Source organism: Leptospiraceae bacterium (assembly GCA_024233835.1).
GTDB lineage: Bacteria > Spirochaetota > Leptospiria > Leptospirales > Leptospiraceae > JACKPC01.
This window is the reverse complement of record JACKPC010000001.1, coordinates 576,715-634,385: the sequence shown is the minus strand read 5'-3', so window position 1 is coordinate 634,385 and position 57,671 is coordinate 576,715. Positions and strand designations below refer to the sequence as shown.

49 protein-coding genes (2 of these 49 only partly in view) are annotated in these 57,671 nt (G+C 36.2%); 19 read left to right on the top strand and 30 right to left on the bottom strand.

The genetic code is table 11. From position 1 onward, the window contains the following. Together H7A25_02990 and H7A25_02985 are read right to left on the bottom strand one after the other, a co-directional pair. Window positions 1-594, bottom strand: the 5' portion of a protein-coding gene (locus tag H7A25_02990) for an N-6 DNA methylase (GenBank protein ID MCP5498845.1). Its footprint begins 1,380 nt before the window's first position; the window shows 594 of its 1,974 coding nt (coding positions 1-594); its start codon is at window positions 592-594; its stop codon lies off the left edge, out of view. 194 nt (window positions 595-788) lie between these two features. Further along, window positions 789-1,928 (bottom strand): SPFH domain-containing protein, encoded by a 1,140-nt coding sequence (locus tag H7A25_02985; protein ID MCP5498844.1) that lies wholly within the window; start codon window positions 1,926-1,928, stop codon window positions 789-791. A gap of 177 nt (window positions 1,929-2,105) precedes the next feature. Between H7A25_02985 and H7A25_02980 the strand changes: the two genes are divergently transcribed. Then, a complete protein-coding gene (locus H7A25_02980) occupies window positions 2,106-3,431 on the top strand; it encodes a cyclic nucleotide-binding domain-containing protein (GenBank protein MCP5498843.1) in 1,326 nt (441 codons plus the stop codon). A 100-nt stretch (window positions 3,432-3,531) separates the two neighbouring features. On the opposite strand, the gene H7A25_02975 is transcribed toward H7A25_02980, so the two are convergent. The 4 genes from H7A25_02975 to H7A25_02960 all read right to left on the bottom strand — a co-directional run bounded on the left by H7A25_02975 (window position 3,532) and on the right by H7A25_02960 (window position 7,549). Further along, entirely contained in the window at window positions 3,532-5,268 is a 1,737-nt protein-coding gene (locus tag H7A25_02975; protein ID MCP5498842.1) for an AAA family ATPase, read from the bottom strand. Window positions 5,269-5,539: 271 nt separating this feature from the next. Further along, window positions 5,540-5,701, bottom strand: coding sequence for a hypothetical protein (locus H7A25_02970; protein ID MCP5498841.1), 162 nt, complete (start codon window positions 5,699-5,701; stop codon window positions 5,540-5,542). Beyond that, window positions 5,698-6,159, bottom strand: coding sequence for a hypothetical protein (locus H7A25_02965; protein ID MCP5498840.1), 462 nt, complete (start codon window positions 6,157-6,159; stop codon window positions 5,698-5,700). Before H7A25_02965 ends, H7A25_02970 begins: the two co-directional genes overlap by 4 nt. Window position 6,160: 1 nt before the next feature. Next, window positions 6,161-7,549, bottom strand: a complete 1,389-nt coding sequence (locus H7A25_02960) for a glycine--tRNA ligase (GenBank protein ID MCP5498839.1) — start codon at window positions 7,547-7,549, stop codon at window positions 6,161-6,163. Window positions 7,550-7,643: 94 nt separating this feature from the next. Here H7A25_02960 and H7A25_02955 point away from each other — a divergent pair, with 94 nt between their 5' ends. Both H7A25_02955 and H7A25_02950 read left to right on the top strand, forming a co-directional pair. Further along, a complete protein-coding gene (locus H7A25_02955; protein MCP5498838.1) occupies window positions 7,644-9,530 on the top strand; it encodes an energy transducer TonB in 1,887 nt (628 codons plus the stop codon). Next, window positions 9,531-10,271: a PrsW family intramembrane metalloprotease gene (locus H7A25_02950; protein MCP5498837.1), complete on the top strand. Its 741-nt coding sequence runs from the start codon at window positions 9,531-9,533 to the stop codon at window positions 10,269-10,271. Window positions 10,272-10,323: 52 nt separating this feature from the next. Here H7A25_02950 and H7A25_02945 read toward each other — a convergent pair whose 3' ends face one another. The 7 genes from H7A25_02945 to H7A25_02915 all read right to left on the bottom strand — a co-directional run bounded on the left by H7A25_02945 (window position 10,324) and on the right by H7A25_02915 (window position 17,883). Next, window positions 10,324-11,508, bottom strand: coding sequence for an acetyl-CoA C-acetyltransferase (locus H7A25_02945; protein ID MCP5498836.1), 1,185 nt, complete (start codon window positions 11,506-11,508; stop codon window positions 10,324-10,326). An 87-nt stretch (window positions 11,509-11,595) separates the two neighbouring features. Next, a complete protein-coding gene (gene psd / locus H7A25_02940) occupies window positions 11,596-13,815 on the bottom strand; it encodes a phosphatidylserine decarboxylase (GenBank protein MCP5498835.1) in 2,220 nt (739 codons plus the stop codon). A 75-nt stretch (window positions 13,816-13,890) separates the two neighbouring features. After that, on the bottom strand, window positions 13,891-14,841 hold the full coding sequence (locus H7A25_02935; protein MCP5498834.1) for a hypothetical protein: 951 nt from the start codon (window positions 14,839-14,841) through the stop codon (window positions 13,891-13,893). Continuing rightward, entirely contained in the window at window positions 14,838-15,545 is a 708-nt protein-coding gene (locus H7A25_02930; GenBank protein ID MCP5498833.1) for a hypothetical protein, read from the bottom strand. The genes H7A25_02935 and H7A25_02930 overlap by 4 nt, the downstream gene beginning before the upstream one ends. Next, on the bottom strand, window positions 15,542-16,621 hold the full coding sequence (locus H7A25_02925; GenBank protein MCP5498832.1) for a hypothetical protein: 1,080 nt from the start codon (window positions 16,619-16,621) through the stop codon (window positions 15,542-15,544). The genes H7A25_02930 and H7A25_02925 overlap by 4 nt, the downstream gene beginning before the upstream one ends. Further along, window positions 16,621-17,331, bottom strand: coding sequence for a twin-arginine translocase subunit TatC (gene tatC, locus H7A25_02920; protein MCP5498831.1), 711 nt, complete (start codon window positions 17,329-17,331; stop codon window positions 16,621-16,623). Before tatC ends, H7A25_02925 begins: the two co-directional genes overlap by 1 nt. A 303-nt stretch (window positions 17,332-17,634) precedes the next feature. Continuing rightward, entirely contained in the window at window positions 17,635-17,883 is a 249-nt protein-coding gene (locus H7A25_02915) for a twin-arginine translocase TatA/TatE family subunit (protein ID MCP5498830.1), read from the bottom strand. A gap of 188 nt (window positions 17,884-18,071) precedes the next feature. Between H7A25_02915 and H7A25_02910 the strand changes: the two genes are divergently transcribed. Beyond that, window positions 18,072-18,236, top strand: coding sequence for a hypothetical protein (locus H7A25_02910; protein MCP5498829.1), 165 nt, complete (start codon window positions 18,072-18,074; stop codon window positions 18,234-18,236). A 3-nt stretch (window positions 18,237-18,239) separates the two neighbouring features. Next, entirely contained in the window at window positions 18,240-20,156 is a 1,917-nt protein-coding gene (locus H7A25_02905) for an ABC-F family ATP-binding cassette domain-containing protein (GenBank protein ID MCP5498828.1), read from the top strand. Window positions 20,157-20,339: 183 nt separating this feature from the next. Here H7A25_02905 and H7A25_02900 read toward each other — a convergent pair whose 3' ends face one another. Continuing rightward, window positions 20,340-20,780 (bottom strand): hypothetical protein, encoded by a 441-nt coding sequence (locus H7A25_02900; GenBank protein ID MCP5498827.1) that lies wholly within the window; start codon window positions 20,778-20,780, stop codon window positions 20,340-20,342. 524 nt (window positions 20,781-21,304) lie between these two features. On the opposite strand from H7A25_02900, the gene H7A25_02895 reads away from it, so the two are divergent. Next, entirely contained in the window at window positions 21,305-22,270 is a 966-nt protein-coding gene (locus tag H7A25_02895; GenBank protein ID MCP5498826.1) for a PD-(D/E)XK nuclease family transposase, read from the top strand. A 237-nt stretch (window positions 22,271-22,507) separates the two neighbouring features. Here the strand turns inward: H7A25_02895 and H7A25_02890 are convergent, their stop codons facing one another. Together H7A25_02890 and H7A25_02885 are read right to left on the bottom strand one after the other, a co-directional pair. Next, entirely contained in the window at window positions 22,508-22,837 is a 330-nt protein-coding gene (locus H7A25_02890; GenBank protein ID MCP5498825.1) for a type II toxin-antitoxin system RelE/ParE family toxin, read from the bottom strand. A 74-nt stretch (window positions 22,838-22,911) separates the two neighbouring features. Further along, a complete protein-coding gene (locus H7A25_02885; protein MCP5498824.1) occupies window positions 22,912-23,145 on the bottom strand; it encodes a hypothetical protein in 234 nt (77 codons plus the stop codon). A gap of 243 nt (window positions 23,146-23,388) precedes the next feature. On the opposite strand from H7A25_02885, the gene H7A25_02880 reads away from it, so the two are divergent. The 8 genes from H7A25_02880 (at window position 23,389) to H7A25_02845 (ending at window position 33,115) form a co-directional block, all read left to right on the top strand. Beyond that, on the top strand, window positions 23,389-23,718 hold the full coding sequence (locus H7A25_02880) for a helix-turn-helix domain-containing protein (protein MCP5498823.1): 330 nt from the start codon (window positions 23,389-23,391) through the stop codon (window positions 23,716-23,718). Between the two features lie 103 nt (window positions 23,719-23,821). Then, window positions 23,822-27,187 (top strand): N-6 DNA methylase, encoded by a 3,366-nt coding sequence (locus H7A25_02875; protein MCP5498822.1) that lies wholly within the window; start codon window positions 23,822-23,824, stop codon window positions 27,185-27,187. A gap of 59 nt (window positions 27,188-27,246) precedes the next feature. Continuing rightward, window positions 27,247-27,585, top strand: coding sequence for a hypothetical protein (locus H7A25_02870; GenBank protein ID MCP5498821.1), 339 nt, complete (start codon window positions 27,247-27,249; stop codon window positions 27,583-27,585). Then, entirely contained in the window at window positions 27,582-27,914 is a 333-nt protein-coding gene (locus H7A25_02865; GenBank protein ID MCP5498820.1) for a type II toxin-antitoxin system RelE/ParE family toxin, read from the top strand. The genes H7A25_02870 and H7A25_02865 overlap by 4 nt, the downstream gene beginning before the upstream one ends. Before the next feature lie 241 nt (window positions 27,915-28,155). After that, on the top strand, window positions 28,156-28,356 hold the full coding sequence (locus tag H7A25_02860) for a hypothetical protein (protein ID MCP5498819.1): 201 nt from the start codon (window positions 28,156-28,158) through the stop codon (window positions 28,354-28,356). Window positions 28,357-28,606: 250 nt separating this feature from the next. Further along, window positions 28,607-29,905 carry an FAD-binding oxidoreductase gene (locus H7A25_02855; protein ID MCP5498818.1) on the top strand — a complete coding sequence of 433 codons (1,299 nt, stop codon included), beginning with the start codon at window positions 28,607-28,609 and terminating at the stop codon, window positions 29,903-29,905. A 1,578-nt stretch (window positions 29,906-31,483) separates the two neighbouring features. Then, the gene (locus H7A25_02850; GenBank protein MCP5498817.1) at window positions 31,484-32,629 is read left to right on the top strand and encodes an adenylate/guanylate cyclase domain-containing protein; all 1,146 of its coding nucleotides are present in this window, start codon (window positions 31,484-31,486) and stop codon (window positions 32,627-32,629) included. 51 nt (window positions 32,630-32,680) lie between these two features. Continuing rightward, window positions 32,681-33,115, top strand: a complete 435-nt coding sequence (locus tag H7A25_02845) for a DUF1499 domain-containing protein (GenBank protein ID MCP5498816.1) — start codon at window positions 32,681-32,683, stop codon at window positions 33,113-33,115. Between the two features lie 37 nt (window positions 33,116-33,152). Here the strand turns inward: H7A25_02845 and H7A25_02840 are convergent, their stop codons facing one another. Continuing rightward, the gene (locus H7A25_02840) at window positions 33,153-33,914 is read right to left on the bottom strand and encodes an SDR family oxidoreductase (protein ID MCP5498815.1); all 762 of its coding nucleotides are present in this window, start codon (window positions 33,912-33,914) and stop codon (window positions 33,153-33,155) included. Between the two features lie 269 nt (window positions 33,915-34,183). Between H7A25_02840 and H7A25_02835 the strand changes: the two genes are divergently transcribed. From H7A25_02835 to H7A25_02825, 3 genes are read left to right on the top strand one after another with little or no spacing between them, the layout of a single operon-like run. Next, on the top strand, window positions 34,184-36,244 hold the full coding sequence (locus H7A25_02835; GenBank protein MCP5498814.1) for a SpoIIE family protein phosphatase: 2,061 nt from the start codon (window positions 34,184-34,186) through the stop codon (window positions 36,242-36,244). 21 nt (window positions 36,245-36,265) lie between these two features. Beyond that, the gene (locus H7A25_02830; protein ID MCP5498813.1) at window positions 36,266-37,252 is read left to right on the top strand and encodes an NAD-binding protein; all 987 of its coding nucleotides are present in this window, start codon (window positions 36,266-36,268) and stop codon (window positions 37,250-37,252) included. Next, complete coding sequence (locus tag H7A25_02825) at window positions 37,236-38,696, top strand: hypothetical protein (protein MCP5498812.1); 1,461 nt, start codon at window positions 37,236-37,238, stop codon at window positions 38,694-38,696. The genes H7A25_02830 and H7A25_02825 overlap by 17 nt, the downstream gene beginning before the upstream one ends. A 34-nt stretch (window positions 38,697-38,730) precedes the next feature. Here H7A25_02825 and H7A25_02820 read toward each other — a convergent pair whose 3' ends face one another. Continuing rightward, window positions 38,731-39,300 (bottom strand): hypothetical protein, encoded by a 570-nt coding sequence (locus H7A25_02820; GenBank protein MCP5498811.1) that lies wholly within the window; start codon window positions 39,298-39,300, stop codon window positions 38,731-38,733. Window positions 39,301-39,416: 116 nt separating this feature from the next. Here H7A25_02820 and H7A25_02815 point away from each other — a divergent pair, with 116 nt between their 5' ends. Both H7A25_02815 and H7A25_02810 read left to right on the top strand, forming a co-directional pair. Continuing rightward, the gene (locus H7A25_02815) at window positions 39,417-40,181 is read left to right on the top strand and encodes a hypothetical protein (GenBank protein MCP5498810.1); all 765 of its coding nucleotides are present in this window, start codon (window positions 39,417-39,419) and stop codon (window positions 40,179-40,181) included. Window positions 40,182-40,251: 70 nt separating this feature from the next. Continuing rightward, a complete protein-coding gene (locus tag H7A25_02810) occupies window positions 40,252-41,988 on the top strand; it encodes a response regulator (GenBank protein MCP5498809.1) in 1,737 nt (578 codons plus the stop codon). Here H7A25_02810 and H7A25_02805 read toward each other — a convergent pair. The 12 genes from H7A25_02805 to H7A25_02750 all read right to left on the bottom strand — a co-directional run. Continuing rightward, complete coding sequence (locus tag H7A25_02805; protein MCP5498808.1) at window positions 41,981-43,276, bottom strand: AMP-binding protein; 1,296 nt, start codon at window positions 43,274-43,276, stop codon at window positions 41,981-41,983. The genes H7A25_02810 and H7A25_02805 overlap by 8 nt on opposite strands. A 7-nt stretch (window positions 43,277-43,283) precedes the next feature. Beyond that, a complete protein-coding gene (locus tag H7A25_02800) occupies window positions 43,284-43,646 on the bottom strand; it encodes a Spx/MgsR family RNA polymerase-binding regulatory protein (protein MCP5498807.1) in 363 nt (120 codons plus the stop codon). Window positions 43,647-43,671: 25 nt separating this feature from the next. After that, on the bottom strand, window positions 43,672-44,754 hold the full coding sequence (locus H7A25_02795) for a hybrid sensor histidine kinase/response regulator (GenBank protein ID MCP5498806.1): 1,083 nt from the start codon (window positions 44,752-44,754) through the stop codon (window positions 43,672-43,674). Beyond that, a complete protein-coding gene (locus tag H7A25_02790) occupies window positions 44,754-48,233 on the bottom strand; it encodes a PAS domain S-box protein (GenBank protein ID MCP5498805.1) in 3,480 nt (1,159 codons plus the stop codon). Before H7A25_02790 ends, H7A25_02795 begins: the two co-directional genes overlap by 1 nt. A 25-nt stretch (window positions 48,234-48,258) precedes the next feature. Next, window positions 48,259-49,026, bottom strand: coding sequence for a hypothetical protein (locus H7A25_02785; GenBank protein ID MCP5498804.1), 768 nt, complete (start codon window positions 49,024-49,026; stop codon window positions 48,259-48,261). 9 nt (window positions 49,027-49,035) lie between these two features. After that, entirely contained in the window at window positions 49,036-50,553 is a 1,518-nt protein-coding gene (rodA, locus tag H7A25_02780; protein MCP5498803.1) for a rod shape-determining protein RodA, read from the bottom strand. Further along, window positions 50,550-52,487 carry a penicillin-binding protein 2 gene (gene mrdA / locus H7A25_02775; GenBank protein ID MCP5498802.1) on the bottom strand — a complete coding sequence of 646 codons (1,938 nt, stop codon included), beginning with the start codon at window positions 52,485-52,487 and terminating at the stop codon, window positions 50,550-50,552. The genes rodA and mrdA overlap by 4 nt, the downstream gene beginning before the upstream one ends. After that, the gene (mreD, locus tag H7A25_02770) at window positions 52,480-53,010 is read right to left on the bottom strand and encodes a rod shape-determining protein MreD (protein MCP5498801.1); all 531 of its coding nucleotides are present in this window, start codon (window positions 53,008-53,010) and stop codon (window positions 52,480-52,482) included. Before mreD ends, mrdA begins: the two co-directional genes overlap by 8 nt. Beyond that, complete coding sequence (gene mreC, locus H7A25_02765; protein ID MCP5498800.1) at window positions 53,007-54,146, bottom strand: rod shape-determining protein MreC; 1,140 nt, start codon at window positions 54,144-54,146, stop codon at window positions 53,007-53,009. The genes mreD and mreC overlap by 4 nt, the downstream gene beginning before the upstream one ends. Window positions 54,147-54,155: 9 nt before the next feature. Next, on the bottom strand, window positions 54,156-55,178 hold the full coding sequence (locus tag H7A25_02760; GenBank protein ID MCP5498799.1) for a rod shape-determining protein: 1,023 nt from the start codon (window positions 55,176-55,178) through the stop codon (window positions 54,156-54,158). A 426-nt stretch (window positions 55,179-55,604) separates the two neighbouring features. After that, on the bottom strand, window positions 55,605-56,204 hold the full coding sequence (locus H7A25_02755) for a GNAT family N-acetyltransferase (protein MCP5498798.1): 600 nt from the start codon (window positions 56,202-56,204) through the stop codon (window positions 55,605-55,607). Continuing rightward, window positions 56,204-57,671 carry the 3' end of a hypothetical protein gene (locus H7A25_02750; GenBank protein ID MCP5498797.1) on the bottom strand. Its footprint extends 2,579 nt past the window's final position, so the window shows 1,468 of its 4,047 coding nt (coding positions 2,580-4,047); its start codon lies beyond the right edge, outside the window; the stop codon is at window positions 56,204-56,206. The genes H7A25_02755 and H7A25_02750 overlap by 1 nt, the downstream gene beginning before the upstream one ends.

Below are 57,671 nucleotides of genomic sequence, written 5' to 3'. Positions count from 1 at the left end.
AGATTCATCTGCCTGGTTTCTTCCTTTTCGTCGAAAGGGTAGATTACCAATAATTAAATCGGGTTGTTTGTTAAAGCGATATTGAAATTGAGAAGAAAACGTATCAGCTCCAGCATTCTCTTCGATAAAATCATAGGAAAAATCTAAACTGCTTTTTTCTAATAGCAAACATAAAGAAGCAATTCTTAAAGCGAAAGGATCGATTTCATTTCCGAGTATCTGTATTTTTCCGGTTCCGGGGAATCGTTTTAAGACTTTTAAGATAGAGAGTAAAAAAATTCCACAACCGCAGGTCGGATCGAAAACCACAGGTTCTTCAGAAGAGATTTCCTCTAAAGGAATTCTTTCCAGAAGGGTTTCCGCAACCGAATCCGGTGTATAATAAATACCTCCTTCCTTTCTTTTTTGTAAATTTATTAGGGAATTTTCATAGAGAAAAGAAAAGGCCTGTGTAGAAAACACAGAAAAATCTTCTTCCTGCTGCAAACAGCTTTGAAAAAAAGATTCAAGGTATTCATAAGAAACATCCGGTATTGCAAATTTTCCGGGTAATAAAATATTAGCTTCTTTTAATAAAGATAAGTGTGAAGACAAAGACCATTTTTTTTTAATTTATCTCTAAGAATTCTCGCCGTTAGGAGAATGAATAAACTTTCCAGCTCTCTTCTGTCCGGATAGTAATTACAGGTAAAAAATTGAGATATACTCTGTTCTAAGAGATTTCTGTTTGGGGCCGACATACAATTTTTTTAGCGAGTGCAAAAAAACACCCGCTAAAAAATTTCTAATTAACCTGCCGGAGGGGGTGGTGGAGGCGGTGGAGGTGTTTGTGCAAAAAGTGCACTCACTTCTGCTACTTCACCGGCGGCCTGCCAGTTTGCCATGCCCTGCTTCCAGATATAGGTTTGCTTGGTTAGCTGACCATTAGCTGCCATATTTTTTAGCTGATCCATAGGGAAAGGACCCTGCTGCTGTCCGTTAACAGAAATATAATATTGAGAAGCTCCCGGAGGTGGAGGAGGAGCCTGACCCGGTGCCTGTTGCTGCTGTCCGCCACCAAAGGCCTGTCCCATCATATTGCCCATTTGCATTCCGGCACCCATGCCCATTCCGGCGCCCATCATACCACCGGCTCCTCCTTCATTGAGAGAAGCATTTATCATAGCATCGGCTGCGGCTTTTTGCATGTAGTTTACGCCCAGGGCTCCCATAGCTCCTCTTTGATCGATAGCAGCTTCTACTTCCGGCGGAAGAGAAATGTTTTCAATCAGGAAGCGTTTTACTTCGAGGCCGAGATCAGCAAAGCCTTTATTCAGAAAACCCTCAATGGTTCCACCCAGCTCTTTGTACTGAGAAGCAAGGTCTAAAACCGGAATTTTCATTTCACCGAGAGCATCGGTAAACTCGTTAACCACGAGACTTCTTAAATCATCTTTCAAGTTATCCAGATCAAAAGAAGAGCTACCACCGGATAGATTGGTAATAAAACCTTCCGGGTTGGAAATGCGAATTGAATAGGTTCCAAAAGCTCTTACCCGAACGATTCCAAAATCGGCATCCCTCATGGTAATCGGATTTTTTGTTCCCCACTTTTGACCGGTTAAGAGCCTTGAATTAACAAAATAAACTTCTGCTTTGAAAGGAGAGTTAAAACCGTGCTTCCAGGCCTGTAACTTGGAAAGAATCGGAAGGTTTTGTGTTGTAAGTTCGTATCTTCCCTGCTCAAATTTATCTCCAAGCTGAGCAGAAGAACCACCTTCTCCATAGTTCACAAAAATCGCGGTTTGACCCGGTCTTACAATTAACTGGGCTCCATTCTTAATTTCATTACCCTGTCTATCAAACTTATAAACAAGAACATCCTGCGAATTATCTTCATATTCGACGACATCAATAAACTCGCCCTTAATTACATCCCATAAACCCATAAACTACCTCATTGAATTAATCTTTTGCCTTTCCGGCAAATCATCCGGTATCACATAAACCCGAAATTATCACTTTTTGTGACTTCCCTTTATAGACTATAACGGAATGTAAAATGGGATCAAGAAATTTTTTAAAACTATTTGCATCCTGAATCAAGAATACAAACATGAACCTGTATGCTCGGATTTATCAATAAACATAAAGGTCCCTGGGGAAGCATAATGCTTCTTCTGGCTACTTATACCGCTATCCAGGTTCCCATGTGGTTGGTTCTTAACTTTCACATCGGGCCGGTTCTTGCTGTAATAAACATTTTCGTTAGTTTTTTCTTTTTTCTGGATATGCTCGTAAATATTTATGAGCACAGGGAAAGAGCTAAGAATAGCAAGGATAACCGTGGTTTAAAAAAATACTTCAAATCCCAATTCATTACAGATTTTCTTTCCGTTATTCCATTTGACTTATTAGTCATTTACACCAGTCTACCCAGGGAGCTCGACTTTTTGGCTTTTGTCAGGGTTCTGCGGATTACACAACTTTCTACCCTGAAAGGATTTGCGAGACGCTGGGGAGGCGGAGAATTCTCTAACCCTTCTGTAGTTCGGATCTTCTACTTCTTATACTGGATCTTTCTAATAATGCACTGGTTTGCCTGCGGTTGGATAAAAATTCACGGAAGAGATGTAGTGGATGAAGCGGCAAAACTTTTCACGGATAATCCTACAACTTATATCAAGGCCCTTTACTGGTCTGTAACCACTTTGACAACTATAGGTTATGGAGACATTACTCCCAAAACGAATAATGAGATTATTTATGTAATCGGTGTAGAACTATTCGGTGCGGCTATGTATGGTTATATCATCGGTAACATTGCGAACCTTATCTCGAATGTAGACTTGGCCAAAGCTCAGTTCATCGAGAAAATGGATAAGATTAATACATTTATGAAATATCGTCAGTTACCGGAAGACTTACAGAGTAAGGTAAATTTGTATTATTCTTATCTCTGGGAAAGTAAAAAAGGATACGATGAATCTTCGGTTTTATCCGACCTTCCTTCTTCGTTAAAGATGAAAGTAGCTCTTTATATTAATAAAGAGATGCTCGAAAAGATTCCTCTTTTTAAAAATGCCAGCGAAGAATTTTTGCAGGATCTGGTAATGCACCTGCGACCCGTTGTATATACACCGGAGGATTTTATATTTCGAAAAGGTGAAATAGGAAAAAGTCTCTACTTCATTATCCAGGGTTCTGTGCAGGTTCTGGATGAGAAAACAAATACGGTATTTGCCACATTGACACAAGGAAACTTTTTCGGGGAAATTGCTCTTCTTACCAGTGCACCGAGAACTGCAACGGTTAAAGCAGTAGACTATTGCGATCTGTATGCCCTGGATAAAGATACTTTTGAAGCGGTCTTACAACGTTATCCTGACTTCTCTGAAGAAATCCACAGAATGGCCGATGAAAGATTAGGAAAACGTAATGCTGACAAATAAAATTAAGAGATAACAAGCGGTTGCATCTGAGCGTGCTTCGATACGAGCTATCGCTCTACTCGGCAACCGGTTGCTATCTGACCATGCTTCAAAGTTAAATTCAAAACCCGGCAACTTCCACAAGTTCTACCTGTTTGTCGTGGGTCACGATGAGAGCCATAGAATGGAGTTCTCGGCCAAATTGCTTGAAGTCACGCTTGTAGGTCTCGTAGTATTCTTTTGCCTGGGAAATAGCCGCTTCCCGCTTTGCTCTGGCTACCGAAGGAGAATCTTTCTTGTAGATATATTTGAATTCCATGATAAAGTTATGCATTACGTAATGGTAATAGGCCGGGTGAGCTTCGAAGAGAAGGTCGATGCGTTTGCCGCCGGGTAGTTCTCTTTCGGAGATAATGTTGTAGAGCTTACTCAAAGTAAAGTAGGAGATAAACATAAACTTGATATGCTTCTCTGTCATGGCAGAAAAATCGAAGTTTGAGAGTTTATTCTGAAAGAAATCAACAGCTAAATTTTTCAAGCCCTCTACTTTCCCGGACTCGGACATTTCGGCAATGCAGTTGTGCAGAGCACTTACATCGAAGTCCACCCCGTTTTCTTCTAAGAAGTTCTGGAAATACTCCCAGTGTAAAGTTCGTATTACCTGGTTCGGCACAACAAAACGGTTGGGAATATTTGTCATGGTTAAGAGGCCGAAGAAAAAGAGTAAGGATTTCAATTCGTAGTCTTTCAAGCGGTTTTCAAAGGTAAAGCGCTGTACTAATTGAAAGGTTAAATACTCCTGAGTATTAATTTCCTCTAAGATTCGTTTCAGGTTTTCCTTACCGCTGCTACCCACGATCAAGCCTTTCAACTTGCTATAATCTGTCTTTACATTGAGATCGAGAATTTCTTCCGGATAGGTTTTATGCCGGGAGAAATATTGTAAGAAATAGAGCAGCATATCCGAATTAAAAAGGGTATTTTTGGCCATTTTAGAAAAGCGATAACCATTATAATACTCTATAAGATCAAAAAAGACTTCCTCTTTACATTTTTTCTGATAATACTCATCGGATAATAAATCTAATAGATTGCGAACTTCTTCTGCTGTAAAACCCAGCATCTCATTAAACTCCGGATCTGTAGTCATATTGCTCATGATATTAAAACCACTGGCCAGTTCATCGAGCATGATAGGAGAAACACCGGTGATAAAAAACCTTTCAAAGACGCCTTCTCCACTGGCTATTTTCATTTGCTCATAGAAGTTGCGGACATAGCCGGTCTCAGAGATAATGTCACGAACAAATGCTTCTTTTCCTTCCGAAGCGAGCTTATTGGCAAAATGATCATACTCGTCGATAAAAGTATAGACCTTAAGGTTTTGTTTACCGGCCTCGATCCTGATTAAAGAAATCGATTCTTCGGCGGTTTTTTGTTTTAAGTCCTGAAAGAAATGTGCCTCCTGTGTGGAGGGAAAGAGGAAGCGATATTCATAAAAGAACCGTTCTAACTCAGAACTCACCCGGTTATGAAAACTCTTCATTAAATTTTTCTCGGAAGAAGTGTCCAGCCCGGAAAAGTCAAACTTGAGAACGAGGTAGGAATTTTTCAGTTCTGTAGGTTGTTTATGGATGTAGAGTTCATGGAAAAGCTCATCGAACTTCTCCTGCTTCTTCAGGTCGTAATAGGATTGCAGGACGCTAATCCAGAGGCTTTTTCCGAAACGCCTTGGCCGAATAAAGAAAAACTTCTTAACTCCCTCTAAGTAAGGAATAAAAGCGGTTTTGTCTATAAAAAGTTCTCCTGCTTGCCTGAGGTTCTCGAAATTGGCCTCTCCATACGCGATTGTTAGCATAAGAGCAGTTTATCCGGTAAAGATTTCCCTGTAAATCGGAAAAAAGAGAGGGGCTTTACGTTTATCTTGATAATACTCATCGAATAATGAATCTACTAGATTGCGAACTTCATCTACAGTGAAACCGAGCATTTTATTGACAGCATATTGGCAAAATAGTCGTATTCGTCGATAAAGGTATAAACCTTGAGGTTCTATTTACCGGCTTCGATCCTGATTAAAGAAATCGATTCATCGGAGGCAGTGGGGAAATGAAATTATACAAACTCTCTTAGCTCAAGCTAACAGAATTCCCTTCCTGAACATTATCAAGTGAATTAGAAAAATAGAGGAGATTTCTAAAGTCTTCAAGGAACTCCAGAATTTCTTCCGGCTTCATTTTACTGCAATACTCCAGATATTCCTCGGTAAGATATTGCATTCCTTTTTTCATAATAACTCCTTGAGATGCTCTATGTCTTCTAAATCCTGAGGGCGAGCGCTTTTTTGTTTCATGGCAATCAAACTCTCCAGATCCAGAATTTTTATCTCTCTATCATACGCATGTACAGACTTGACTTTCATGTCAATCAAATTATGGGATAGAATGATGTCCACAACTTCTGTTAGACGAGAAGGATTGTAAAAATTCCAGGCGATCAGGTTTTTTTCCAGCATATATCTTTCCCGATTTTCGAGAAGATCTTTGACTTCAAGGGGAATCCTTGAAGTCAGGCCCATTTCTCTTAAGACAGATTCACAGTTCAGAAAATTTTCCTCACTTATGAGAAGAACCAGGTCTATATCTATCGTTCCGCGAACTACCCCATGAAGAGCAACTGCATATCCACCGGCAATAGCATACTGTATCCCGGCTTTATCCAGGTTTTCACACAAGCGAAGGATAAACATTTCAGAGCTTTTCTATTAAATAGCTTTTTAATTTACTGATTTCGATTCTTTCCTGTGCCATACTATCCCGTTCTCGGATAGTTACAGTATTATCCTTGAGGCTATCGTAATCTACAGTAATACAAAAGGGCGTTCCCAGTTCATCCTGTCTTCTATAGCGCTTTCCGATATTTCCGCTATCATCGTATTCAACATACCAGTGTCCCCGTAAGGAATTGAAAATTTCCTCGGCTTTTTCAGCGAGTCCATCCTTTTTCATGAGAGGGAAAACTGCGACTTTTACGGGAGCTGTTTTGGTAGAAAGACGAAGAACCGTTCTAATTTCTCCATTTTCCAGCTTTTCTTCTTCATAGGCATCGTTAATGACAGCCAAAAAAAGTCGATTCAAGCCCAGTGCAGGCTCCACAACATAAGGAACATATTTTTTCCTGCTCACCTGGTCGTTATATTTCAGGTCTTCACCCGAAAATCTTTCGTGCTGTCCGAGATCATAGTCTGTTCGCGAAGCAATACCCCAGAGTTCTCCCCAGCCAAATGCGTATTTATATTCAATATCGGTTGTGCCTTCGCTGTAAAAAGATAATTCTTCTTTGCTATGTTCTCTCAAATGCAGGTTTTCTTTCTTTAGGCCCACAACATCGGTCAGCCAGTTTTGACAGTAGTCTACCCAGTGTTGAAACCATTCTTTCTGGGTTCCCGGCTCACAAAAATATTCCATTTCCATTTGCTCAAATTCTCGGGTACGGAATACAAACTGTCTGGCCATAATTTCGTTACGGAAAGACTTTCCTATCTGGGCAATACCAAAAGGAATTTTTACACGGCAGGTATTTATAATATTTTTAAAATTTACAAAGATTCCCTGGGCTGTTTCCGGGCGAAGGTATATATCCATCGCATCCCCTTCTGAAGCACCGTGGGACGTTTTAAACATCAGGTTAAAATTTCTGGCTTCGGTGAAGGTCCCACTTTTTCCGCAGGAGGGACAGGGAAATTTTTCATTTGTAATGACTTCCTGTAATTCAGCGAGTGTTTTTCCTACACAAAAACCTTCTCCTTTTTTTTCTTCCAGGAACTGGTCTACCCGTATTCTTGTTTTACAGGACTTACAATCCATCATCGGGTCGGTAAAGTTACTCACGTGACCGGAAGCTTCCCATACCCTCGGATGCAGTAAAATAGAAGAATCCAGTCCTACTACATCGATACGACGATGAACAAAGTATTCCCACCAGAGTTTCTTCAGGTTATTCAGGACTTCTATACCGTAAGGTCCGTAATCAAAAGTATTTGACAGTCCTCCATAAATATCAGAGCCTGAGAATACAAAGCCCCTGCGCTTACAGACTGCAACTATATGCTTTAATGAATCGTCTTTTTCTTTTGCCATATAGTCGCATGTTTTTTTACCCTGAATTTGTATAAAGTTTTTTCTTTTTAAAAGCCCGTAAAATACTGGGTATAGACAAGGTAATCATAGGAAAATGGAAGCTCTCATCCCTTATAAATTCCCGGAAGAAGAAAAACCGGATCTCAAGCGTAAGATTGTAGATTACGGTCTGAGCTTACTTTGCTGGTTTAGCCCGTTTATCGGTTTTGGAATTTTCTTTCCTCTCGGAGTTTTAATGTTGTATAGGACCCGACACCGGGTTCGTTCAGCAGCTTTTCAGTCCCTTGTAGTACAAATTTTTATCTATATCTGCATTTATCCTCTCGAAATTCTCTCCCTCTACAGTTCGGCCTGGATGGGGGTTTTAAACGGGCTTCTATTTATCTTTTTTCCCCTTATAAAGTGGTTTAATTACCTGTTTATTGGTTTTTTGTTCGTTTTTTGGGACTACTATTACTGGAAAAAGAAATATCAGAAAATTAATCCTTTTTACCGTTTTGGCTATTTTAACCGAAATCGAATCTCGAAATTTTTCTATGTCTTTGTGGCTCTTTTCTTCGCCGCTCTTTTTTCTGAGCTAAAACTGGCCAGAGGAGATGATACCCGTATTTTTTTTGAAAACCAGGAACTCTTTGAACCTTCAAGATATCTTAACTTCTTATCCAATTTTTTTAGAAATCTCCCGGAAGCTCTGGCGATGCTCAAACTTCTGGGTATCCTGGGAGAAGGAATCGAAGAATTTTTAGGAAATTCATCGGCCAGAGGTGTATTACAGGGAGTTTCCTTTACCATGGTTCTTCAGGATTTTCTTCTCGGATACTGGATTTTTCTTCTTATGATCCTCGGTATGTTTCGCAGTCGGGGAGTTCATTCCATGCTTCGCAGGGCCTATTGTATACTTTTCTGGCAGCATAAGATTTTAAGACCTACAAAACGAAGCGAAAGTCACAGGTTTCGACAGAGACATGATTCGGCTCACTTCAGGGAGTTAATTCTCCCGGGTTGGGGACATATCTACCTGGAGCGTTACTGGATAGGTTATTCTCTCCTATTTATTTATCTTTTAAGCCTGCTTTTTTTAATGATAAGCCTTTCATTTCGATTAAGTGATAGTTTCGGAGTCAGCTTTCTTGCTTCACTGGGCTTAAAACCCGGTGTTCCGGATAAGGAGTTTATTCCTTTTATCAAGCATCCTTTAAGTCTTGTGGCGACTCTCACGGCTTTTATCCTATGTTATATCAGTTCAAAATTTCTCATCTCTCATGCTTTACGTGATGACCATGAACCCAGGGAAGATAGAGGTTTAAAACCCGGTTTTTTTAATAACCTGCAAATCAGTCTTCTCGTTCATTTTATCCTTCTGACCATTATTCTTTTAGTTCCTATTTCGGTAGATCGCTCGATGCGTTCCCAAAAGAAAAAGCAACTCAGTAACTATCAGCCGGAAAAGCTGGAATATTATTTTATAGATCCGGAAATTCCTGATGAAGTAAAAGATTTGAACGGAGGAGTTATTTCAGGAACAGAAACCCCCAGTCAGAAAGATGGAATCAAAATTCCCGATACAACTCCCCAGGATGAGGGAAAAGTCAAGGGCTATGTGAAGAGGATTCGGGGTAAAAAACTTCCGAAAACGTATTCTAATTACATCTCAGCAAGAATGCGGGGGCCGGAAGGTTTTATGGAATACTGGAAACGAGCTCCTTATCCGTATTCTTCAGTTGTTTCGTATACCATTACGAGGGATGGCGACATAACGGATGTGGAAATAGTAGAATCTTCCAATTATCCGGATCAGGATGCTCTAACGATTGAACTTGTAAAATCTATGTCACCGGTTATGCCTCCTCCCAATGTCAGCGGAGATGTAAGGGTAACGGAACTGTTCTGGAATGGACCGATTGATCCGGCGGCCATGCCGAGCCCCCTACAAAAGGATCTGGTCTTACAATTTGATGGAAGGTATATGGAAGAATTTTAGATGCCCGATATATATGTATTATTTAATTCACTTAACGGGAAAGATGTTTTAATTGCATTCTTAGCTTTCTTATCTGTATTCCCCTGGGCTTTTGTTTTATTCGCTTATCAACCGTCCCCGAATAAACGAAAGCTTCTTCTTGCATTTTTAGCACTCTGTCTCGGGATTTTATCCACCAAACTGATTCTATCCTTACATGAGATTATCTGGCCCAAAGTGGACATGAAACCCGTAAAGAGTTTTTATGTTCTCAAACAGACAGTTCATCTTGCATTTATACAGGCGGGTGTAATAGAAGAAACATTCAAAATTCTATTCATCCTGATTCTTTCCTTTATCTTTGCCTATCATTTTAAAAGCTTTAAGTGGAATATAGATGTGGTGATTATAGCGGGTTTTGTCGCCCTCGGTTTTTCTCTAATTGAAAACTTCATCTATCTAAAAAAAACCGGAGACGGAAGACTCTGGAATATGTTTACCGGAAGAGCTTTGTATTCTTCGAATATTCATCTATTAATAAATCTTTCTTTTTCTATCTTTCTACTTAAAAGTAATATAAACATAGGAAGGAGAATAACCTATCCTATCATGGGTTTTTTACTTGCAATATTTCAGCATGGAGTGGTTGACTTTTTTTTAATTCCCCATTCCAGGATAGGAAGCTGGCTTGCTACAGCACTTTTTGTTGGAATCTGGGTATGGGTGGTTCGTGAACTCAGAGCCTATGTGTATAAAACTTAAAAATCGGGAAATACGTTTTAAAAATATTTCCCGATAGGTAAATTATTCCTATTTATAAATTAGGATTTTCTAAAACGATAGCAATTCCCTGTCCGCCTCCAATACAAAGAGAAGCCAGCCCATATTTTAATTTTCTTCTTCGTAACTCATAAGCCAGACTAAGCGTAATTCTCGCACCACTGGCAGCCAGTGGATGGCCGATAGCGATTGCTCCACCATTCACATTGGTAATAGATTCATCGAGTCCGAGTTCTTTTTTCACTGCGAGAAATTGAGCAGCAAAGGCTTCATTGATTTCAATTAAGTGCATATCCGAAAGGGTGAGGCCTGCTTGCTTTAAAGCTTTTGGAATTGCAAAAACGGGTCCGATTCCCATAATCTCCGGAGCACAACCGGAATGACCGTAGCCTCGAATCATAGCGAGAGGTATAAGATTATTCTTTTCAGCATAGGTTTGGGAACTGATAAGTAAAGCACAGGCACCATCATTAATTCCGGAAGAATTACCGGCAGTAACGGTACCATCTTTTTTAAAAGCCGGTTTTAAAGTACCAAGCCTCGGAATTGATTCTTTTCCTCGAATAAACTCATCTTTATCAAAAAGCTGAATACTTTTTCCCCGAATTTCTACAGGAGTAATTTCTTCACCCAATCGTCCTTCTAAAGTTGCTTCTTCAGCCCTCTCTTGAGAAATGGCTGCCCATTCATCCTGTTCTTCACGGGAAATCGAATACTTCTCGGCCAGATTCTCTGCGGTTAGTCCCATAGCCAGACCGGTGTATGTATCGGTTAGACCCTGACTCAGAAGATCTTCTAAGTCAGCGTTTCCGTAACGGTAGCCATTTCTTGCACCCCGTAAAACATAAGGCACCTGTGACATGGATTCGGTGCCTCCACTTAATATAAGAGTATTTTCTTGAAGTTTGATTTTTTGGGCAGCGAGAATAATAGACTCCATGCCGGAACCACAGAGGCGATTTACTGTGAGTGCCGGAGTTTCAACTTTTAAACCTGAATCAAGAGCAATGTGCCTTGCTATATAAGCAGAATCTTTTCCGGAAGGTAGCACATTCCCAAAAATTAAATCTTCTACAGTTTCTGCTTCTATTCCACTTTTTTCAAGTGTGGCCTTGCAAGCTATTGTTCCTAAGTCCGTTGCTGAAATATCTTTCAAGCTTCCAGCAAAATTCCCAAAAGGAGTCCTGGCTCCTTCTAAAATCACAGCTTCTTCTAACACAATTAACCTCCGGAAACTTTATGGTTCAAGTTTTATTTTTACGAATAGATCGCCAAGCTATTTTTAGATCATGCCTGCACATAAAAATTACTTGGGTAGTTGTTCTTTTTTTTCTCTAAAAAAACCGATGGTAGAACCATAATGGCATTTTTCTTCACGGGGTAATTCTACAAAATCAATCGTATCTTTTTCAAATACAAGGATTACCGTAGAACCCATCTCAAAACGACCGAGTTCAGCACCTTTTTGTATAATAATATCTACATCCTTATATTCTACTTCTCTGGGAATTCGAATGAAGGTATTGGTAACGATTTTTTTATCATAGGTTACACGAATTTTTCCAACATTAGAAGCTCCTACTTTGATAACGGCTATTTTACCATATTCTGTTTGTAAGAAGGTAATCAGTCTTTCATTTTTAGGGAAAAGTCCTCGAATTCCTTTTACAGCCAGTTCGTTTACCGGAAAAAGTTTTCCAGGTTCATAATAATATCCTAATATTTTTCCATAAGCAGGAGAATGAATACGATGATAGTCCTGAGGAGATAAGTAAAATGTTATAAACTTACCCGATTCAAAACAGGGATAAAACTTTTCTGAACCTAAGAGTTCTTTGAGATTAAAATCAATTCCCTTTGCCTGAATCATCGTGTTTTCGTGTATATCTCCATAGTTAGTAATTTTTGCATCCACAGGAGAAACGGCTGCATTTTCTTCTGAATTGATAATTCTGACACCCGCTTTTAAAGCCCTCGTAAAAAATAGATTAAGGGATTTATATTCGCTTAACTGCAATTCGGCTTCATCCAGATTTATTTTATACATGCCGGCAAAAGCCTTTAGTAGCGGAATCATCATAAATCGGGGAAGTTGTAAATAGGTAAAAAAACCGAAAACCTTGGAAAGAAGATTTTTAGGAAGCATACTGAGAATTAGAATATAAAAATCTTTTAATACTTCGTATTCTGCACCACTTTCTGACAGATATTTATTCATTTCATAAGAAACAATTTTAGCTAATAAGACCAGTGTTATAGTTACAGGAATCGCGGAAATAATAGCCATGGTATAGGCGAATTGAAAGGAATTAATAAGAACATCCATCCCGAACTTCATATACAAATAGGAGGCAGTAATAAAACTTCCGATGAAAACAATCCGAAAAAAATTCGCAAACTTTTCACCCAGTACATAATATGCATTCTGTTCACCGGTATAGAACCATCCGCAGATCCCAACAAACCCGAAAATTAAAAACGAAAGAGTTAAAAATACAACAGGAAGACCGCCTGTTGAAAGCACGATATCTAAAAACTCTTTTTGCCTGCTAAGACTCGAAGCATCCACCGACACCAGAAGATAGAAAATTAGAGTAGAAGTAACAAAGCCTTCAAATGCGGAAGAAAGCATACTCACCAGCCCCTGTTTTACCGGTGAATCGGTTCTGACTACTCCGGAAATTCCTGCACTTTTTCCTACTCCTGTTTCGGTAGAAATAAAAAAGGTTCCCATAGATTCTCCAACAACCGTAAATAAGGCCAGAGAACCTCCTGTGATAACCGGTTTTAATTCAAGTGCATGTTTAAAAACCTCTTTTATAAAACTGCTGAAAGGGATTAAATATTTAGAAAAGCTAAAGTAGTAGGAAATGAAAAAGAGAATCAGGGCGATAGGAATTAAAGTTCCGGAAATTTTTCCTACCCTGCGAATTCCTCCTAAAACCGCATAAATCAGAAAAGCTGAAAATAGAAGCGGGAGATCCATACCTCTTAACCCCAGAGTTTTATTTGCTATGTACTCCATACTTAAAATTGGAACAATCCCGCCGAGAGTTAAAACTGTTACCAGGCTGGTCAGGGCAAATGCAATGGCTAACCAGCGGGCTTTTAATGCCTTTTCTATAAAATACATAGGCCCGGATAAATATCGCCCGTTCGGAAGCTTGGTTCGAAATTTAATGGCAAGAGTGGAAGTCACGAGCCGCATAGGCATCATAATGATTGTGGCAAGCCAGATCCAGAGTAATGCACCCGGTCCTCCGATTAAAAAAGCAAAGGCGGAACCAATTGCTGCCCCGATAAGGAGTGAGGAACCTGTCCCGGCAAAAAAAGCCTGGGAATGAATTAATTGCCCTTTGAGTCCTTTAAAATCTAAAGCACCGGAAAAAATTTTAAATGCCAGAAAGAAAAAACGAAATTGAGGAAACCTTAATTTTACGGTCAAATAAAGACCTACCAGGCAAAGAATGATGAAATAGGGGTTGAAAATTTCTTTTCCGAGGGGAATTAAATATCCTTTTTCCATGGATGCTACCTTATAAATTAATACTCCCAGCCAGTGTTCAGGAAAGGGAATTTTGGGATAATAAATTTTTTCTTTTTATGCACTCTGTAAAAATGAGTCTAACCATGAGAATTGTTCTTGAATGAGTATAATCTCAAGCTCTTTTTTTAAATCTTCATAAAGAATTTGAGGATTTTGAATTTCCGGTTTTAAATCCAGGATGAGAGACATATCCGAAGAATTTACTCTCCAGTGAATATATGGCCCTAAATCCGAGTGATTCTGCTTGAATTGTTTTTGAATGTTCAGGGGAAATGAGCGAAGAAATAATGCAAGGATTTCATTGGGTGAGAATAAAGCCTTGCAAAATTCTTTCATTCCTGTTAAATCCTTGAAAAGTTCTTTCCTGGAAAAATCTTTTATTCCTGCAATAAAAGGAAATTTTTTCTTAATTTTTGAAATCTTGCGAAACTCATGTATCAGGCTTTGAATTTCTACACCACAATTATCCCAATCAATGATTAAAATTTCATAATCATTCTCGCTTAAAGAGTGCAGGGCATATTCCGGATTATTAGAACTTATATAATCGATGGAATAAACGTCAAATATTGTTTGTAAGTTTTTTATAAAGTTTCTATCATCACACCAGATATAAGCATGAAGTTTCAAGCGGGATGTGTATCTTTTTAATAAAACCGGACTTATGTCTTCAAGTTTATACTGGTTTAAATCCCAGATACTCATAATTCCATTTTCAAAAAAGAGGGTCTTTTGTTGGATTTCAAATCTCCCGATAGCAATGATTCGAATTGACCAATCCAGCAACTCAAGCAGTAAGTCATCGTAAAAGGCATCAATTAAAAAAATATCTCCTTTGTTTAGAAGACTCGGGCGAAAAGAATCCACATACATACAGGGTTTATTTCCCCTGAGCTTAATTAGGGCTACAAGATATTCCAGTTCTTCTTTGGAAAGACCAAAATAGACAAGTGCAAGAGGAGAGTTTTGGCCTAACTCGATTAGGGTTCCCGTTTGTTCCATCATTCATCCATAAATTTACTATAGAAATCCGGGGCAAGAATATCTTTTATAGAGTTGTATTTTACTTTTGTCTGCACACTTTGTAATACATGCATATCAAATATATTAAAAATAATTAGTTCTTTCTCTAAAAAATAGTAATCGTAATCAAGCTGTTCATGGACAAAATCTTTAGGAGATTGAACCACTTTTTGTCTTAACATGTCATTTGCAATGATGTGGTGCATGACTTTTTTATAATCTACATCCTGCTTAAAAAGACTGTTGTAAGGAATTGTCAAACCTGTTTTTAAGTCAAAATTATACGATTTGAAAATTTTGTTGGGATACGGAGTTCCTGAAAAGTAATCATATCCTGAATAAAAAACACTCAGAACTTTAGAATTTATATAAACCACATTAAAATGCAATTTTCCGATGAAACCATTTTCCTGTTTTTCCTTCTTGGCCTGTTCGCAAAGGGGAACATAACTTTTAATTGAACTGAGTAGTGAGTTTCTTAGAAGTTTATTAACTATTCTTAATATTTTAATTTTGTCTTTATCTTTTTTCTTCACAGATAAGACGGGAAAGATAATTTCAAACCTGCAATATTTTCCTGCTTTAGTTTGCTGCTTTTGTTTATAGTTTAACCAGGCTTTACCTTTTGCATTTTGTTCGGTATAAAAAATCAAGGATAATAGTGTAAATATAATCAGTGTTTTCATGAATAACTTCCTACAACAATAATTTGCTTTTCGTTTTGGAATGGAATATTTTTCTCTTTAGCTCTTTCATCTAAGATTTGAAAAAAAATCTGAGCAAATTCAAATCCATCCTTTGTAATGCAATCCTTTCTCGCTTTCATTAGATAAGTCTGTAATAAATTTATATCCATATATAAATCCTGACAGAGACTATCCGGTAGAAGAATAAGTTTTTCTCCATTTCTTAGACTCGTACGTTTATAATGTGGTTCCGGCATTTCTTGTGAATAGTATTCTTCTTCCATACTCAAAGCTTCATAGGAATTTTCACCCAGGACAAATATGGGATTTTTCTGATAATTTATAAACCAGAGATTATTGTCTGAAGAAACAAAAACACAGGATAGTAGAAATTGATAGTTTTGAAACTCTTTCAAACAAATAGTAAATCCTCGTAAAATATCCTCAGCAGAAAGTTGGTTATGGATTCTTGCACAGGAAAAGTAACCATCGATTCTTGACAGAACTGCAAGGCTTAATTCTTTCTCAAGCTGGGCATGTAAAAGGATTCCAATACATCCATCCTGGACAGGCAATAACCAGGAAGCATTTTTACCGCTTTCAAAGTGATGGAGATGATTTGAATAATAATTAAAACCGGGTAAACTGATGTTTCTTGTAAGCTGCAGAGGCTTATAGAATTCAGAAATTTCTTTATGTGTGAATAAAATTTCTCGAATAACTTTATCCTGTTTCTCTTTCTCTTCCAGATAGCGTTTTTTAAATAAATAAATCAGACTCTTGAAGGGTTCTGAAGCTTTAAAATTTTTTATTTCTTTTTCATATAAATCATCACCCCAGTTCTGGATCAGGTTATGAAAAAAGCTAAAGCTTGCCCTTTGAGAATTATTTCCAACGTAATAGAGTAGGGCCGGAATGAGAGATAAAGAAAAGGCTATGAATACTTTTCCAACTTTTATCAATAAGAGTTGTTCTCCGGAAAAACTTTTTCCCTCCAAAAAAAATGATTCTATTGCAAGGAAAATTAAAAATAGTAGAAAGGAGAAAGAAAAAACGAGTATGCCATTTTGAGGCATCACTCCTCCTTCCGTTCAACCATCTTCATGACAATTAAAGATAGGAAGAAAAGAATCTCAAGTGGTATCAGCAAAGCTACCATAGAAACCCAATCCGGTGGAGAAAGAAAAGCAGAAGCAATCGCGAGAAATATTGTAACTTCTCTCCATTTGCTAAATAGAAATGCAGAACGTAAAATTCCCATAGCTCCTAAAAGAACTAATACTATTGGAAGCTGGAATGCAATTCCGAATATTAGATGAAGATTAAAAAATATATCGTAATATTCATCTATAGGAAGTTTGGTTTCAATATCAGGTAATTGAAATACCACCAGAAAGAATTGTAGCATTTTTTCAAAAACACTGTACCAGCATAGAGCAATTCCGGCCCAAAAGAGAAGAGTGGAAGCAAGGATAATAATCTTACCATATCTTTCATGCTTTGGTTCTACGGCAGGAGAAATAAAGCCCCAGATAAAATACAGTTGTATAGGGAAACTAAATAAAATAGAAATCATTACAGCAGTTTTTAGGTAGACCATAAAGGGAGCCATCATCTTTATCTGATAAAATGTGGCATTCTTACCCAGAACGTTCTTATACGGAGTGGTTAATATTTTATGAACATCTTCTCCAAAAAAAAGAGCTACAATAATAAATACTCCTAATACGAAAAGCCCTCGAATTAAAACCTGTCTGAGTTCTTCGAGATGTTCTCCGATAGTCATATATTTTTCTCGTAGCTGTATCTCTCCTTCTTCCTCTGTTTCCACAAGTTCAATTTTGCTTTCAGCCTGTACTTCAAGATCGGAACTTTCTTTTTTTTGTCGATGAGTAATCGTAAGTTCTTGCGAAGTTACAGGTTCTTCTTCGATTAACTTTATTGAACTGTTTTCAAGTTCCTTTTTTTTGGAGAGCTTTTTTTTTGTCCCTTTCTTCTTCGAGACAATAGGAGAGGCATCGTTCTTAAGTAGGACTTTTTTCTTTCCTACTTTTTTCTTAGCTCCCTTCACACGTTTTTTTTCTTGCATTTACGATTTTTTCCTGCTCGATTTCGTTTCCTTTTGTTTTTTCGTTTCGAATTTATCGTCTTCTTCAGCGATTTGCTTTTTCTCTTCTTCTTCGCTTGAGAAAAGGGATTTGCGGAATTCTCGAATCCCCGTACCCAGGTCTTTTGCGAGACCGGGTAATTTCTTTCCTCCGAAAAGCAGAAGGGCTAAAAATGCAATGATAAGAATTTCAGGCCAACCGAGATTTCCTAAAAAGGCAAGTGTTAACATATGGTAAACTCCTATTACCAGAGTACTTTTTTCTGGAAAGTTAAAAAGTCAATGATTTATGAATTAGACTGAAATTCGCAGGTCCTCATTTTTTTCGAGTTTACGATTCTCCCACTTTTCTTATTCTCGAAAATAGATTTACAAAAAATAACTACTTGTACTTTTAGACATAAAATACAGGAGGCATCATGTCTGAAGAGAATAAGAAGAAAAATAAAAAAATCGCAAAAATGTCTGTTTCTGAGATTGACAACGCTCTGAAAAAAGCCAGAGAAAACAACAACAACGATTCCAGCAAATATATACAGCATTTACTTCAAAGAAAGGCTGAGTTAACCGCAACAAATTCCTAAAATTTGCTCCAATTTATAGACCTGCACCATCGCTTCGGCCCCAATATAATCTTTGAAGGCTTATATTGGCATATTAAACCTGACAGAAAAATTGCCCTGATCGGTCCAAACGGTGCAGGTAAAACTACTCTCTTTCAATTCGCCACCGAAAAACTTAAACCGGATGGGGGATCTGTTGTGTTTTCTAAAGATACAAAGATTTCTTTATTTCAACAGATTCCGGATTTTCCGGAAGAAGAACCGGTTCTTTCGGTCGTTCTTTCCCAGAATCTTCTATATTCAGAGTATGAGAAGAAAAAAAAACAGATTGAGGAGTTGTTTGAGACGATTCAAGCGGATAGTAAGCCGTATGAAGAGCTTCTCCACGAGCAGGCTGAGAATGAAGAGTTTGCTCATGCCCATGATCTGCACAATCTGGAAATCAGGGCCAGAAAAGTACTGTTTGGTCTGGGTTTTTCAGATTCCAGCCTGAATCAACCTGTTAAGAACTTTTCTCCGGGCTATCATCACCGGATAGGACTTGCCATTGCCCTTTTGAACCCTCATAACCTGCTCCTTCTGGATGAACCTACCAATCATCTTGATGACGCATCTAAAGAATGGTTGGCAGAATACCTCCTTCAGAGTAAGGGGACTTTTATACTGGTCAGTCATGACCCGGATTTCTTGGAGAGAACGAGTTCCACTATTGCTGAAATTTCTTCAAATTCTGTAACGGAATTTGAAGGAAGTTTAATCGATTATTTAGAAGAGAAAAATGAAATTCATGAGAAGATGAAAGCTCGCTATGAAAAAGAGCAATCGTATTTGAAGAAAAGAACAGAATGGATAGAAAGATTTCGCTCTAAGGCAACCAAGGCCAGACAGGTTCAAAGTGCCATTAAAAAGCTGGAAAAACGAGAGAGAATTGATGCTCCTGAGGCTATTTTTTGGAATAAAAAACCCGATTACAATTTTAACTTTGTGTCTTCAGGAAAATTAATCTTAAAGCTCGAAAACGCTGATTTTTCATATGTAAGCGGAAAACCTATTTTTCAAAAAGTGGATTTAGAGATTTCTCTTGGAGATAAAATCGCTCTGGTAGGGCCTAATGGAGCTGGGAAGTCTACCCTGATGCGTTGCTTATTAAACCGAGAAAAACTAAATGCCGGGACTTTACAACTCGGACCGAGAGTTGAATCCGGATATTTTTCCCAGACTCATTCTGTGGACCTTGACCCGGAACTAAACCTGTTGCAGGTGATTACCGGACGATACCCCGATATAAAAGAGCAGGAAGCCAGAAGCTTACTGGGACACTTTTCATTTTCTGGTGACGCCATTTATAAAATTGTGAAAACTCTTTCCGGTGGAGAGAAAAGTCGTCTGCGCCTGGCTATGTTGGTTTTACAACCAACTAACCTTCTACTTCTGGATGAGCCAACAAACCATCTGGATATGGTAACCCGTGACGCCCTGAAAAGATCGATTGCAGATTTTCCCGGTGCAGTCCTAATTATAAGCCATGACCCGGACTTTTTAAAGGGACTTTGCAATAAAACGTTTCGTCTTTCTTCAGGTAGTCTGGAAAATCTAAATTGTAGTTTTGAAGATTATTTACAGGTGTATGAAGAAGAAAAGAAGGGGGAAGTTAAAGCGATCAAAGCTACAAAAGAAAAGGTTGATGGTCGTTCATCCCAGAACCCTGATAAGAAAAAACAGAGAAAACTGGAGAAAGATATTCTTACTGCTGAAGAGCGAATCGACACTCTGGAAAAAGAAAAATCTCTTCTGGAAAATGATATGGCAGATCCGGATTTTTATAGCTCCTCCCAAAGAGATACTATTTTAAAACGTTACGAAGAGATAAAGCCTGAAATTGAAAAAGTAATTTCTGACTGGGAAGCTCTCCAGTTGGAATTAGAAGAACTTAAGTTATGACAACCGGTACCAGAAGATTTTTTAACAAAATAATAGGCTATTCTCTAACCCATAGAAATTGAAAAGATAATTGAGTTTATCGAAAGAGATTAAGAATAAATTTTGCTTGCTTCTTTTTTCGGGATCCCTATACTCGTACTACGTCACAATATTATGAAAAGCATATATTTGTCTGTAAAAATGTCAGAGAAGATGGAAAAAGAGTTTCCTGTGGGACCCGGGCATCAGCAGAAATTGAGAAAAGGTAATATTGGCTTTTTGTAAATCTGTTGGATATATGATAATAATCTTATCTTTCTTTTGAACGATTAGATAATCAGTGTCATTGGTCATGGTTTTGTTATTTTGAATATTCTTATATTCTATTTTACCTTCACAGTGGCAGGTGGCTACCATGTCTCCGATTATCATAGTGTAAAACTTGGAAACAACTTTCCCGCTTATAGGAGAAAAAACCTCCTGTCCCGGAATACAGATAAAATCCACACCTTTATTCTTCCTGTTCCCATTTGTAGAATTATAAGAACCGGAACCAAAGGCATCGAAGAAACGCAGAATGTTTTTTAATATGTGGGTATTTACAAGTTCAGAAATATACAGTATTTTCGTATATAATGTTTTCATATAATATCCTTTTATATTAATTGAACATTTATTGTTCTTGAATAATTTCGTTTTTATCAAATTAGAAATCAAGCAAAAAAGAAAGATAAAGAATTCAGCTGGATTCCCAAAAGGAAAACATGCTCTGGAACTATTACTAATCCCTAATATCTAAATACTAATCATTAAACCGCTCGTTTGAGAGCATTGCATTTAGGGATTGGTGATTAGAGGTTGGGAATTAGTTACTTATCCCCAATACCTAATCCCTAAGTTTACCTATCCCCCTCATTCCCCCTTCCCTAATTCGTTCTCTCGCTTCGCTCATTCACAGGGCAGGGGGAGGTCTTATTTGGTGGACTTTACTTTCCGTTCAGCCGGACGCTGTGCTTCGGCTTACGCTCAGTACATCGCTTAGCAACCGCATCCGGCCGGGAAAAAAAGTTCCAAAAAGTATCCCAAAAGTCCAGTATCGGCTTCCCTTCTATAGAAATTTTTTGTTCCTTCTGTGCATTTTCAAACCCTTTATAGTAGGAGATCGTAAAATGAAACAGGAAGAATCAGAAAAGTCAGCGGGGCTTTTGCCTTTACATGTGGATATAGTATTTAAGATATTTTGCATAAAGAACCCCAAATTATTGATGAACTTACTCAATGCAGTCTTAGGCTTTGAAAAAGAAGAAAAGATAAAAGAGATAAAGATTTTGAACCCGGAAATCCCGGGAGATTTTCATGATGAAAAAATTTCCATACTGGATATACACGCGGTAAATGAAAAAAAAGAACATTTCAATGTAGAAATGCAAACCAGTTCCCAGAGCTTTTATGGAAAAAGAATCCTTTACTACTGGGCCAGGCTTTACACGACGCAAATAGATAAAGGGGAAGAATACGGTGATTTAAAGCCTGTGTATTCCATCTCGTTTTTAAACTTTCAAATGAAACAAACCAGAAATTTCCACTCCAGTTTCCGGCTACTGGAAAAAGACAGTCCTGAAATACACTTGACGAAGGACCTTGAAATTCATATAATAGAGCTACCCAGGTTCAAAGGGAATCTTGAAACCCTTGAGACAGAACTGGAAAACTGGGTATACCTTTTACGAGAAGCGGGACAGCTAAAGGAAAGAGAGATGAGCGATTTAAAAATCAAAAACCCTGTAATTCGAGAGGCTGTTGAAGCTCTTCAGGATATTTCTCTGGACAACAAGACCCGGAATTACTATGAAATGCGCCTGAAAGCCGCTCGTGATTACGAGGCCATGAAAGACTATGCGTATAAAGAGGGGAGGAAGAGCGGTTTTGAAGCAGGAATACAACAGGAGCGCCTTCTGGCAGAGAAAAAAATTGAGAGAGAACGAAAGCGAACCGAAAGAGCCGAGCATAAAAGTAAACTCAGGACTGCGATAAAAATGAAACGTGCAGGCTCTTCTCTTGATTTCATTTCAGAAATGACCGAACTCCCGAAGGCCTATTTGGAGAAATTTTTCAAAAAAGCTGTTAGGGATTAGGAGTTAGTGCTTAGTGGCTTTGCTTGGAGACTTGGATTTCCAAAAGGAAAACAAGCTATTACTAATCCCCAATACCTAAACACTAATCCCTAAAAGCAGGAAATCAAGTTTTACAAGTATTGGAAGCTTTGCTTCGACTCAGGCTTACGCCTTCGCTCAGCAATCGATAGTATAGACTTGAAAAAAAAGGGCGCCGCCCTGAGCAAGCGAAGCGCGCCGAAGGGTAGATTATTTATTTTATTTTCTGTTTTTCAAGGACTCCGGATTTCTTCTGTCATGCCAGACAGCAACTATCGAAATCAGGGTTTCTTTGAGAACATAGTAGAGGGAGAAAGGAAAACGCTTTAGTCTTGTTTTCTTCACAGTAGGAGATGCATTGCTATGCGTCTCTACAGTGCTCTCTCCCTTCTTTTTTCCCAGCTTTTCGGCTGTATCAAAAACCTCATTAGCAAATTCTAAACCCAAACCTTCTCTCTGTTTTTCATACCAGAGATAGGATTCCTCCAAATCCTTCTTGGCTTCCGGTTCAAACCGGTAAGTCTCTTCCTTCTTGTCTTCATTTTCCATGAGAAACCCCCTGAACATTAAAAGAAAGGTTCTCAGTTTTAAAACGCTGAAAGCTGATCGCTGACGGCTGAAAGCTAAACATGTAATGCCTCCAAATCCTTTTCCACTTCTTCCTTTGTAAAACCGGGGTGAGGGTTTTCTTCCATACGCTTTAAGCGAATGGACAGATCATGTTCTGTCCTTACAGGGATGGTAATGTCCTCGAAAACCACGACGACGGTGTAAGTTCCGGGTTCTATGGCCTCTGGTAGCCTGGCGGTCAGGGTTCCATCCTCGGCGACCGTGGCTTCTACTTCGTAGTGTTGCATATAGACTCCTTTTATTTTCCAAACCAAGCTTTCATCGACTTTCTCGGCCACTGAGTGAGTGCTGGCTTCTACCCTTCGGATGCTGAGTGAAATTTATTGCTTCTGCAATAAATTTAGTATCGAAGCACCGAAGTGACTTGACGGCATGACCGAAGAAGAGAAATGCTTGGGTTGGTGATATTTACAGCATAGGCAATCATCCCATGATTAGTCAACAAAATAATATCATAACATGATTGAATAATGGAAAAAAATCAGTATAACGAACTATTTTCTTATCTTGGCCTTTCTCAAAGAGCTTTTGCTAAAGAGTTTGAAATTCCCCAATCAACTTTAAGCGAAACGGTAAATGGCAGGATAAAGTCTCTACCTGTTGAGATTATCTACAGACTTAATAAAGAACATGGCATCAGTCTTGATTGGCTCGTCAGGGGTGAAGGTGAAATGTTCGATGTTGGAAGTAAAGATTCTCTAACAAAAGAAGAAACGGAACTTTTTCAGGAAGTTAGAAAAAATCCAAAACTAGTGGGTTTTCTGAAGGGTGTGATTGAGAATTTCAAAAAGGCTCTGTAAGTTTCCTGCGTCATTTTTTGTTTCCCGTTTGTTTTTATAATTGCATTTCAGGCTTATTGCTTATTTGCTATGATTTTGAAAGATTATAAGGTTATTTTTGATAATGATACAAAAACTATTCACAGAGTCTTTTTTTAGCAAAAACAATTATTTTAAAGATGAGTTAAAAATAGATGATATTAAGCTTAATGAGATGTATAAGCTTATTAATAACTGGCAAAAGCAATGTGAGACCTTTACTCGTGGTGTTGACAAAGAAACTGCTGACTCTTCTGAATTTATACGAGTTATATTTCATGAAATATTAGGTTATTCTGGAAAAGGCGAAGATAGTCAGAATTATCATTATGAAAGTGAATTCCCCATTGAAGGTGGTGGAAGTTCCGGAAAAAAAGGTTATTCCGATTTGGCTCTAGGCTATTTTACTAAGAAAAGAAGAGAACCTCAAGTTTTGGTGGAATTTAAAGATCAGGGCTCAGTGGATCTTGATCAAACTTCTTCAAGAAAAGATAAGCTTTCTCCTGTAGACCAGTGTTGGAAATACATGAATAATACCTCTTCTGCTTCCTGGGGAATTGTTACAAACTATAATGAAATCAGGCTTTACAATAAATCTCAAGGACAAAACAAATATGAGGTCTTTTATTTTATAGTTCCTGATGAATTTAAAGATAAACAGAATTCTTTATCTGATAAAAATGAATTATATAAATTTATAAGTCTTTTAAAGAAAGAGCATCTAATAGTTGAATCAGGAAAATCATTTACTGAGGAAATGTTAGAACTTCAAGGAAAAGAAGAAGAAAAAGTTCAGGATGAATTTTATAAGCAATACAAAAGTTTGAGAGCTGAAATCTTCTATACTCTGTTAGAGTTAAATCCTGAGTATCAGTTTGAAAAACCAAAAAGTTTTCTTTTAAAGTTGGTTCAAAAATTTTTAGATCGAATTATCTTTTGTTGGTTCTGTGAAGATTCCAGAGAAAGGTTAATTCCCAATAATGTTCTTTCCTCTGAAATCATTGGAAAGGAGATGAAAGATAAGTTCTATAACTCTAATGGTTTCAGTATTTATGGTAAAGTGAGAGACCTTTTCTATGCTATTAACGGAGGTCATGGCTATGGAATTGAAGAAGGTTATAATGGAGAGCTTTTTAAAGAAGATTCTGAGTTAGATAAACTAAAAATCCCAAATTTTCTTTTTGAAAAAATTGCTGATATTGGTCTACATTATGATTTTGGCAATGAAAATGAAGTTAATGTAAATATTCTCGGCCACATATTTGAACAAAGTATTTCTGATTTAGAAGAAATGCGTGTAAGCTTTCAAGAATTAGATCAGAATGCAGAACCTGCCGAAACACAACAGGTTTTAGAATTTATAAATAAACCATTAGAAAAATTAGTTCACAAGTCTATATCAGATAAATATGATATAACAAAATCAAAAAGGAAGAAAGAAGGTGTCTTTTATACTCCGGAATACATCACAAGATACATTGTTGAAAATACAGTAGGCACCTGGCTTAAAGAAAAATATAAAGAAGTGGAAAAAAAATATTCTCAAACAAAACGTAATAAAGAATTTAATATTCTTATGGACTACAGGGAAAATTATCTTTCAAAGATAAAAATATTAGATCCGGCCTGTGGTTCAGGTGCTTTCTTAAACGCTGCTTTTGATTATTTATGGAAAGAACATTTAAGAGTGGCTAATGCAATCAAAGAGTTAAACACAAAAAGTTCCGAGGGTTTCCTATTAGATTTATATTCTGTCAGTAAAACAATTCTTGAAAATAATTTGTATGGTGTTGATCTCAATCAAGAATCTGTTGAAATCACAAAGCTTTCTCTCTGGCTAAAAACAGCATCTAAAAACAAAAAGCTTAATAACCTTGAAAACAATATCAAATGTGGCAATTCTTTAATTGATGATGAAAATGTTGCGGATGATTTAGCTTTTAGTTGGGAAAAAGAGTTTCCTAAAATTATTTTTCCTGATAAAACTAAATTAGAAAGTTATTATGATTCTGATTTAGGAAACAAGCGAATGCCAACTTTAAAAGCATATTCTAAAAATATAAAAGATTCAATTAAAGAAAATAAATCTGGCTTTGATATTGTTATTGGTAATCCTCCCTGGGGTGCAGTACTTAATAAAAAGGAGAAAGCATTTTTAAAAAAATATAAGATTAATGATCGATCATTAAACACAGCCTATCTATTTATAGGCCGAGCTCATGATCTGCTAAATAATAGCGGATATTTAGGATACATTATACCCAAAGGGTTAACTTATGTTCCTAACCTTAGTAATGTTAGAGAATTTATAAAACAGAATTTTAATGTATTAGAAATTATCGATACATCTGAATCCTTCCATCGATCTGGCGTTGATTTGGAGGCTATTATATTAATTTCAAACTATTCCAATGAGAAGAAAAATGTTTTTACTGGATTTTTTGATAATAATAAATTATACAAAAATAAAACTGATTATTCATTAGTAATAAGAAGGGATAAATATGGAATTTGGATAAACAATAATAACAAAAATATAATTTCGAAGATTCAGCAGAAGTCTATAAGACTAGAAAACATTTGTGTTTCACAAAGAGGAATAAACATAAATAAATATGTTTCAGAAAAAAAATCTTCATTCGTTGTTATCGGTGGAGCACCTATATTTCGGTATTATATCGATCATCTCACTTACGCAGAGCAAAAATACATCTCAAATGATTTTTCCTGGCAGTTGAAGAAGAAGATTATACTTCAAGAAATTGTAGGTAGAGTAGGAAAACCGTTGTTTGGTAATTATCGAAAGATCGTATTAAATGCAACTATAGATAATGAAGGTACTTATTATACATTAGATACAGTAGTTAATTTATACGACTTTAAGACAGATTACAGTATCGAATATGTTTTAGCTATATTAAATTCGAAGTTGATTTCTTATTATTTTCATATTTATAATTGTGCATTTTCACAAATTACTTTACACAGTGGAAATGAAAATGCTAGATCGATTCCGATCCTCATTTTAGAAGAAGGGCTTCAGAAAAAATTCATAAAAAATGTTAATACTTTATTACTAAATAATGAAAAACTGAAAAACCTAAAATACGATTTTATTGAACTTTTACTATCTGATTTTCAGTCTTTAGAAGTTAATATTAAGTCGAATTTAAACCAATGGTATCTTCTCGATTGGAAAGAATTTGTAGCAGAGTTAAAAAAGAAAAAGATAACTATGACAGACGATCAAGAGATAAAGTGGTTTAAGAGGTTTAAGCAGTTTAAAGAAGAAGCTCTCAAAATAAAAGAAATCATCGATACCACTGATGCTGAGATTGACCTTATGGTCTACAAACTCTACGAACTCACACATGATGAAGTAAAAATCGTTGACCCCGAATTTGCTATGAGTCAGAAAGCCTATAATGAGTATAAGATACCGGAGGAGTGATTGGGGGTGATATTAGTATGAGTGAAAATGATTATGTAAATATTAAATTGGAGACTTAGATGAAAATAGAAGAAAAACTAAAATTACTACCGGAAGATTTGAATAAAGAAATCTATTCAATGATAGATGTACTTGTCCATAATTATACAGTGGAAAAAGAAGTCAAAAACTTTGAGCAAGAACAATTTCTGATAAAAAAAAATAATATTATAAAGAGTATCCTTTTAAATAACAACCTTGAAGAATTAGACAAAATTGAAATAGCCCTAAACTCAAGTAATACACTCATGACAGACTGGGAAAGAGAAAAAATTGAAGAAGGTTTGCAAGATCTAGAAGCTGGAAGAGTTTATTCTCACAAAGCCGTAATGGAAGAGATAAGAGAGTTTCTCAAATGATTCAAGAAGTAATTTGGTTGGAAAAAGCAAAAAAAGATTTTAAGAAAACTGTTGAGTATGTAAAAGAAAATTGGGGTAACAGTTCTGCTGAGAAATTTACAGATAAAGTTGAAAAAGAAATTAATTTATTAAAAAGTATGCCCAAAATTCGAGCCATAATTGATGAAGAAAAAAATATACGAAGAAGTGTTATTGTAAAACAAATTTCTTTGTATTATATGGAAATTGAAATAGAGAAGAAGTTGATAATTATACGTTTACTTGATAATCGACAGGATCCGGGTAAAATTGGAAGAGCTCTGAATGTAGAGAGTCTTTATATAAATTAGTATGGAAAACAAAATAGAAAAATGCTTACATTGTGGAGTTGGAAACACACAAATAAAAACTGTAGAAAAAATCATTTATGCTCAATTTGCTATGAGTCAGAAAGCCTATAATGAGTATAAGATACCGGAGGAGTAAGAAGTTTGGAGAAATACAGTTTCGACAAATCATTTGAGATAAAGGGATTCTGGTATCTGCCTGAAATGAAAAAACCTTAAAAATAGATCATATTGTTATTGCTGCATGATACTCTGGATAGATGCACAACTGTCTCCTTCTCTAGCCGTATGGATTCAAGAGGAATTTCGGATAGAAACCTATTCTTTGAAATATATAGGTTTAAGGGATGCAAAAGATAGTGACTTTTTAGTTTTATTAAAAAAACTGCATTCTTCACCCAAAATAATTTTAGTTACAGTTGGAAATACATCTTCTGAAAGATAGGGAGAGGTAGAACACCAATCCCTGGTCAGGGATCGGCAAAGGTATACAACAGCAACTTATTAGATTATCATAACATTAGAAGAAGCAATCTCTTAACCCCACGTTTCAACGCGGGGTTCTGGGGATTATTACGAATCCCTAATATCTAATGCCGAAACACTAAAATATGTGCTTGCGACACACAAAAAATTAGATAATTACTCAGCGAAAAAAGACTCGCTTTTTGACTTTGGTGGAAAAACCTTTGAGTATGAAAATCTGGGGCTGGGGTAAATACCCTGTTATTACATCCAAAACTTTCGCTCCTCGAAGCGAAGAAGGTATAAGGACTCCTCTCGGTAAGGGTTTTAATGGCATACCGAGGGCTTTTGGAAGGAGCTACGGGGATAGTTCCCTTGCTGAAGAGAACATTAACACTTTCGGGATGGGGAAAATCCTGTCGTTTAATGAAGAAACCGGTCTACTGCACTGTCAGGCCGGTTTTAGCCTTGAGGATATCCTGGAATTTGCGGTTCCAAAAGGCTGGTTTTTACCCGTAACTCCGGGAACCAAACATGTCAGCCTGGGAGGAGCCATAGCCAGTGATGTGCACGGTAAGAATCATCACGTAGAAGGGTGCTTTAGTGAACATGTGAAAGAACTGAGGCTTATGCTGGCAGATGGAAGTGTCGCGCCCTGTTCTCCATCCGAACATCGTGAGCTATTTCTGGCAACCTGCGGGGGCATGGGTTTAACAGGTGTAATTCTGGATGCCAAAATCCAGCTAAAACCCATTAAAAGTTCTATGATTCAGGAGAATATATACAAGGCTCGAAACCTCGATGAGATACTGGATTTTTTTGAAACCTATGAATCGTTTACCTATTCAGTTGCCTGGATAGATTGTTTGAGTACAGGTAAGAAATTGGGCCGTTCTCTTTTAATGATAGGAGAACATGCAGAAGAAGGAGGACTTGATGTTCATCCGGATCCTAAATTAGTAGTTCCTTTTGAAATGCCCTCTTTTCTTTTGAATCGCCTGTCTATCAGTGCGTTCAATAACCTTTATTACAACAAAGTTCTAAAGAAAGTCACCAAGCATGTGGTTCATTATGAACCTTTTTTCTATCCTCTCGATGGAATTCGAAACTGGAATCGTATGTATGGAAAAAATGGCTTTACCCAATACCAGTTTGTTGTTCCCAAAAAAACCGGAAGAGAGAGTATGCGAAAAATCTTAGAAAGGATCGCTAAATCTAAGAAAGGTTCTTTTCTTGCCGTCTTGAAAGCATTTGGCAAGGGTAACGAGAACTATTTGTCCTTTCCGATGGAAGGCTATACCCTGGCTCTTGATTTTAAGTTAGAAAAAGGATTATTTCCTCTTCTGGACGAGTTAGATGAAATTGTTCTTGAATATGGGGGCAGGGTCTATTTGACAAAAGATGTACGTATGTCAGAACAGGTTTTTAAGGCTTCTTACCCGAACTGGAAAAAGTTTATGGAAATTCGCAAGAAGTTTTCTGCGGATAAAGCCTTTAACTCTCTGCAATCCAAACGTCTCGGGCTCTAAGGGTTACCCGACTTCTGTCCAAACTGCATTTTTCTAAGCCTTTATGATAGGACACAAAAGGGAATAAAAGAGGGTACAGAGGAAGGCAGAGACAGGGTCAAAAACTGTGAAAAGCGAGCCGAGCATAAAAAAGCACTAAAAACTGCAATCCATTAAAAAAAATAAACCTTTCCATTCAGGTGATTTCCACTGCTCGAACTCCCGGAAGACTATTTAGAGAGGTTTTTTATGCTTCGGACCCAGGTTTACACTTTTTATTAGGAATGTATTGACTTAAAAGATTTTATTTTCTACAGTACATACAGGATGGATAATAAAAAGAAATTACTCTGGAGTATTTTACTCGGTTTTATTCCCGTTGTTTATACCCTTTTTCTCTTCCTGAATGGTTCCCTCGACTCTATGGAAGACGGCATTATCGATAAGAAATTCAACCTGGTTAATCCGGGAAAACAAATTTCAGATAAAATCATTATCGTGGATATTGATGAATATTCTCTCGGTAAATTTGGGAATAATGAAAAATACGGTAGATGGCCCTGGAAGCGGAATGTTTACCCGGAAATTTTAACCTACATTGCTCTCGGTGGCCCAAAAATGATCCTTTTTGATATCATGTTTCCGGGTGAATCACCGGAAGATGACGACTTTGCCATGGTGAATGAGCAAATCCCTTTTATTTCCCATGCGGTATCTTTCATGAAGGAAGAAACCGATGTGCAGAAAGAAGAAGTAAATGCCATGCTTCGAAAAAAAGCCATTCAGGTGGAGGATATTGGCAATACAATTGAGAAATATCGAAAAGTAATCCCACCGGTAGGAAACATCGGCTATAAGGCTCCCCATTTACACAGTGTTACTTATAAATCAGATCCGGATGGAATTGCTCGGAAATATAAATATCTAATTAACTATGAAGATAAATATTATCCTTCTCTTGCCTTAAAAGCCATAGATGCACTAAAGCCAATTAAATCCTATTCTCACTCTAAAGACAAACTTGTCCTTAAGCATGAGAATGGAGAGACGACTGTAATTCCTCAGCACGACAGTAAATACAGGCTTTATTATTATCCCAAAAATGAAATCTACGATCCGTATAGCCTGAAAAAGATTTCTATTGGTTGGATTATTGAATCCCTTAGGGATCTGGAAGAAGGTAGAATTACCAGCTACGATGACCAGAAAATTCATCCAAAAGAATACAGAGACAAAATTATCATTCCAAAAAAGCTTCAGGGTAGACTACAAATCCCTGCTGAACTCAAAGGAGTTACCCTGATAGCAGAAGATCTGGAAGGTAAGATTCTCATGCCTCCGATGTTTAATGGTAAGATTATTTTACCTGAGAAATACCTTCGCTACGTAAACATCCCTAAAAATGATAAAGAACTAAGAGATGCGGTTTTTGTTCCGGAAGATATTATCTCTCCTGAAACCTTTAAAGATAAAATTGTTTTAATCGGAACCTCTGCAGCGGCTACTTATGATACGAAAACAATTCCTTACGGACAGATTCCCGGGGTTGTTATCCACGCCGTGGCAATTTCAAACGCTATTAAGAAAGATTTCATCCACATGATTTCTCCCTGGGTAACATTTTTCGTAGTTATCGTGATGACTTTCATTTCAGCAGTCCTTCTGGTAACCTCAAAAACTATCCTGAATCGTATCCTGATGCCATTTACCTTTATTGTAGGATACAACTTGATCAGTTTCTTTCTCTTTAAATACAATATGAACCTGAATCTTTCGATTTTCTCCATATCCTATCCCGTAACCTTTGCGGTATTTCTCGGATATATGATCCTTATTGAAGGAGCGGAGAAAAGAAAATATAGTAAGATTCTTGGAAACATGGTAGACCCGACAATTGTAAGTGAAGCTTTGAACGACCTCGAAACCCTGAAGAAAGGGGGAGAGATGGAAATTACCGCTTTCTTCTCCGATGTAGCGAGTTTCTCTACCATCAGTGAGCAGCTTTCTTCTGAGGATCTGGCAGCCCTTTTAAATGAATATCTATCTGCCATGACCATTATCCTCAAAGATAATCGGGGAACCCTGGATAAATACATCGGGGATGCGGTTGTAGGTATTTTTGGTGCTCCGATTGCTACTCAATCTCACTTTCTCGATGCTGCCAAAGCTACTCTCCAGATGCTGGAAAAACTGGAAGACTTGAAAAAATACTGGCAGGCCAATAACCTTTACTGTAAGGATGCCCAGAATATGAATATTCGTGTGGGTTTAAACACAGGCCTCGCAAAAGTAGGCTTCATGGGAACCGATACACTCGCTTCTTATACCATGATGGGTGATACGGTAAACCTGGCAGCAAGACTTGAGGCTGCGGGGAAAGACTACGGGGTAAGTACTCTCGTTAGTTCCATGACCCAGGAGAAGATTAAAGATCAAATTCTGACCCGTGAATTGGACGCTGTCGTGGTGAAAGGAAAAACTCTTCCGGTTCATATTTTTGAGATAGTAGGAATCCGGGGACAGGTTCCGGACAATCTGGTTCAGGCCACCGCTTTTTATGAAGAAGGCTTTCAGCTTTATTTAAACCGGGAATGGGATAAGGCCATTAAGAAATTCAAGGAAAGCTCTCAGGTAAAAGGAAAAAAAGATAAGTCCGCTGAAATGCTGATAGAGCGCTGTGAACTTTATATAGCCGATCCACCTCCGGAAAACTGGAATGGAGCTTTTGTTAGAACCCATAAGTAAAACGATTGGAGAAAGTAAGGTGAACTGCCTTACTTTCTTTTTATAAATATGCTGGAACAGGCAGCAATTATCTTTTTCATTTGTTGTTCGAGTTTTATCGGGCCGAGAACAGGAGTCTATGAAAATGAGTTGAACTATTGTCCTCCCACACCTAATTGCGTATCTTCCCAGAGTTGGAAATGGAATTATATACATAATATCCGTCCCTATACTTATAAGGATCTCAATCGAGAAGAAGCCTTTCAGAAGTTAAAAACCTTATTAGATAGTAAGGAAAATGTGCATCTGGCGGAAGTTCAGGAAGGGAAATATATAAAAACCTATTATTTTACAAAGGTTTTTCGGTTTCCGGATAAGGTAGAGTTTTTATTTGATGAATCCAAACCGGAAGTACAGGTTCGCTCGGCTTCGGTTTTTGGAATCTGGGATATTTTCCACAACCGGATTCGCATTGAATATATCCGTCGTGAGCTGGGCTGGGAATAAGTTCATGACCGGCATTCACCGGCCATGAGAAAAGAAATTACATCCCTATTGCAGCACCACTATCCACTCTCAGAGCGGTTCCGGTAACACATTTAGAATCATCACTTAAGAAGAAACGTACTGCATTTGCAATATCTTTTGGAGTTACATGGTAAGCCAGAGCTTTTACCTTATCCAGTTCAGCCTGAACAGCCTCCGGCAGTGCATCGGTTAACTCAGTTTTTACGTAACCGGGACAAACCGCATTTACTAATACACCACGACTGGCAAATTCACGAGCGGTTACTTTTGTAAAACCGATTAAACCTGCTTTAGCGGAAGCATAGTTTGCCTGTCCGGCAGAACCAACGAGACCCGCAATAGAGGATATATTCACAATTCTTCCGGAAGGAGCTTTCATGATTAATTTACTGGCTGCTTTTGTCATAAGGAAGGGCCCCTTCAGGTTTACATCAACTACCAGATCCCACATGTCTTCCGACATACGGAGTAAAAGAGTATCACGAACTAAACCGGCATTGTTTACCAGAAAATCAATCCTTCCGAACTGATCTTTCGCGATTTTTGCTACGTTCTCACACTGCTCTGCATTGGTAACATTGGCTGCTACACCAATAGCCTTCACACCGTAAGCATCCGCTACTTCTTTCGCTGCTGCATCACAGGCTGCCTGGTCAAGGTCAACCATGATGAGAGTTCCGCCACCTTCTGCAATCCTGTTACAAATGGCTCTTCCGAGGCCTCTGGGAGATGCTGTACCGGTTACTATCGCTACTTTGCCTTCAAATTCCTTTACCATAAAATCCTCTGTTATTGATATATTCTGTCTGCTAACTTAAAGCAGAAGGATGATTTATATGTAATTACACATATTAAGCCTTAAACCCTTTTTAAGATAGCCTGTAAAATTATAAACTTTTTTTTACTGAAAAATCTTTCTTAATGCCTATCTGAAAACGTGATTTTAATCAGACTTCAATTACCTTCTAAAAATCCTTTCTAAAACTCTTTTTTAATTGATTCCCTTATATTAATCAAATATAAATGTATTTACTCAAAATATTTCAGATGGATCCGGTCACAAGAGAAAATAAAATACAGATTCCCTACCAGCCAGAAGTCTCCGTTCGTCGTATTCTCAGGATTTTAAACCTTTTTCGTAAAAAGAGCGAGGGATATTCTATCGAAAACCTTTTAGGAGATGTTTTAAATAAAAGTATTATCGATAAAATGGTTAAGGATCAAAATTTTTGGATACCCCTGGAAGTAGAGGAGCAAATTATAAAAAAACTCTCTTCTATCAGGGATATTAGTGAAGAAGTTATACTGGCCGGTAAAGAGGTTTTTTTTGCAATTGTTTTTGAATTCTTACCTCCACATGATCAGGAAATAGAGTTATTAGAGCTTTTATATAGACTTCCCCTTATTTTTAATCGATATAATCGCCTGATTCAAATCATTCCCCATACCTCAATAAAAGAGCATCTACAATATACATTTTCCTCTACCGGCAATAAAAGAGAAAAATGGTATGACCTACTTTTCTTGTATGGAATTCTCGAAGCCTGTTTTTCTCTTTATACAGTAAAGGAATCTTCTTTTAGCCTTGTTGATCAAAGACAGGAATTTCCTTATCTCAAGCCCTATTTTCAAATACCTTCCGAGTATGCCGGAAGAAAAACCCTGATAGAGATCACCTGGCCTGAAAATATAAAGCGTGTTTCTCGAACTGACTTTTCTTATGAACCCATACAACAAACTATCAATAGAACATTTATTGTTTCTTCTGTAGATACCCTGGAAGAAAAAGAATCCTATTCTTTGATTGATGTACAAAAGTTAATAGAACAATCAGAAAAGCTATATCTGGAAAAGCGTGACCTCGAAGCGGCTGTGGAAGTCCTCAGTTTGTTAAAAAATGAATTAATGCTGAAACAGAAGTCTTTAACTAAAGATTTAAAAATGGCAAGAAATATTCAGATAGGAATCATTCCACAAAAAATTCCTGACTGGAGAGGAATTCAATTTGGTATTATGTTTAGGCCCATGCAGGAAGTGAGTGGGGATTATTACGATTATTTTAATTTTGAGAACAACCGCCTCGGTATTTTACTGAGTGATGTTTCCGGCCATGGAATCCCGGCTGCATTTATAACAGCTATATCTAAATTACTATTTTCTAATAATAAACAGGATACTCCTTCCGAAATATTCGGGCATATAAATTATGAACTGATTGATCTCATTAAAAAGCAGGGTTATCTCACCTGCTTTTATGGTATTATCGATTCAAATTATGAAATCACCTACGCTCTTGCCGGTCACCCCGGTCCAATCTTATATCGTTATGAAACTGGTGAAATTTTAATGTTAGATGGAGAAGGAACCTATCTCGGTATTTTTGAAGAAGCAAGAGAATTTTATAAAGATTATAAATTAAAGTTGGAGCCGGGCGATAAAATATTCGTATATACAGATGGAATGTTGGAAGGCAAAAGTGATACGGGAAAAGAATTTGATCTGGAAGTATTAAAAGAAACTATTCTAAAAACACGTGACCTGGATGTAAAAAAGACTACTGAATTTATTGAAACAGAATATCGCAATTTTTGTAGAGGTACCGATCAAAGTGATGACGTTACTCTGCTGGTTTTTGGTTTAAGTCTGGATATGCATCGTCTCGAAGAATACATTACCCTTGCGGAAGATTATGCCTTTGATTCCAATTACAAGAATGCCTGTGAATTATTAGAAGAAGCTTATAGTTTATTCCCTAATGATTCATCAATTCTTTTAATGCTCGGAAACTATTATACAAGAAGACGTATGTTTGATGAAGCTGTGCATTACATCGAAGATTATAATAAAATAAAAAAGAAAAATCCAAGATCTTACCTTTTATTAGCATACTGTCATTACAAAAGAAAGGATTATCAAAAAGCCGAGATTGACCTTTATCGATCTATTTCCTTAGATCCACAAAACCGAAGAGCTCTCAACTTATTATTCCTGGTTTCCGTTCGGGAAAATCTCATCTCAAAAGCAAAAAACATTCTGGAAAAAATAAAGCTTCTGTATCCGGATAAAAAACTAACTCAGCGTTTTGAAAATTACATGAAGAATAAATAAAACCTGCGTTTTTTAGATTATATGTTATTATCAGAATATTTGAAAAATTTCATAAGACCCTTTATTTATCTTGTTGTTCTTTTGTTAGTGGGTACATCCGGTTATCGAATCATAGAAAAGTGGAATACAATTGATTCTCTCTATATGACGGTAATTACAATCACGACAGTTGGGTTTGGAGAAATTCATCCCATGTCCAATTCAGGAAGGCTTTTTACTATTGGACTTTTAATTGGAGGCGTGGGATTTTACGGGGTTGTGGCTAATAGTTTAATTAAAAATTTTATCGAAATAAAATTCAAAGATATGGTTGCGAGCTTGAAAATGAAAGCTAAAGTCGAAAACATGAAAGACCATTATGTAATATGTGGTGGTGGACGAATGGCTGTTGCTGTTGGGAAAGAATTGGAACGTTCCCGGAAAAAGTTTGTCTTTATTGAAAATAACCCGGATGCACCCGTAATGGAAAAGGAAGGAGACTGGCCGATTATAAAAAAAGATGCACTACTGGACGAAACCCTTGAAGAAGCCAGGATAGAATACGCAGTAGGACTCGCCGCTGTTTTGCAATCTGATTCTGATAATTTGTATGTTGTGCTGTCGGCAAGAAGATTTAATCCGAATCTATATATCGTTACTCGAATTTCTTTTGAATCTACCCAATCAAAAATGTTACAAGCCGGGGCAAACAAAGTGGTATCTCCTTATGTAATGGGTGGAAGGCAAATTGCCCGAAGTTTTATTAGTCCCGAAGTCAGTGAATTTTTAGAAATCTTTATGGATAAAGCCAGTATTGACTTTGAATTTAAACTGCATGAAATTACAGAAGGAGATCCAAATTTAAATCGTAAGATCCGAGAAGCAAATTACCGGAACGAAGGATTTATGGTAATTAGTATTCGCACAAAAGAACAAAATATGATCTTTGCTCCTGATGCTGAATTTGTTCTGGCAAAAGGTTCTGAAGTTTTACTTTTAGGCAGGGTATCCGTTGAAGATTCTAATTAGGTGTTTTTTATTTACTCTGATTCTTTCTTCCTATATATATCCAAAACCAAATCATTTTAAGGACATCGTAAAAGTAATAGAAGGAAAAGATAAAGGCTCAAGTCAAGAACTTTTAGCTTTGGCGGAAAACATAATCAAGAAAGCCAGTTATGATGAACATACAGAAAAATTTCATAAATACCTATCTAATAGTATTGAACGCTTTGAGTTCAAAGACCTGTATGAATCGGAATACCTTTCCGATAAAGGAAGTGGATTTCGGGGTGTAAGTTATAAGGGAAAAAATAAAAATTCAGGTTATCATATTGGAATTATTCAAGGAAATATTGAAACCGTAAGCCTTGACAGCAAAGGAGATTTTGTAGCCGAATTTTTATTACGTAGAAATAAAAAAGTTTCAACGAAATCAAAAAGCTATTCGAATTCAGAATCCTATACAGGAAAAATTTCTTCAAAAATGAACTCCGGTAAAGCTTCACACCGACAGGCTCTTCTATTGGCAGAAGCTTTACTTACTGTACTTAGTTCTTCGAATATTTCAGAATTACTTTATCCGAAAGTACGAAGACTGTTTTCTAATTTAAAAGATGAAAATTCCATCCGAATCCTTGGAGATTTTGAAAACTCATATTCAAATCTTTCTTCTTTCTTGAATCAATATGTAAGTTTAAAAAGTCTACTTTTTACAGGACCTGAAAAAAGTACCGGGATTAATATAAAAGGTAATTTACGTTTACCTTTTATACGTAGAGACTTTCCTTATATGGGGGATTATCTGGATGATCTTGAAAGTTTAGGTTCTGTACATATAACTCTCTATAACCAACAAAGACATAAACTTCTTAGTTTCAGTCTTTTTAGTGAAAACCTCGAATTTAATTGTAGGCTTTATACCCTGGAAGGTAAAGTAATACCTTTCAGTAAAACGAAACTTTATTTGGCTGAAGCCTTTCTTCCTACTCAACTGAAGCAATATGTATTTCAAATACATATTTCATTTCAAATCAATGTATACGGACTTTATTTCAAGAATAATAAAGTTCTTGTGAATGCAAATTTTTCAGATAAGTCAGAAAACGGAAAACTCTCTTTTAAATTGCAGAATATTGCTCCGACTCAAGTAAGTGGTGGATTTTCACACATAGTTCCTGCCTGGTTAATTGATATGTTTATACCCGGTAATATAGAAGAACTAATTCAACATTTCACAGAAACAATGGTAAGAGCAAATTCGGGTACAGGAAGTTTTGTTCATTTAGGTTTTACTAAAAAAGACTCTTTCCTCTTTAGAATACAGGCAGAGAGTGAATTCTTAAATAATTTCTTGGTACGTTTTGGATTAAAAGTATGGAACTATAGAATCTTACCTTATGAAGAAGCCAGAGATGATATTCGAAAATTCTTACAAACTGGAATTCATTTCTTGATGAAGGATCTCCGGTAGACAGTAAGTTTTATCTACTGCCTACCCCAATAATTTATAAATAAACCAACCTGAGATAATATAATTCCTCGCCTTTGGTAAATACTTCCACCTGTGGTTTTGGAAAAGTCTTTTTATCATATATCTCATAGCTGCCGGGAACTATAGGTCCATTATCTTTATACTCCTTTTTAGCTTCCCTTTCCAGCTCTTTTAGAATTACAAAATAAATGGTTTCCCCGGTTGCAAGATTAATTCCAGCAACTACAGCATTTTCTTTGTCCATGTAAATGATTCTGGTTCTTGTGTCCTGTAAAGGATCTGTCTTAAAAATATATTGTTTTACTGTTTCGAGATCAGGAGTGGTAGTTTTTAGTTGGAATAGAGAGCTTACAAGACCCTGCTTTATAAGCTCAGGTTTTACATTAATCAGAGAACGCTTATTTTTTTGAATCATAGCCTTCTTCGATTCGAATTCTCCTTTTTTCCCCTCATACTCCCCTTTTTTTGACTCATACATTTCCATAGCACGCTTTTTTAATTCCGGATTTTCTTTAATTTGCTTATTTACGGCGTCACAGGAGATAAGAAAGATTAGTGGTAATGTGAATAAAAGATATTTCATAAAGTTTCCTCAGGACACAGGCTATTCTCAGAGGAGATTTTTGTCACTTCGAAACTGTTTTTCAGTTTTTTTAAAAGAAAGATTTACTCCAAACCTTATTTATCGATAATAATACTATGGATGGATCCAAACATAAACCCCTGCTAAACCGTTCTGAGCTAAAACAGATTAAGCGCTCCCGTTTGCGCGTCGGGGGAAAGAAAATTGTTACGGATGATGTAAACAAATTAAAATCTCTGAAAGTTCAGCCTGAACTGAGTGAAATTGAAGCTCTGCAATACTATAAGGAGCCTATATGGATTGAGTATTATATTCCGAAGGAATCTCGCTTTGCCCTGGAAACCAAATTCATGTATATTTTTTTACCTCCTATTGAACCTCGTAAAGATAGAGACAAATTCTTAAAAGATGCCATAAAATCCGGTTCTTTTATGGATATTTTAAAGCTCAGCAAGAGTAATCCGGATATGCAGGAGGAATTTGCGAAGTCATATCAAAACTTTATGTCTATCTTAAAAACTATCTCAGATTCGGTAATGCAATTTATTGTCACAGACAACTATGAGCACCTAAAGATTCCCTTATACTTAACAGAAACGATGATGCAATACGAACCAACCGTTGCCAGTCTTGAATATTTTGGAGATTATGCTACTTATAATTTGAACTGGCTTATTAAAAAATTAAACTTTGGTAAAATTGCATTTTCCCTTGAAGATAAAACGATTTCTTTTTTAATCAAACGCAGAAACGCTTTTTGGGAAGAGAAAGAAAAAGAAATGGACGAAGACTTTGAAATTTTATCCGCGCTTTTTTACGAGCAGGCTTATCCCCATCGTGGTGCTGAAGAATTAGAAGAACATGATTTTCTTCTTGATTAACTCTTTTTATATATAATACTATACATGAATTTTCGAGATCATTAAGCTGGTCTTATATAAGCTTACAAAAATGAGATCATTAAATCAGATAAAAGATTTATTTCAGATTCCTTTCTCCAAAAGTGGATCTGAAAAAGAAAGAAAAAGAGTATTACTCCAAATTTCTCTCTTTTTTCTCCTCGCTGTAATGTCCTTACTTAACCTTTCTGACTGGCTTGGATATCCAAATACACCGGTTTCATCCCTAATCATAAATGGACTCAGCCTAATCTTTTTCACAATATTATTCCTAATCAACAAAAAAAAATACAATCCTTTAATTTCCTTTTTTATTATCACCATTTTTCAGGCCTTAGCTATTTATGAAGTATTTCTTGATAAGCCTTTTATTGAAATCCTATTTTCAAATGCTCTTATTACTCTAACAATTATTTCACTGGTAACATTATTATATAATCCCAAGTTTTTATTTGTTATTATTTTTGCTCTTATGGAATTAATAGCATTTATGATATTACCTTCTTTTTTTCAAAACAAAGGAGAACAAGGGAAAGCAGTTCCGTATGCTATTGTTGTATTTTACATAATGCTTATAATCCTGATTACCGGAAAATATTATAATAAACGTTTAGGAGAAATACATAAAAGTAATCGTAAGTTAAAAATATTAAAAGAAGAAGCAGTAATGGCTTCCCGGTTTAAAAGTGAATTTTTAGCCAATATGAGTCATGAATTAAGAACTCCTATGAATGCAATTATCGGCATGATCAACCTTGTAAGACTCAATGAAGACACGGATGAACATAAAAATTATCTCGATATAATAAATGATTCTTCAGAATATTTACTTTCTCTAATAAATGATATTCTGGATATTTCCAAGATTGAAGCCGGATATTTCAAACTTAACAATTCAGTTTTCCCCCTTTCTGAATTAATAACTTCCGTTGAAAGTATGTTTAAATATCTGGCGTATGATAAGTCCCTGGAATTATTGGTTAGCCTTGACAAAAAACTACCTATTTACATTTTCTCTGATATGAATCGCATAAAACAAGTTCTTTTTAATTTGATAAGCAATGCAGTAAAATTTACAGGCAAAGGCAGTATTCAATTAAATGTTAATTTATTATCTTCTTCCGGAGACACTCTTTCTATAGAATTTCAGGTCTCCGATACCGGAATCGGAATAAAACAGGAAGAGATTCCTAAGCTATTTCAACGTTTTTATCAAACAGATTCATCAAAAAAAATAGGAAACAGTTCTGGTTTAGGACTTTATATATGCAAAAAAATCATTTCATTGATGGGAGGAAATATCTCTGTAAAAAGCAAATATGGCAAAGGAACAAAGGTAAGCTTTTCGATACTTAGTTCTTTAATAGAAGATAAATCAATTCCCAAAGAAGTAGAAAAAGAGACAAATTTTGAACTACCTTCAGAAATGAAAATTTTACTTGTTGAAGACAATTTAATAAATTTAAAAATCTTGGAAAAATTGATTAAAACAATAAAACTTGAAGCAGAAACTGCAAGCAATGGAAAGGAGTGCATTGAAAAACTTAGCACCTATAAAGCTGATATTATCTTTATGGATCTTGATATGCCGATAATGGATGGAATTGAGGCGACACAATTCATTCGTAAAAGTAGTTTTGAATATAAGGATATACCAATTATTGCGTTATCCGCACATGCACTACCAGAAATAATCGATGAATGTAAAAAAAACGGAATGAATGATTTTATTTCAAAACCAATAAATATAGATAAAATATATAACATTCTTTCAAAATACTCTAAATAAACTGTCTTCCACTTAACTTCTTTTGTAAAAATTTTTCTATTCGTTTATAATCAAGCTTAGAATCTTTTAACAAAGGTATATAAGATATATAATATATCTTAGTGGGTTTTAAATAATTTGGAAAATTATTTTCTATTATCGCTATAAAACTACTTTTGGGAATTCCCGGGCGTTTTATAATTAGATAAAGTTCCTCTTTATAGAATAAACATATTGGTTTTTCTTTTATATTAAAATCTTTATAGTATAGAATTTCCAGCTCATCGAGATGAATCCTTTTTCCTTTTATCTTAACCAGTCGATCCAGCCTTCCTTTATACCTCATTCCATCCGGACTTAACTCAACCCAATCTCCCATTTCATAGAACTGATCCTCATCTTGAATACAAATTTGTTTTTCTCCTCTTTGTGAATATTCCGAAACATAAGAACTCTTCACACATAAATTCCCGGTGTATTTACGACTTAGCTTTACTTTTGGAAAAGGAATAAAAGAATCATGTAAAGCAGTTCTTCTATATGCGATCCCTCCGGTCTCAGTAGAACCATAAATTTCGAATACTGAAACCCTGGGTTTAGATTCATAATATTTTGCTATGTCCGGGTTTAATACGGATGCTGAAGATATTATATTATTCGCATATACTTCATTTCTTTGCCACTCACCTGTTTTTTTAAAAGCTTCTAAAACCGGAGCTGAACTTATCCAGAAATCATAACCTTTTGACAGTTCCTTTAAAGCAGAAGACAAACTTCCTGCACTCACAACTTCTTTAGCATATAATTGAGGGAGTAAGTAAGCCCATAGAAAACCATAAATGTGGCAGGTCGTTATTGAAGAAAGGAAACGAGAACTTGAGTTTACAGCAAATAAGTCCTTCAATACGTCAACTTCTGATAATAAATTATTGGAAGATTTCCATATTATATTTGGCTTTCCTTCTGTACCGGAGGTCATAAAACCAAGGTACTCAGCCAGGTAAGTTGTTCTCTCTTTAGAAAAATTCCGTTCTGTAATATACTGAAACCCGGGAATAATTCTGATTTTTTCCAATAAGCTTTCTCTTACAAATACAAATTTATTTGTAGAACTTAAATTATCAAGCTGTGCATGTAGACCGGGATCCACTAAAATTGGTCGAGTTGAGGAACTTATGAGGGGTAATAAAAGACCATCTGAAAAAAATTGATTATCAGCAAGGATTAGAAGTTCTGTATATTTCTTTTCAAGAGACAGTTGGCTATAGGAAGACTGTCTTAAAGAAAGTTTTTCAAATAATTCTTTCATACATCATTTATTTTTCTTTGAAAATTTCTTCCCATTCTTCTTCTTTAAATCCAATTAAACCAAAATCTTTTCCTAAAACAAAAGGACGCTTTATTAAATTTCCATTCGAAGACAGAAGATTAATTTGCTCTTCGATGGACATCTCTTTCAATTTATCTTTTAATTTTAGTTCTTTATAATCGCTTCCGGATGTGTTAAATAAGCGCCTGGAATCTCCTCCGAGATATTTTAACATCTTCTTTATTTCCGTTTTACTTGGAGGGTTTTCTCGGATAGGAATGCTTTTAAATAAAATACCTTTTTCATTTAAGTATTTTAATGCTTTACGGCAGGTTCCACATTTATTATATTCATATACTCTTAAATTCATGGATTTCTCCTAATAATAATTATTTCTATAATGAGATATTTTTAGGAATAGTAAAATAGAAAGTACTTCCTTTATTTTCTTCACTTTCTACCCAAATTTTTCCACCATGTCGATTTACAAACTCTGCACATAAAATCAAGCCAAGACCACTTCCACTTTCTCTTTCCGTTCCGTGCTGTTTCACGCTTTCTCCGAGTTTAAATAATTTATTTATAATTTCTGCCGACATTCCTACTCCACGATCCTGTATATAAAAAAGAAATTCTGATGAATCCTCTTTCAATCCCAAAAAAACCAGTCCATTTCGATAGCTAAACTTAATAGCATTTACAATAAGGTTTCTAAGAATTAATAGTAACATATTCTTATCCACTACTATTCTTAAATCTATAGGATCAGTAAACTCAATTTGAATTTCTTTGCTTGAAGCAAAACTTCCTATCTCATCTTTTATTTTTTTAAAAAGCTTCTTCAATTCAACATTTTCGGGATAAAATTGAATTTCACCAGACTGGGCCCTGGCCCACTCTAAAAGATTTTCAAGCAGTCTATAGTTTTGACCTGAAGAACGATGTAACATTTCAATATAACGCTTAAAATCTGTTCTTTCGAGATTATCAATTTTTTTAAGCAAAGCTTCAGTAAGACTTATTTGGCCTGCTATAGGATTTTTAAGATCATGAGCAATAATGGAGAAAAAACGATCTTTCGTTTTATTTAATTTCTGTAATGCTTTTTTACTTTCCTGCAAAGCTATATGGGTTTTAATCCTTGCATTTAATTCTTCAAACTTAAAGGGTTTCAACACGTAATCTGCTCCACCCAATTCAAAACCTTTCACTACATCCTCTGTCTCTGTTTTCGCTGTAAGAAATATAATAGGAATCTCTCTTGTTGAAGGAGCTTCTTTAAGTTTTTTGCAAATACTATAGCCATCTATATCAGGAAGCATGATGTCGAGAAGGATTAAGTCAGGCTTCGATATAGCTATTGATTCAAGAGCCCGAGTACCGGATTCGGCAATAGAAATTCGATATTCATTAGAAAGCAAAGTTGCTAACAATTGAATATTTTGAGGTATATCATCGACTATAAGTACCGTATACATTATAAATCCTCCTTATTTTCTGTTTTTTTAAATTCTTCTAAAATCTGCTCTAAAAATGCAGGATAGGCAGCAATACCGGAGCGTATTTTTTCCATATTAAAACTTTCAAGGCCCTGTTCCAGTGCTTTTACATAATTCTCCAGCATGGAACAACTATTTTTATTTAGTAATAAACTTAACTCCCTTATAAAGGATTGAATTTCATCTAAATATAAGACTTTACTTAAATTCTCCCAGTTTTCTCTTTTGATCCTTTCAAGCTCCCGGTATAAATCATCCCTACTATTCATTGCTCTTAAAGTAGGAGTATCATATAAGACCATTAAGTTCTCCTTAGACTCTTTATAGGGTAAATATTTCTGTAATTCTTGTAAAAAAATCGCCTTAGAAATCGGTTTGAACAATATTGAATTAAACATTTGATTTTTCTTTCTTTCTGAAAGGTTCATCACCGATGCGGTAATTCCTATTATAGGTCTTTGATTCCATTCTGGAGATTTTCGAAGAAGATGTGCTAATTCATATCCACTCATTTCAGGCATAACCAGATCTAAAATAATAATATCCGGATTATAATTTTCTAAGGTTTTTAAAGCTTCTTTTCCATTAGCTGCTTCCATGATAGAAACATCTTGTTCTTCCAAATAAGATTTGATAAGTTCTCGATTGCTGGAAATATCATCGACAAGTAATATACGAAAAGGATCAAAATAGATGTTGTCAGTCTCAATGTCCTGTCTCTCTAAGAGAAGGGTCATGGATTTTTTTACTTCATGAAGAACTACATGAAATGAACTACCTTCACCGGGAACACTTTCTAATTCAATAACTCCCTTCATCATCTTTACCAGCTTATTACTGATAGCTAAACCAAGTCCGGTTCCTCCATATTTTAATGAAGTTCCTTTTACCTGACTAAAATCTTCGAAAATATTAGTCTGCTCTTCTATAGGAATACCGATACCTGTATCGATTACCGATATTCTTAAGCTGAAGAAATCACTCACAGCTTTGTTCTCTAATATTTCAACTTGCAGCATTACTCTTCCTTTATGTGTAAACTTATATGCGTTACCAATTAGATTGAGTAATATTTGACGAATGCGAACTTCATCGAGGTAAATACTCTCAGGAAGTTCAGGAGAAATATCAGATTCAAAAATAATTCCTTTGGCTATGAACTTGTCTTTAAAAATATTTTCGATTTCCTGGATGATATTTCTTAAAGAGACAGGACTCGGATGTAATTCTAATTTCCCTGATTCTACCTTGGATAAATCTAAAATGTCATTAATTAAAGTTAGTAAGGTTTTACCGCTGGATGAAATATTTTTTAAATAAGGAAGTAAATCTTGATCTTTAAGTCTTGAGCCCAATACTTCTGTAAAGCCTAATATAGAGTTCATAGGAGTCCTGATTTCATGGCTCATATTAGCTAAGAATTCACTTTTTGCACGATTGGCCAATTCTGCGGTTTCCTTAGCCTTTTTCAAGATCTCTTCAGCTTTAACCCTATCCGAAATATCAAGTACAGAGGTAACTTTATAACGTTTTTTATCCTCCGTTTCATAAATAGAAGCTGTTACGAAAACATCAATTAACCTACCATCTTTATGCAAAACCTTCCATTCAGCCGGCATTTCCGGCTTTCCACTTAGAAAATCATTATATAAGAGCCAGGTATTATAGCGATTTTCTTCAGGAACAATTTTTAAAAAACTTTCCCCTAATAATTCTTCTTCCGAATATCCATATAATTCACAATAAGCACGATTTACCTGGAAAAAAATTCCGTTCTCATCTGTCAAACAAACCCCAACTTTGATAGTATTATACACTGCACCTTTCAGGGCCTCGCTTTCCTGTAGGGCAATCTCTGTATTTTTCCTTTCTGTAATATCATAAATAATTCCCAACATAAATGTGTAATTTCCTATGCCGGGAGTTACCAAATTTCCCTTACAGCTTACCCAGCGAAGCTTCCCGTCCTTTCTTATAATTCTATGTTCAATTAAATAGTCTGTTTTATTTTTAATAGAATCGTCTATAGTTTTTAATAACTTTTTCTTATCATCCACATACACGTAACTCAAATATTCTTCTAATGTTCCGGAAAAGCTTCCTGGTTGTAATCCAAATATCCGTTCAGTTCCTTCTGACCAAAAAACCTTTCCTTCATTTGAATTCCACTCCCAGACACCAATCTGTGCTGTTCTTTCAACCATGGAGAAACGGATATAAGAGCGTTTTAAATCTTCTTCGTACTTATGTTCTATTTCCTGAATTTTTTCCTCCTGCTTCTTTTTTTCTGTCTCATCCTGAATAAGCACAATAAAAAGCTTTTCAAACTCATTATATTTAATTTCTTTTATTATAAAGCGAAATGGGAATGTTTTACCACTTTTCTTTTGTCCGTATAAGGAAAGGATGTTGCTACCGGAGAATGTTTGATTTTTAAAATATTCTTCCATTTTTTCATGATAAAGAATAGAACTCTCTTTAGTCAGAAGTTTATCAAAAAAAATACCTACAAGTTCTTCCTCAGAATAACCAAATAGATCACAGGCTATAGAATTCGTAGAAAGAATGTGCTCATCAGGATCAAGACTCAAAATTGCATCAGGAGAAGTGTCCATCAACATATTTAAAGTTAAAAAACCTTTCTCCATGCTTTCTTTCATTTTTACATTTTCTGTAACATCCTGAACCAGAGAAATAAAGCCTATCTTTTCACCTGTAGAATCTAATATTAGAGTATGATTCCATTCGCAAATGATTATCTGTCCATCTTTACGTTTATTTCCATTTAAACTGTTGATGTACCTCGGAGTAGTTGAAACTTCCATTAAACTTGCAATGAATTTGTTTCGAGTATTTTCAGTTACAATAATATCTAACAATAGTTTACCAACGAGTTCTTCTTCCTTATAGCCGAAAATCTTTTCCGCTGCATAATTACAACGTAATATTCTCGTATCCGGATCCATCTCAATAATGCCTAAGGAATTATTATCAATAAAAGATCGTAATCTTCTATTCGATATGTATAATTCCTCTCTGGTCTGGTTTAATTCAAAATTTTCATTCTTTAGTTCATCCTTCATTATTGAAAGATCAAGATGAAGTTTGATTCTTGATTTTAATTCTAAAGAGGAAAAAGGTTTTCTTATGAAATCAACAGCCCCTGCATCAAATGCTTCAGCGATGATTGATTCAGAATCTTCAGATGTTAAAAAGATAAGAGGTAATCCGGGTTTTAATTCCAGTATACTTTTACAGACATCTATCCCGAAAGCATCAGGTAAGTTAAGATCTAACAAGACAAGATCAATTTTTCGAAAATGTAATTCTTCAATTGCTTTTTTTGCTGTCGAACATGTAATAATCTGAGCAGAACTTATCTCCAGACTTTGCTTGATCAATTCTTGAAAAATTGGTTCATCTTCAAGTACAAGAATTGTCGGAAACTTTTTTTTCATATAATTTTAAGGAAGAATGTCATCCTTATAGTTCAATATAATAATAACGATTTCCTCTCCATCGTATATAAGAACTAATAAATGGTATAGAAGTACTAACGGAATTTTTACGCTTTGCCAGGTTATCACCAGTAAAATGGACAAGGTTTTCAATATAATCAAAATGAAAGCAGCGAAAATCACTTTCATCTAATTGAACTATTAGAAGATTGCAATAAGGATTTCGTCTCTTCGCATTTTCTCTGTCTTTTCCAAAGTTACCACCAGGAAAAATATCATATATTTTTCCCCTAACTTCAACTTTCTTTTGGAAAACATCTACATTTCTTATAATCTTTCTTGGATAATTTTTTATAACAAAGTTTACAGAATCAAAATTAAAAAGTAAATACAGACTATTGTCTTTGTAGTCTATATCCTTATTTAAATAAGGTAATAAACCACCGGAAAGTTTTTCAATTCGGTTTTTTAAAGTCTCATCCAGAAATTCAATGCTATCGGATTGCTTTAAGCCATCAATCTTGTTGAAAATTTTATCAAAATCCAGACGATTATATTTCTTATCTTTAAACAAATCATCAATAAGAATCTTAAGTTTATTCACCTTTATTGTATAATAGGAAGAATCCAATTTTTTGGTAATTTCCTCCAACTTACCAAATATATCCTGAATTGAATTAAGAAGTTCATTCGCCTCGAACACATTCTTTTCTAATTCTTCAACCTTAACTTTTAATTCGTTCTTAAGGTCAAAAAAATATCTTGTGTCTTCTATAAAGGAGTCATCAAACATAAGCAAACCCTAATTAGCATGTTTCCGTAGTTTAACAGAATTAATGATTCCAACAGCTACCATCGACATGATAAGATGGGAGCCTCCATAACTCATAAAAGAAAGAGGTAAACCGGTAATTGGCAAAACTCCAATTACAATTCCAATATTAATAGCCATATGAAAAAAAATTAAAGCTACAATCCCGGCTGCGAGTAAAGAACCAAACCTATCTTTGCTTTCAAAGCTTATTTGTAAACCTCTCAGGGGAATTGCGAGCAAAAAGAAGAGTAATAGAGTTGAACCAATAAACCCGGTTTGTTCTGCCCAGGATGAGAAAATAAAATCTGTCCCGCTTTCCGGAACGTGCGGTACCTTTCCTTCCGTCATTTCCCCATAAAAAAAACCTTTCCCAAAAAATTGTCCGGAACCCACAGCAGCTTTAGAGGCTCGCAATTGATACGCGGCTCCCTGTTTGAATTGTTCGGGATTAATAAAAGCGGTCAGTCGAATCACCTGGTTTTCCCGGAAGGGAATGGTTTTATTCACCGTAACAGCCATAAGAATGCTGATTCCAAAAACTCCGAAAATGACATAATATTTCCGAAGCGTTTTTCCTCCTCGAGAATAACGCAAAAGTAGAAGAAGCAAGCTGAATATAAGAAGAAGTCCGCCCAGACCCAACATCAGGGAATTATTGGAAAAGAATTGAAAAAACATGTTCGTATTCTCTTCAATAACTTTATCTACTACTTCTCTTAAGGCGAGAAAATTTTCTTCCTTTCCCAGATCAGGCATATTAGGAGGAATACCTTTTTTTCCATCTAATATCAACCATATTTTTCCACCTAACTGGTTTACGTATCCTAAAATTTCTGTTTTTCCGGCTTTAGACAATCCACGAATAATATGGGGAAGAAGGGTTAACTTCACAAATTCCATATACATAGGAATACAGAGGGAAATTCCTCCCAGGATAATGAGGGAAAAGATATGCATCATATCGGCTCCACCCAGAAATAGCATAGCCAGGAGCATGGGCAAAAATGAAACAGCCGTTCCAAAGTCAGGCTGTAGAATAATAAATACCATAGGGATAATTACGATAATAAAAGGAATAATAAGAACCGTAATATTTCGAATTTCCTTCTCTCGTAATACTAAATATTGTCCGAGAAGAATTACAGTAGATAATTTGGCGAATTCACTGGTTTGAAAATTGACAGGTCCAATTTTTATCCAGGAACGGGCTCCCCGACCGGAAGGAAGATAGCCGATTCCGGGAATTAAGGTAAGAATCAATAAAACAATAGATATGAGATATATAGCGAGCGCGTAAGACCCGTAAAGCTGATAATTCACACGAGTCATAATGAACATAAAAACAAAACCAACAAAAAAATACATAAGCTGCTTATACCACCTTCCTGTGGCTTCAGCCAGATGTGCATCCTGAGTATAAAGAGTGAATATTCCGCAAAAAACGACTATTACTACAGAGAATACAAGAAAATAATCAATTCGATCCAGTCTTCTTTCCAACACTATTCTATTAACTCCTCATTAATCGCCTCTTCTACTTTTCGATCTTCTTTATTGTGAAAAGAACCCGGTGGAAAGGCGACACGGAAAATTTCTCTTGCAATAGGAGCTGCTCCTACCGCTCCTCCTACACCAAATTCAACAAAAACAGCAACAAGAACCTGCTCTTCAACCGGGGCATTGGAAGGAGCATACCCTATAAACCAGGCATGGTTTGAGGAAGAGGAACCTCGTCTTCGCGTCTGGGCTGTTCCCGTTTTCCCTGAGATTTCCGGTAGTCCCGGCTTATTTAAAATTGAAGAAGCTGTTCCCATTTTGACTACCATACGAAGCCCTTTTTTTACAGAAGCTATCGTCGATGCTTTCAGGGGAATGTCCCGAATAATTCTTGGATTGGTTCTATGGATGATTGTATCATTTTCCGGATCTCGAACTTCAGAAAGTACAAAGGGTTGGTAAATTTTACCATTATTTAATATAGCCATGTAAAACATAGCCATACCGATAGGCGTAACGGAAATGAAACCCTGACCTATAGAAAGGTTGATGGTGTCCCCATCAAACCATTTATTTCCGTATACTCTCTTTTTCCAATCACTGCTGGGCACAAAACCTTCAATTTCTCCCGGCAGATCAATATACGTTTTTTTATCCAGACCGAAAAGACGTGAATAAGTCAGTATTGGTTCCGAGCCCAGTTTATAACCAAGCTGATAAAAATAAACCGAGTTAGAATGCTGAATCGCCTGGATAAGATTTATCTCTCCATAATTTTTCTTGTCCCAGTTATAAAAAATTTGGTCAGGAACACTTCCGTATGTAGACTTAAGAGTAAAGCTCTTTCCGCAATAAAACCTGGAACCGGCATTAAAATCTATCTTATGATCACTTTCAAGAGCGGCCAGGGCTACAAGGGTTTTAAAAGTAGAAGCGGGAGGAAACTTCGATTGAAGTGCTATATTTAAAAAGCCTCCATATTTTATAATATCTTTATAATGTCGACTTCTTCGTTTCCGATTTTTCCCGGACAAAACATTCGGGTCATAGCCCGGGTTAGATACCATGGCTAACACTTCCCCTGTAGCCGGTTTTATTGCAATGACAGTTCCTCTATATCTTCTTAAGGCTTTATAAGCACTGAGTTGCATTTTTTTATCAATAGTCAGGACCAGGTTATTACCCATCTTTGCATCTTCGATGATTTTCTCATCTTCAACAAGTCCGATTGAATTCTTTTTCTGAATTCGAAACCCGTCGGATCCACGTAAAAAATTATCATATTGCTTCTCGAGACCGGCTTTTCCTATGAGTTGATAAGGCTTTATTTCGGGATTATTTAATTCTTTTTTTGTAGGTTTTCCCACATAGCCTGTAACATGGGCGAGAGCCGGCCCAAGATGATAAATTCGTCTGGGGGAGGAAACCAGGAGAATCTTTTTAGTAAGATTATCAAATACGGAAATTCTTTCGTGCTGTTCACGAGTTATGTCACGAAGAAGAATAATAGGCTTTCGAGAACGAATTCTTCTTGAGAATTTAGGTTCTGCTAAAATTCCTTTATAATAATCTCGTGGAATTCCCAGCACGGAATAAAAATACTCAACAAAACTTTTGATATTATTACGGTTATGTTTAAAAGTAGAAGAATTTACAATTACATCAAACGAAATAGAATTTGAAACAAGAGGAATGGATACTTCCTTGGAATGAAAATTTCTATCAAAAATAAGTCCTCTGGCTGCCGGTAAAGATTCACTTTTCCTAACAAACCTTTCTGCTTTCATAGAATATTCTGTACCATGAAGTACCTGAAGGTTAAACAATTGAGATACAAATACTATAAAAACAGCAATAACTAAAGCCATAAAAAAATATAACCTGCCTCGAAAGTTTTTTTCTAAGCGGTACTCGGTTGCAGAAGAAAAGCTCTGTCTACTCATTGCTTACCTCTGCCGATTCCATTCGATAGATCCAGGAAAGGGCGGAGAAAAATATAGGAGAAAGAATTGAATTAAAAAAAGCCGTTCCAAAAAATGCATAGTTCTTTTCATCTGCTTTAAAAAAGAAAATGTAAAGGGTAAAGGTAACACCTCTAACCAGCAGGGTCAATACAAACATAGTAATGGATATGGAAAGAAAATTTTCATTATAGGCATTGCGACCAAATTTTCCCATTAAATATCCAATAATTGAGTAGCTAAAGGTATGAAGACCTATCATGGAATGAATCACCGCCGTAGAATCTACTGCTCCCTGATCCAGGTCAGTTAAGAGTCCTCCAAAAAAACCCACCCAGAGTCCGGTTAAAGCACCTCTTCTGAGAGAAAAAAAGATCACAAAGATGAACATCAAATCAGGCTGAAAATGAAACGGAAGTTTATCGCTTAGATCCAGGTAAGGGGAGCGATTTAAAAAGTGCACAAGCAAAATCCCGGCACCAGTCATAATTTTTTCAATCATCATTCCTCGTTTCCGTCTTTTATAAGGAAATCATCTTCCTCATTCTCATCCTCGTAAGTTGATTTTTTCTTGTTCTTAGCCTGGACTTTATCTTCTTTCCCTTGCTTTTCTGGTTTTGGTTTTGTAGTTTTAGATTTTGACTGGAGTTTTCTCGGTCGAAAATGCACCTCTTCGCTAGCCTCACTATCCTTATCCGGATAAAGGGGTTCTTCCAGAATCGGATCTTCCAGTTCAGGTTCTCTCTCTTTCGGCCAGGCTTCTTTCCATTTGTTTGGAAGTTTTTTAATTACCGTTACATATTCCAGATCATTGAACTTTGTATAAGGTGCTACATAGGCAGTACGGAAAGTTCCTTCCTGTGGACCCTCCCGCGTAATCACGCCTACAGGAATGCCGGAAGGAAATACTCCACTTCCACCTGAAGAATATACAGGCCGCCCGACAAGACCGGTAATGGTTTCATTGTTTTTTGATTTTATAATTAAGCGGCTATCCAGATAATTTAAAATAACTTCCATTGCCTTTCCGGAATTTCCTGATAACATAGCCCATATATCCACGCCGGGGAGCTGTACTCCCATGCTAAAACTTGAATTTACCAGCGGTTGAATAATGGAAGATTCTTCACTTACAGCGATCACCTTTCCTACAACAGCATATTTAATATCCGGATTATCGGGAAGACGAGCAATAACGGGCATATAATTCTGAATACCCTGTGCTTTTCCCTTATTGATTATAATGGTTCGGTAAATGGTATTTAAGCGAACAGTTAATACTTTGGCCTTAATAACAGAATAGCCATCCGGAACTTTGAAATCCAATTCAGCTTTTAACTTTCGGTTTTCTTCCTCCAGTTTTTGTTTTTCTAAAAGTTCCAGCTCGTATTTTTCTACTTTCTTTAGATAATTATCTCTCTCGCCCCTTACTTTTTCAAAAGATTCCATCCTTTCGGAAACCCTTCCAAACAGGTTTCCTATTGCCTGGAAGGAGGAAGAAATAATATTTCCCACTTTACGCGAATGGGAAACTGTTCTTACTACAAAATTAGCATTCCAGACAAGGGATGTTATCGAAAAGATAACCACGAAGAGAACTGAGCCAAGCTCTTTAAATTGACCGATTCTATCCCAGAACATAACATAGTCTTACTTTAACCTGGATTTAATATTTTTTATCTCATCCAGGTATTTTCCAGTCCCTAATACCACGCAGGTCAGGGGGTTCTCAGCTCGAAAAACCGGAACTCCGGTTTCACGGGAAATAAAATATTCAAGGCCTCTTAAAAGGCAGCCACCACCGGTAAGGATAATCCCTCTTTCTACAATATCAGCAGAAAGCTCTGGAGGAGTTTTCTCTAAAACCCGCTTTACTCCGTCTAAAATGACATCTACCGGCTCTTTTAGGGCTTTACGTATTTCATTACTATCCAGTTCAAGAGTACGGGGTAAGCCGGAAATAGCATCGCGACCCTTTACTTCCATGGTTTCAATCCTCTTGTCCATGTAAGCATTTCCAACGGTTAGTTTAATATCCTCAGCCGTTCTGTCCCCAATAACCATATTATACTGGTTACGCAGGTATTTAACGATAGCTTCATCAAACTCATCTCCACCGGTACGAATAGATTCAGCAATTACCATTCCTCCTAGAGAAATAACAGCAATTTCGGTTGTTCCTCCCCCGATATCTACTATCATGTTTCCCGCTGGTTCGTGAATGGGAACATTGGCTCCTATCGCTGCTGCGAGAGCTTCTTCAATAAGGTAGATCTCCCTCGCACCTGCCTGTTCCGCAGATTCTCTCACCGCGCGTCTTTCTACCTCGGTAATACCGGAAGGAACACCGATGACAATCCTTGGTTTAACGAAAGTTGTGCGATTGTGAACTTTTTTGATAAAATAGCGGATCATTTTCTCGACAGTTTCGAAATCCGCAATTACCCCGTCTTTCATTGGCCTGATGGCGACAATATCTCCCGGAGTACGCCCGAGCATTCGCTTGGCTTCCTGTCCGACAGCTAAAACCCTTCCTGTAGAGGCCTGTACGGCCACCACGCTCGGTTCAGAAAGCACGATTCCCTGACCTTTCACATGCACCAATGTATTGGCTGTTCCGAGGTCAATCCCCATGTCGTTTGAGAATAATCCGTATAAGTTATCGAATATCATATAATTTTACAATTTCAAAGGAGGAAGAAATTAAAATACTCCTTAAAATCCATGAATACGCCTGCTTATTTAAAATAAAGAAAAAAAAAGCGTGCAGAAAAAACGAACCTACTTTTCTGCCTTTTTATCAGCGTCATAGATCTACAAATAAAGGTGTTTGCTCCGGAATTATTCATTTCAAAAGCATCATTTCAAAAGCATCATTTCAACCGTGCAGCAATGTATATAGTTAAAAAAAATTGTCAACTGCTATTTTACGTCATTCATATTTTTTTCACTTATCAACAAAACGACCTTTTTTATCGAGACATAGTGGCGATTATTAAAATATAGTTTTGTTTGGAGCTTACACATCTCTTCGTAGATATGTGTCGACCCAATCCATTTTCCGACCCGAATAAAAAAGCCAACAGATCCGTTCTTCGTTTACATTATATTATTTATCTGATTCTCCAGCATTCTTTTTACTTCTTCCCATTCATCGTCTATAATAGAAAACCAGGCAGTATCCCTATTTCTTCCTTTGATAATTTTGTGCTTTCTGAAAACTCCCTCCTGTTTAAACCCCAGCTTTAGAGCCGCATTCTTACTTCTTGTGTTTGTATCATCACATTTCCAGACAAGGCGTCTGTATTTAAGTTTCTCCATGAAATATTCAAGGAGTAAATAAGAAGCACAGAGATTGGTTTCTGTTCCCCAGGCAGATGTAGCATACCAGATACTGGATAACTCCGCGGTACCGTAATTCGAATCTATTTCTGAAACAGAAAAGGTTCCCACAAATTTTTTTGATTGTTTTCGATATACAGCAAAAGTAAATTTGGAAGTATCCATACTTTCCTTCATTATCCATTCCTGCATATTCTCCAGTTCATCGAAAGGACCAAAAAACATGTGATAAAAAGTTACTTCCGGATCTTCCGAAGCTGCGTTAAATAGATTCACAGCATGTTTCAGACAAAGAGGTTCCAAAAGTATATGGCTGTTCTCAAAACTTTTTTTTACCGGTTTTTCATATAAATACATTAAAACTTTATCCCTAATATTTTATATTTTGTTTTACCTTTGATTCGTTCAAGTCCAAAAAACTTTAATACAGAAAACTTATAAAAGTCTGTTTCACTTTCTGTCTCATACTCCCAGAGCCAGCCCCATAAACTTCCGGAAGAGTTGTAACCCCGTATTTTTTTTGCTTTACTATAATATAAAGTTCCGGCAAGAATCGCTAAAGTATCTTCATTTTGCTGTTTCATTTTAGAACGATAGTATAATATACCCAGTAAACTGTGCTGAAATAACTCCCTATCATCCTCATCATGATAAAAAGCGATTCCTGCTCCGTACCACTGAAATCTGGATTTATTTTCGATTTCATCATTATAATAAATAGGGAAAAAGTTACTTTCGTGTCTCTCCTTATTTCTTGTATATCCAAATATTCCTAAATAATGAAGAGAAAAATCATCTGAATTTTTATAGCGATAATTAGTTAAAAACCCGTACAGCAATTTGAATCTGGCTGTATCATTCAGGTTATCATAATAAATTGAATGAAAAATAAAACTCCAATAGGATTCTCCATTCTCATATTTTTCTCGATGGTATAAATATAAGAGATTCTGTTCATTTGTATTTTCTGTCCAATTCAAATAGAGTGGGGTAATAAATAGAGTCGTTTTTTTCTCTGTTCGATTATCATAATAAAAAGGAAATAAAAAGTGACTGGTTTCATAGGGTTCATTAGATAAGCTATTATACTGATATTTCCCAAAATATCCGTAGGGAAAGAGTATAAACCTTCTTAAACGATTTTTTACTTCTTTCGTATCATAGAATACTAGAATATTCCTATGTTTTGTATTCACTTCTTTTGACTTCGAATTAAAAGTCTGGTTCTGATAAAAAATCGGAAAGAAATTCTGAGAAGTCTTGGTATCAGTATTTTTAAGACTCCAAAAATAAAAAAAGTCAGAGTAATTATTTTTTTCTCCTATATATAAAGAATCATATACTATACCGTAAAAAATCTGTTTCTGCTTTTTTTCGCCTTCTTCGGAAGAATAAAATGTATCAAAGAGCAAGGCATATTCGGATTTTTTTTCTCCAGATGTAGTCTCTTTTTTTCTAAAAAGATATAAAAAATTGTGAGAATCTGTATTTTCATTTTTTTCCCTATAGTATCCGAAAAGAAAGAAACTGAAAGAATCCTTATAATCTGTATTATAAAAATAGAAAGGCAAGAAATAGGATACTTTTTCTGAGTCAGTTGTTTTATTATGAATAAGAAATAAGAAATTATAGGTAGATGGATGGGAATTATAATAAAAGAGAAGAGGAAAAATATAGGCTTCCTTTTTTGATTCCGAATCCTTATTTACACTCTTTGTATTCTTATAATAATATAGAGGGTTAATAGCAGAATAATAAGTATCACTTTCCGACTCATAGTTATCAGAAAAGTACAGAAGAGGATATAAAGAGAGGGAATCGCTT

Excerpts from the sequence above, each read along its gene's own strand:
- H7A25_02985 (MCP5498844.1), bottom strand. The coding sequence starts at position 1,928 with ATGGGTTTATGGGATGTAATTAAGGGCGAGTTTATTGATGTCGTCGAA.
- H7A25_02980 (MCP5498843.1), top strand. The coding sequence starts at position 2,106 with ATGCTCGGATTTATCAATAAACATAAAGGTCCCTGGGGAAGCATAATG.
- H7A25_02975 (MCP5498842.1), bottom strand. The coding sequence starts at position 5,268 with ATGCTAACAATCGCGTATGGAGAGGCCAATTTCGAGAACCTCAGGCAA.
- H7A25_02970 (MCP5498841.1), bottom strand. The coding sequence starts at position 5,701 with ATGAAAAAAGGAATGCAATATCTTACCGAGGAATATCTGGAGTATTGC.
- H7A25_02965 (MCP5498840.1), bottom strand. The coding sequence starts at position 6,159 with ATGTTTATCCTTCGCTTGTGTGAAAACCTGGATAAAGCCGGGATACAG.
- H7A25_02960 (MCP5498839.1), bottom strand. The coding sequence starts at position 7,549 with ATGGCAAAAGAAAAAGACGATTCATTAAAGCATATAGTTGCAGTCTGT.
- H7A25_02955 (MCP5498838.1), top strand. The coding sequence starts at position 7,644 with ATGGAAGCTCTCATCCCTTATAAATTCCCGGAAGAAGAAAAACCGGAT.
- H7A25_02950 (MCP5498837.1), top strand. The coding sequence starts at position 9,531 with ATGCCCGATATATATGTATTATTTAATTCACTTAACGGGAAAGATGTT.
- psd (MCP5498835.1), bottom strand. The coding sequence starts at position 13,815 with ATGGAAAAAGGATATTTAATTCCCCTCGGAAAAGAAATTTTCAACCCC.
- H7A25_02935 (MCP5498834.1), bottom strand. The coding sequence starts at position 14,841 with ATGATGGAACAAACGGGAACCCTAATCGAGTTAGGCCAAAACTCTCCT.
- H7A25_02930 (MCP5498833.1), bottom strand. The coding sequence starts at position 15,545 with ATGAAAACACTGATTATATTTACACTATTATCCTTGATTTTTTATACC.
- H7A25_02925 (MCP5498832.1), bottom strand. The coding sequence starts at position 16,621 with ATGCCTCAAAATGGCATACTCGTTTTTTCTTTCTCCTTTCTACTATTT.
- tatC (MCP5498831.1), bottom strand. The coding sequence starts at position 17,331 with ATGACTATCGGAGAACATCTCGAAGAACTCAGACAGGTTTTAATTCGA.
- H7A25_02915 (MCP5498830.1), bottom strand. The coding sequence starts at position 17,883 with ATGTTAACACTTGCCTTTTTAGGAAATCTCGGTTGGCCTGAAATTCTT.
- H7A25_02910 (MCP5498829.1), top strand. The coding sequence starts at position 18,072 with ATGTCTGAAGAGAATAAGAAGAAAAATAAAAAAATCGCAAAAATGTCT.
- H7A25_02900 (MCP5498827.1), bottom strand. The coding sequence starts at position 20,780 with ATGAAAACATTATATACGAAAATACTGTATATTTCTGAACTTGTAAAT.
- H7A25_02895 (MCP5498826.1), top strand. The coding sequence starts at position 21,305 with ATGAAACAGGAAGAATCAGAAAAGTCAGCGGGGCTTTTGCCTTTACAT.
- H7A25_02890 (MCP5498825.1), bottom strand. The coding sequence starts at position 22,837 with ATGGAAAATGAAGACAAGAAGGAAGAGACTTACCGGTTTGAACCGGAA.
- H7A25_02885 (MCP5498824.1), bottom strand. The coding sequence starts at position 23,145 with ATGCAACACTACGAAGTAGAAGCCACGGTCGCCGAGGATGGAACCCTG.
- H7A25_02880 (MCP5498823.1), top strand. The coding sequence starts at position 23,389 with ATGGAAAAAAATCAGTATAACGAACTATTTTCTTATCTTGGCCTTTCT.
- H7A25_02875 (MCP5498822.1), top strand. The coding sequence starts at position 23,822 with ATGATACAAAAACTATTCACAGAGTCTTTTTTTAGCAAAAACAATTAT.
- H7A25_02870 (MCP5498821.1), top strand. The coding sequence starts at position 27,247 with ATGAAAATAGAAGAAAAACTAAAATTACTACCGGAAGATTTGAATAAA.
- H7A25_02865 (MCP5498820.1), top strand. The coding sequence starts at position 27,582 with ATGATTCAAGAAGTAATTTGGTTGGAAAAAGCAAAAAAAGATTTTAAG.
- H7A25_02860 (MCP5498819.1), top strand. The coding sequence starts at position 28,156 with ATGATACTCTGGATAGATGCACAACTGTCTCCTTCTCTAGCCGTATGG.
- H7A25_02855 (MCP5498818.1), top strand. The coding sequence starts at position 28,607 with ATGAAAATCTGGGGCTGGGGTAAATACCCTGTTATTACATCCAAAACT.
- H7A25_02850 (MCP5498817.1), top strand. The coding sequence starts at position 31,484 with ATGATTTCTCCCTGGGTAACATTTTTCGTAGTTATCGTGATGACTTTC.
- H7A25_02840 (MCP5498815.1), bottom strand. The coding sequence starts at position 33,914 with ATGGTAAAGGAATTTGAAGGCAAAGTAGCGATAGTAACCGGTACAGCA.
- H7A25_02835 (MCP5498814.1), top strand. The coding sequence starts at position 34,184 with ATGGATCCGGTCACAAGAGAAAATAAAATACAGATTCCCTACCAGCCA.
- H7A25_02830 (MCP5498813.1), top strand. The coding sequence starts at position 36,266 with ATGTTATTATCAGAATATTTGAAAAATTTCATAAGACCCTTTATTTAT.
- H7A25_02820 (MCP5498811.1), bottom strand. The coding sequence starts at position 39,300 with ATGAAATATCTTTTATTCACATTACCACTAATCTTTCTTATCTCCTGT.
- H7A25_02815 (MCP5498810.1), top strand. The coding sequence starts at position 39,417 with ATGGATGGATCCAAACATAAACCCCTGCTAAACCGTTCTGAGCTAAAA.
- H7A25_02810 (MCP5498809.1), top strand. The coding sequence starts at position 40,252 with ATGAGATCATTAAATCAGATAAAAGATTTATTTCAGATTCCTTTCTCC.
- H7A25_02805 (MCP5498808.1), bottom strand. The coding sequence starts at position 43,276 with ATGAAAGAATTATTTGAAAAACTTTCTTTAAGACAGTCTTCCTATAGC.
- H7A25_02800 (MCP5498807.1), bottom strand. The coding sequence starts at position 43,646 with ATGAATTTAAGAGTATATGAATATAATAAATGTGGAACCTGCCGTAAA.
- H7A25_02795 (MCP5498806.1), bottom strand. The coding sequence starts at position 44,754 with ATGTATACGGTACTTATAGTCGATGATATACCTCAAAATATTCAATTG.
- H7A25_02790 (MCP5498805.1), bottom strand. The coding sequence starts at position 48,233 with ATGAAAAAAAAGTTTCCGACAATTCTTGTACTTGAAGATGAACCAATT.
- H7A25_02785 (MCP5498804.1), bottom strand. The coding sequence starts at position 49,026 with ATGTTTGATGACTCCTTTATAGAAGACACAAGATATTTTTTTGACCTT.
- mrdA (MCP5498802.1), bottom strand. The coding sequence starts at position 52,487 with ATGAGTAGACAGAGCTTTTCTTCTGCAACCGAGTACCGCTTAGAAAAA.
- mreD (MCP5498801.1), bottom strand. The coding sequence starts at position 53,010 with ATGATGATTGAAAAAATTATGACTGGTGCCGGGATTTTGCTTGTGCAC.
- mreC (MCP5498800.1), bottom strand. The coding sequence starts at position 54,146 with ATGTTCTGGGATAGAATCGGTCAATTTAAAGAGCTTGGCTCAGTTCTC.
- H7A25_02760 (MCP5498799.1), bottom strand. The coding sequence starts at position 55,178 with ATGATATTCGATAACTTATACGGATTATTCTCAAACGACATGGGGATT.
- H7A25_02755 (MCP5498798.1), bottom strand. The coding sequence starts at position 56,204 with ATGTATTTATATGAAAAACCGGTAAAAAAAAGTTTTGAGAACAGCCAT.